The following is a 57138-nucleotide window of genomic DNA, read 5'->3' as shown; positions in this document are numbered from 1 at the left end:
CGTCGTCACCGTCGATCGGGAGACGACAGTCGAGGTCTTCGACGACCGCTACGCCGACTTTCTCACGCCCAACGGCGGCGACGTCCTCGACAGCCTCCGGGCGTGTCTCCCCGACGCCGAACTCCGGGGCTTCCCCGAGCACGACCGGCAACTGCTGGCGGGCGGGCTCGTCGGCTTTCTGGCCTACGACGCCGTCTACGACCTCTGGCTCGACGAGGTCGGGCTCGACCGCCCCGAATCGCGGTTTCCCGACGCGCAGTTCCTGCTCACGACGAAGACGCTCGTGTTTGATCACGCCGAGAATACCGTCTCGCTGGTGGCGACCCCGCTTCTCGGGCCCGGCCACGACGCCGGCGAGCGATACGACGAACTCCGGGCCGAGGCGAGCCGGATTGAGACAGTACTCGGTGGTGCGATCGATATCGACTCCGGCGGTTTCGAACAGCAGGTCGAGACGGCCGGTCCGAAAGACGAGTACGAGGACGCCGTCCGTGCGGCTAAAGAGTCGGTCCTGGACGGCGACATCTACCAGGGCGTCATCTCCCGCAAGCGCGAATTGTACGGCGACGTCGATCCGCTGGGGCTGTACGACGCGCTGCGTTCGATCAACCCCTCACCGTACATGTATCTCCTCGACCACGACGAGTTGACTGTCGTCGGTGCGAGCCCGGAGACGCTCGTGTCGGTCGGCGGCGACCGCGTCATGGTCAACCCCATTGCGGGTACGTGCCCGCGGGGAACGAGTCCCGTCGAGGATCGCCGCCTGGCCGGCGAGATGCTCGCTGACGAGAAAGAGCGGGCCGAGCACACGATGCTCGTCGATCTGGGACGTAACGACGTCCGGCGGGTATCCGAGCCCGGGTCCGTCCGCGTCGAGGAGTTCATGAACGTCCTCAAGTACAGCCACGTCCAGCACATCGAGTCGACGGTGACCGGAACGATGGCCGACGACGCGGACGTCTCTGAACCGGGCTCTGTGGCCCGAGAGACGGAGTCTTTCGACGCCTTCGACGCGGTGCGGGCGACGTTCCCGGCGGGGACGCTCTCCGGAGCGCCGAAGATCCGCGCCATGGAGATCATCGACGACCTGGAGCGCGAACCGCGCGGGCTGTACGGCGGCGGCGTGGGGTACTTCTCCTGGAACGGCGATGCTGATTTCGCGATCGTCATCCGATCGGCGACCGTCGAGGCCGACCAGCCACTGCCTACCGCTGCGGACGCATCGGGGGCAGCGGACCCCGCCACGAGTGCCTCGGGAACGGCCGACCGGATCACCGTCCAGGCCGGTGCGGGGATCGTCGCCGACTCGGTCCCCGAGAGCGAGTACGAGGAGACCGAGAACAAGATGCGAGGTGTCCTCGACGCGATCGAGGCGATCCGGGTCGAGCCGGAGGAGGCATCCCCATGAGTGCGACCGAATCTGAGCAGCTACAGGTGCTGTTCGTCGACAACTTCGATTCGTTCACCTACAACCTTGTCGAGTACACGAGCGAGCACGCCGAGACCGAGGTGCTTCGGAACACGGCGACCCTCGAGGAGGTGCGCGCGGCCGACCCCGACGCGATCATCATTTCGCCGGGACCGGGCCACCCGGAAAACGAGCGCGACGTGGGCGTGACGATAGACGTCCTTCGAGAACTCGGCCCCGAGGTACCGACGCTTGGGGTCTGTCTCGGACTGGAGGCGGCGGTCTACGCGTACGGCGGCTCGGTCGGGCGCGCACCCGAACCGATCCACGGGAAGGCGTTCCCGATCGACCACGACGGCGAGGGGGCCTTCGCCGGCCTCGAACAGGGATTCCAGGGCGGGCGCTATCACTCGCTGGTCGCGACCGAAGTCCCTGACTCCTTCGAGGTGACGGCGACGACCGAAACTGACGACGGATCGGAACTCATCATGGGGATCCGACACCGCGAGTATCCCATCGAAGCGGTTCAGTTCCACCCCGAGTCCGTGCTGACCGCCGTCGGCCACGACCTGATCCAGAACTTTCTCTCGGACATATAGGACGACGTCCCTGCCGGCTGTCGACTCCCAGACGTATGTCGTCGTGTCGAGATACCCCAGTCGATGCACCGCCCGACGTCTCCGGCCGGTGAACGCCCACTCGACGATCGCCCCTCGCCGCAGTGGGGATCAGCACGGGCGCGCTGGCCGGATGTCCCGAACTGACTGGTATCCAGCTAACGACGGCCGTGTCGACGAACCAAACTACGGACGGGACACCACCAACCACTGCCAGGTGGGTGCGTCATCGAAGTCGTCCGGCTCCATCCCGAATTCGTCCTGACTGCGGACGAGCGCGAGTTGACATGCAACGTCTGAGTATTGCCGCTTCCTGTCAGTCGTACCGAGACGTCGTTGACAAGAGGAGAGATTCCCCGGAATTGTAGGATTGATAACTAATAACGGCGTATACGTTCAGTCGAGATGGGGACCCAGCGATGAACTCGGGGCTCGGCCCGCTGTACGTCAACCAGCCTGTCGAATCGTCAGTGGGGGGTATGTGATGAGTGTCGTACTGGAGCTTTCGGTTCCGGGATCGGAACTCTCGTTTGGACCCGTCCTGAATACTATCTCTGAGATTCGAATCCGGTTCGACCGGATCGTTCCGGTCGGGACGGGATCGTTCTCGTACGTGTGGGTGAACGTCCCTGATCGAGACGCGTTCGAGGAGGCGATGCGACGACATTCCGTCGCCGAATCCTTTGCGTTCCTCCAGCAGGAAGGCGGCGAGTTCCTGTATCGTGTCGACTGGCGGTCCGAGGTCGATCCGTTCTTGCGGTGCCTCGGTGAGATTGCCGTCGCCGTATTACGGGCCAGCGGCACCGCAAACCGATGGCACTTCGTCCTTCGGTTCGACACGCACGACGACGCCAGCTGCTTCCAGCGACGCTGCTCCGAGCGAGACGTTTCGATCGATATCGAACGGGTCCTCAGCGACTCGGCCGGCGAGCACTCGGGTGAATTGCTCACTCCTTGCCAGCGCCAGACGATCGCCCTCGCGCTGGAGCGCGGATATTTCGACGTGCCGCGACAGACGACGATCGTCGAACTGGCGGAGGAACTCGGTATCTCCGATCAGGCGGCCTCCGCCAGGCTTCGACGGGCGACGAAACGACTCGGCCAACAGGCGCTCTCGAACGCGACCGAACCCGACACGCCACAGTCGCGCATCACTCGGCTGTGACGTCGCCCCGCGACGCCGTTTTGACGTCCTCCAACGGGTGAACCGTGAGCTTGTGTGCCGTCCCGCTATGACATCCTTGGTATTCCAACGGGGGGATCGAATAGACGTGCAACGCTAGACTGGCATGCTTTCCGAGACGGAAAGTACGGGAAGGGTCGTATTGCTCCCGCCCCGCCTTGCCGTATCCCCCTGCCCTTCCCACACCTTTTGATAGTGTTGTACGTCTGCTCCGTATCGACCGCACGACGGCGTCCTCGTGAATGAAATGAGCGAGGGTTCGGAAGTCGAGCCCCGTGAATCTTCCGGCGTGCGGTCGTCCCGGTAAATCGTTACAACGGTCACTATCAGGACTCGACAGTGACGTCGATCGTGTCGGTGTCGATGCCGCCGTCGCCGTCGTCGACCCGTAGCGTGACAGTGTACGTTCCGTTGGCGGTGTACGTGTGTGACGCGTTCGAGCCGCTTTCGTCGAACGCGCCGTCGCCGTCGAGGTCCCACTCGTAGGTCAGCGTATCGCCGTCCGGATCGCTGCTGGTCGAACCGTCGAACGCCACGGTCTCGTTCACTGGTACTGTCCGGTCCGAACCGGCATCTGCCACCGGCAGCGCGTTCTCGACGGTCACCGTCGTTGTGTCGGTGTCGACGCCGCCATCACCGTCGTCGACCCGCAGCGTGACGTTGTACGTCCCCTCGTCGCGGAAGATTTGCTCGGCGGTGGCCCCGCTCTTCTCGTAGGTGCTGTCTTCGTCGAGGTCCCACCCGTAGCTGAGGGTGTCGTGGGCATCCCCCGCGGTGCTGTCGGACCCGTCCAGCGTGACCGGGGTTCCGGCGGTCGTCTCCAGGTCCGGACCGGCGTCGGCGGTCGGCGGGACGTTCTCGATTGCGATGGAGACGTTCGCGGTGGTCTCGTAGCTGGCACTGTCGGTGACCGTCAGCGTGACGTTGTAGTCGCCGGGGTCGTCGTAGGTGTGGCTGACTTCCGGTCCAGCGGCCGTCGTGCCGTCACCGAAGTCCCACTGGTAGCCGACGATCCGGGCGTTGTCCCCGGATCCGGACCCGTTGAATCCGATCGTCTTGTTAGTGGCGGTGGTCTGCGTGGTGACTGCGTCGGCCACGGGCGGTTCCGTGTCCGGTTCGACGGTCACCGTCGTCGTGTCGGTGTCGGTGCCGCCGTCGCCGTCGCTGACCTGCAGCGTGACGTTGTACGTCCCGTTCTCGCTGTAGTAGTGTCCCGGTTCGGCCCCGTCAACTTCGTAAGTGCCGTCGTCGTCGACGTCCCATTCGTAGGTCAGCGTGTCGGAGCTGTCACCCTCGCTGCTCCTGGTGCCGTCGAGGGTGGGTTCGCCGGTGACGACCGTCAGGTTCTCGCCAGCGTCCGCCGTTGGTGGGACGTTCTGGACCTCGACGGACAGCGTGTCGGTGTCGAGGCCGCCGTCGCCGTCGCTGACCTGCAGCGTGACGGCGTAGGTCCCCTCACTTCTGTACTGCTGGTCGACTTCGACGCCGCCGGCGTCGTACTCGCCGTCGCCGTCGAGGTCCCACTCGTAGGTCAAGTTGTCGGCCCCTGGGTCGCTGCTGGCCGAGGCATCGAACGTGACGACCTCGTCGACGTCGACGGTCCGGTCCGAACCGGCCCTCGCGGTCGGTGGGACGTTTTCGACGGTCACCGCCGTCGTCGCGGTGTCGGTCAAGCCCGCTGTGTCTGTGACGACAAGCGTCACCCCGTACTCGCCCTCATCGAGGTACGTATGGGTCTGATTCATCCCCGTCGCGTCGATCTCACCATCGCCGTCGAAGTCCCACGCGTAGCTGGTGATCGTGCCGTCGTCGGTCGAACTGACGCCGGTGACGTTCACCGGCGACCCCTCTGCGACGGGGTTGTCGCTGCCGACGTTTCCGACAGGCGCGACTGGCATCTCGATGGCGACATTCGCGGTTTCCCCGTCGCTGAAATAGCTCGTGGTCGGCGCGTATCCGAGCGACGCACCGACCATTGCCACGACGATCGCCAGCGCCGCGAGCTTCCGTCCGGGATCAGTCATCGCTTGTTTCCTCCTTCGCTTGCGACGTCGGCTCGCCACCGTCGACTCGCGCTGCCCGGGATGGGACGGCCCTCGTCGCTCTGTCGTCTCGCTCGGTGTCGGCGACCGCCACGGCGAGGGCATCCGCACGGGCGCTCGCTACGACGAACTGTTCGCGGACTGACGACGGATCTTGTCCGGTTGGTTCCGGCGCTGTTACCTCACGCTCCGAGGAACCCCCGGATCGACCCGCGAGATAGAGAATTGACAATAGCAGGAACGCGGTGCCGACGCCCCCAGCGACAGTGAACGCCCAGATCTCCATCGTCTGGATGGCGACCCACACGCTGTACGCGACGAACGCGGCCAGGACGAGCAACCCGAGCTGGAGTTCGGGAGCGGTGAAAGAGACCGCACTCTCTCGATCGTCCGTGTCCCCGTCGAGCTGTCGGGAGCCACCCTCTTCGCCGGTCCGCTGGGGACCGGCCGCTCTGTCGGAACGGTCAGCTTCGGTGGCGGGACCTTCACTGCTTTCCGACGTCTGACCGGTCGCACTGTCGTCCACGTGTTCGTTTCCAACACGCAAGCGTTTCGACAGCGACCAGGCTTCCGAGAGGAACAACAGTCCGATCGGAGCGGCGACGAGCAACACGAACCCTGTCTGGGTCGAGGCGAAGCGGATGACGTACCCGATCAGCGGAATGACAAAGGGAATGCCTGCCACTACCGGGACACGCCCCTCGACCTGTGCGGGTGTGACCGACTGTCGGTCCGCACTCTGTGAGTTGTCCCCCGCCGTTCGGAACGCCACGCCGTCGCCGTCTTGGATCACTTCGATGACACGGTGAGTCGTCGGACTGGTCTGCTCCCCGCGCTGGAATGTGATGATGTCTCCCCGCTCTATCTCGTCCGCAGGGACATCCTTGACGACAACGACGTCGCCGGGGTTCATCGTCGGCTGCATGCTCCCTGAGAGCACGACGTAACTGCTGTCGGCTCCCACGACCTGCGGGACTGCGTAGATGACAAAGGGGAGGACGATCGCTAGGAGCAAAACCACGCCGACGATCTTTCCGAGCCGCCGGAAGAGGCGACGTTTTCGCTCTGACTCTGCAGCGGTCGATTCGTCATTTTCCGTCATTATAACCCCTCCTTCGTTGGCGCATAGAGTAGCCCCCCTGTCGCGTTTCCGTCGAATCCAGTATCGCACGCGATCTCGTCAGGGCCTCCCTTGATGTCGACTCTGCAGAGATCAGGATCGCTTCCGTCTGGATCAACGAGTTCGAATTCGACGGCGACTGTCTCATCGCCGTCGTCTTTTTCGACGGTGTCAGTCACTACGACGTTGTATCCCGCACCGTCGCCGTCGTCGTCCTCGTACAGATCGTACGTCCCCGGCTCGATGTAGCTGTCACCGATGCCGTCTTGCTCGTAGCTGGAATCCAATTCCAGTTTCCCGATCAACTCGCAACTCCCGTCGATTTCCGCGTAAATCTCGATGAAGCTGATGCCGTGGTACGTGACACATGGTTCGACCCGGGGGAACGGATTCGATAGCGTCGCGTTATGACGACACTGTTCGCCCTGGAATTGGAGCTGCAGTTCGACGTTTTTGGGGTTGTTCCCGCTGTAGTCGTCCGAAGATTCCCACTCGAACTCTACATCCAGTTCGCCATCGGACGGCAGGCACACGTCAGTCGTGTCGCAGTCCGGATCGAGAAGAATCCCGTTACATAGAGAGTTTGCGACGCTCAGCAACGTTCCTGACGCGATAATTTCGTCGTTGCAGACGTACGATACTGTCACGTACACTGAGTCAGCCGGTCCTGTTGGACACGTCGTTCGGAGCCAGATACGTGCGGGATTCGACTCCTCAACCGCGTGTGCAACGGTGACCACACTCGAATCACTTCCATCTGTCAGGTCGATCGCAAGCGTCGCGACCCCGTCCTCGCTGGTCCCGCCCGGCCAGGAGGCGAGCAGGTCAAGCTGTCCCGCGCTGACTGTCGAACCCAGTAGCCTCTCCGTGTCGGTAAACAGCGCCGTCGTTCCGGCGCCGAACGCCGCACCCGCGGTCCCGACCGTCCCGAGCGATCCGAGGAGCGCGCGCCTCGATACCCCCTCTTTGCGTGTCATTTCTCACCACACATATCGACCCACCACTGGTTCGGAAACTGGTCTAGTGTACGGAGCAAGCGTGGTAGTTATGTTTCTCTTACCGTTCTCGCGGAACAGGTAGGAGGTCTTTTCGGCCGTCCACTCTCCAGGTATCGGGCTGTTTGAATTCCGCTTGTGTCTCGTTGTTTTCGGCATCTCACTCGACCTCTGCGGCGTAGAACCTCAGATCGAACGAGACCGAATCGGTCTGGGTTACGTTGATCTCCGGAGGCCCGGCGAACACCCAGCCGAAGGAGATCGTCACCGAGTTTTCGTCTGTGAGTGGCTCCGTTTCGGATGTCGTGGGATTCGCATCGAGTAAGACACCCTCTTCGCCCCTGTCTGGAAGGGCCTCGGCCACCTCCGCGAGCGTCCCCTCGGCGTCGGGATCGATCAGCCCTTCACCGAGGTCCTGCTCGCCGTTGGTCGCTCCCCACACGTCGACCCCGAGCGTGCCAGTGTCGTAAAAGAGCGTGACATCCAGGTAGTTCTGGAGTTCACCCTCGTTCGGCGTGTCGTCACCGGCCTCCCGCTCGGGATCGGTCAGGTCGTTCTCCTCCGTGCCGGTCAGATCGAACGCGAGCCGGGGGATGGAGTCGGGTGTTCCGTCAGTGAGGCTCATCTCGACAGTGAGCGTGCCGGCGTCTCCTGGCAGCAGGTTCGAAACCGAGTACCTGAACGCGCTTCCGGTGTCCGTGACTGAACCCGGATCGTCGTTCCCGTTTCGCGTGGCGGCCCAGTCGAGAACGAGTCCGTCCCCGTCGGTCGCCGTGTGATCGAGCGCGCGTGCCGGCTCGGTGGCAATAGCAAGTCCACCCGCTGTGGACACACCGACGGCTCCCAGTCCCGCGAGGAGTTTTCGCCGCGTCAGATTGCTGTTTGTCTTCATGTGTCCCCTACCCCCGAGATGAAACCCACTGACGGTGGAATGTGGCTAACTTCCCGGCGCAGTGTAGCTGCCCTCCTCGTAGAGCAGTCCCTCGTCGGGGTCGTCGATCTGGACGTCCACTGGACGTTCGGACCCGTCCGTCGCGGGACAGGCCGTCGTGTAGGAGATCACGTACGCCGGGTCGGTGATCTCGCCGACGATGTCTTCGAGGATCACGTCGAATTCGGCGTCGTTGATATCGATCCACGTTCCGTCGTCGACGTTCTCCGCGATGTCGCGCTTGCTTACCGTGCTGGAAACGACACTCGGGGCGACTGCGTAGAACGTGAAGTTTCCATCGTTGAGGAAGCCTTCAATCTCCGACTGGGTGAATCGGGCCCGCGAATCGGTCGTCGAGTCGTACGCCCCGACGTCGGTGATGTCGATCACGATACGCTGGGCGCCGGACCGGAAGGCCGAGAGTTCGTCGTTATTCCCGTCGTCCGTCGGTGCATTACCAGTCCCCACTGCGAGTGCGTCGACGTTGTCTTCGGGATTGTCACCACCGCCAGACGCTGAGAGTCCATCTACTGCCGTGTCGAACGCCGTTGCATCGGTGAAGTCTGTGTCGAGTTCGACCTCGTCTTTGAACGAGACTAGCGCGTACCGCGCGTCGATGCCCGCAGCCTCAATGTCGTCGGTGAGGTTGGTGACTTCGCTCTTCAGGGCTGTGATCTCGCCGCCCATGCTACCAGTGTCATCGAAGACGACAACAATGTCGACCGTACCGCCCGACTCGAAGGCGACGCTATCGATGGTCTGGCCACAGCCGGCTTCGTTGATCGAGAAATTCGCGGCGGTGAGATCTCCCGCGCTCCCTGTGTCCGTGCTCACGCGAAGGCGCGCGTCGATGTCAGGATATCCCGTATCCGGATCCGGCCCGACTGACAGCAGGTTCGTGAACTCGTCGTCCGTCGAACCCAGCTCGAAGTTTGCATCGGGGCAATCACACTCTCCGGTCTCCCACACGGGGGTCGCACACTCGTTGTGCCGCGACTGGACGGCGTCGAACACGAAGTCCCACGCGACGGAGTCTGTCTGGACCTCGTTGCCGACGTCGGCGGGCAACTCCAGCAGCAGGCAGAAGCTCAGCTCGGACACGTCGGCACCGATTGCGCCTCCGTCTTCCCCGCCGAACGTCTCCCATACGTCGGCCAGGCTCACACCGCCGAGCAACTCGTTCGTCAGCGCGTCTCGCTCGTCTTCGCCGTCACCGAGATCTGCACTCTCGTCGTACCCGCCGTAGACGGTTACGTCGATGGCCTGAGCGAGTTCACCCTCGCCGTCCGGGTCGCCGATCTCGTCCGTGACTGCCGTATTCGGGTTCTCCAGCACGTCGGACAGTTCGTCTTCCGCGCTGGCTTCCGGCTCATTGACCGAGTTCTCGTCGTTGGCCGTGTTCGTTGCGGTGAGGCTGAGGCAGGCCGGATTCGTCTCGACGACGATATCGTAACAGAGGATCAACCAGTCCCCCGTCTTCATGTCGCCGATCTGAATGCCGGTCTCAACGGCCCCGTCCGCGGTCGCTTCCCATCCCTCGAAGGATACCTGGTCGGATTCGATCCACTCGTCGCTGATCCCGGCGACCGAGCCAGTCACCGACAGGTCGAGGCTGCCAGCGGTCAGTGAGTTGTTTGCGAACGTCTCCTCGTCGCTGAAGAATGCCGTCGTTCCGTATCCCGCAGCCGCACCTGCGAGTCCCACGGCCCCCACGCTGCCGAGGATTTTCCGTCGCGTTAGTTTCAAATTCTTGTCTGTCATCATCTACCACCTTTGGTGGTAACGGCCTGCCGACGGAGTCGAACCGTCGATCACGACGTCATCTGAACGTCGAGTGCACCCGCACAGGCTACGATTCAGTAGCTATGTGGTGGTTTCGTCCACGAGGTCGTTGTGGCGACACTGTTCGGCGTAGAAGCCCAGATCGAAGCTCACGGAGTCGCCCTGGACCTCGTTGCCGACCGTTCTGGGGAGCCACCAGGCGAATCCGATGAAGTTCGTCACACCGGGATCGAAACACTCGCGGCTCTCGTTGGTCGGATCGTCCTCCAGCTCGTCGAACTCGGTCGATCGGTTCCCGTCGAGTGGGATCCCGTCTCCGGTCGAGAGGGCCTCTAGATCCGCTGCCAGAGTCCCACGGCGGAACACCTCTTCGGTCATCGCGACGTTTTCGAGGATGTCGTCGAGTATCCTCGCCACATCTTCGACGTCTTCAGCACTGTAGTAATCAGCGGCGTCCCCGGCGATGTAATCGCGGAGGTACGCCCGAAGTGTCGAAACCGAGGGGCCATCCTCGCAGACGTTTGCGTCCTCGTTGTTGGTAATCGGTCTGTCGTCGGCGACACCCACGGCTAGGATTCGGTGATCGTCTCTGATGGCATCCGCCACAGCTGCGGTTTCACAGAGCTCGGCGTCCTCGACGATCGAGTTGCTCGGATCCCCATCCTCGTATGGTCCGGGAGTGTACCCGCCATCGATCGGGAACTCGTCGTATCCGGAGTTGGGGTAGTTCGGCCCACCGTCGGTGAACATCACGATGAACGTCTCCGCGCCAGAGCGTCCGTTCACCGACAGCTCCTCGGCAGCCACGTCGAGTGCTGCCGGCATCGGCGTGTTCCCGCCAGCGGAGAGTCCGGAGAACTCGACTGGCCCGTCGGCTAGGCTGGTGAAGTCGTCGACGGCACTGTCACCGAAGGAGAGCCCTCCGACTCGGGCGGTGCTCGTCGCATCGAGTTCGTCCGCGAGGTTGTTTGCATCGGTTTGCAGGGTCTCGACTTCGCCCTGTTCGAGCGATCCCGACGTGTCGACGGCGATCATAACGTCGACCTCGCCGATCGATTCGTCGATCACGTTGTTGCCGTTCGGATCGTACCACCAGGCAGTCTGGATGTTCTCGGCCAGGTTCGGCTCGTTCCCATCGTCGCCTTCGGCTACCTGCTCGGGTTCGGGGTTGGCACCGCCGTCCTCGCTGACGTTCGCCGCCTGGAGCCAGACGTACCCAGGATTGCCACAGAGGTGGAGACTCAGCGTGAGTTCCCCGAAGTCTCCGGGCTTGACGTCGTCGAGATTGACGAGCGGGGCCGGGCTTTCGTCGTCCAGGCGCGCGTCGTCGGTATCGCCACGGAGCCCACTGGCCGGATCGAGGTGTTCCGGCATGTCCGCTCCGTCTTCGCAGGGTGCGTACGAGAACCCTATCTCCTCGCCATCTCCCAGGTTCATCTCCTGGATCCCGTCGTCGTTCGGGTCCGGGAACGCGTCGATCGCCGTCGCGTCCATGAACGTCCCGAGATCGTCCTCATCGACCGCGATCATCGGGTTCTCGGGATCCGGGAGTCCGACCTGGTCGTCCCCGATATCGTCCATGCTGTCGACGTGGGACACCGCGACATCTGTGTCGAAATCGTCCCAGTAGTGTTCCTCCCAGTCGACCTTGAGATCGAGCGCGCCGGCCGTGAGCGTGTTGTTGTCGAACGATTCCTCGTCGCTGAAGTAGGCGGTCGTCCCGTACCCAGCAGCCGCACCGGCGATCCCGACGGCACCGATGCTCCCCAGCACCTTCCGCCGCGTGAGATCGAAGTTTCCGTCTGTCATTGATGATCCCCCATCTTGGGGAAGGCCCACCGGCGGAATCGAACCGCCGCCCGTGGCGGGGTCGCGTGACGTATCGCCGGCGAAACCGGCAATCTCGTCACACGGACATGCCGTGTGTTGGATCTCCGGGAAAGTCCGGAGAATCGGACACCTGTGTGGGTCGAAGACCGTTTATGCTGTACTGTGCAGCTTCACGGACTGATCGAAGCGTCTACCTTGGCAACATAGACGGGATCGCTCCCGAGTGGGGTGATCGAACTATCGTCGTCCGGCTGGTCAGTCACTACAATATAAAGCGGATTATCGTCCTCTCCCTGATTGACGAAGATTCTCAGGACATTGGTGTTGGGATTGACGTATCCTGCAGCCACTCTGAGCTGACCGTACTCCCCGATGTAACCGTACTGTCTGAAATCGCCTTCTGATCCGAGATCTAGCCCTGACCCGGACGTATTGATGTCGAAAACATCGTACGTGTAGGGGTTGCCGCTCGGGCTAATTGTCGTCGTTCGCTCGACCTCTGGGATACTGTCACTGTAGTCATCCGCGAAGATCACTGTCTCGCCGTCGTCGAGGGCCGTCTTCAACTCCGTATCACTGCTGACCACGGTTGCGAACGGAGTTTGGGGATCCTCGTTGTGCCTGGCCTGCTCAGCAGCGAATCCGATGTCGAATTCGACGCTGTCGGTCTGGATCACGTTACCGACTTCAGTGGGAACCTCCCAGTCGATGCAGATGCACTGCCCTGTTTGCGTTTCGAAGTCAGGACTGCCCGGGTAGGCGCCATCGTCCGTTGGCATCCATTCGCCATCAGACTCTTCTAGACCGTCCAGCAGGTATCCGGTCTGGAGCTCCGAGAGCAGATCCGCGAGCGTGTAGTCGTCGGGGTTTTCCAATTCGCGAACCGTCTCGAAGTCGTCCGGACCTTCCGGTGGCGCACCTTCGAGATCGTCGGACGGTTCACAGTACGCGACCGTCACCTGGATGTTGTCCGCGAGTTCGCCGAAACCTTCCCCAGTGGGGCCGTCATCTGGCACCGGGAAATCGGTGTAGTCACTTCCATCACGGTAGTCTATCTCGTCTTCTTCCACGTCACCTTCGGGCTCGGTGTAACCGTTCTCGTACTGCGTGAATCCAGTACTACCCGCCCACAACCACGCGGGGTTGTCGACGATCTTCGGGCAGAACACCAACTTCCCCGAGTCACCCGGCTTGACGTCGGCGATCTGGTACTCTCCAACCGCAGATCCTTCACCCTGGATCCGCCCAGACCCAGTCGTACTCCCCGTTTCGCCGGTCGCCGATCCCTGATCGACGGAGGTCCAGTAGTCGACGACCAGGTCCAGTTCTCCGGCTGTGAGTTCGTTGTTCGCGAACGATTCCTCGTCACTGAAATACGCGCTCGTGCCGAGCCCGGCACCGGCCCCGGCGAGGCCGATCGTCGCCAGCCCCCCGAGCGCTTTTCTCCGTGACAGTTCGTATTTTTCTGACATGGTTACTTTCCTGTTCGGACCCCCACCTCGGGTCGGCCCGAACGTGCTATCCACTCGGATAGCTACTTACTAAGATAATTACCGGATCAACCCGTGCTAATCACACATGTCCGTCTAAAACGGCCGGTTAGCGCCGTAGATGGCTGTATTTGAAAACGCTAGATATGTCCTACCATAGGAGGAAGCAAGCGGTAAACATATACTACGGTTCCGGCAACCATTCTGAACCACTCGGTACGGAACTCTAATAGACCGGTAGGATACATCTTCACACCTCAGAAATAGTATGTCTTCCGCGAACGGACCTCTACGTTTATGGGTCAGTATTCAGTCTACTCGTCTGACTGGAGCAGGCTGGCTGCGAGGGGTGGGAATGCACATGGTGATAGGGATGGCAGCGATCACGGGCGGCAGTATCGACCCGCAGGAAGTGCACGAGATCCTGCGCAACTCCCGGCGGCGGCAGGTGATCAAACAGCTGAGCAGCCGTCTGGGGCCCGTAACCCTCCGGGAGTTGTCCGAGCGGATAGCTGCCGAAGAGACCGGAGAGACCCCGCCGCCACGGAAGGTCCGGGACAGCGTCTACAACTCCCTGCATCAGACGCACCTGCCGAAACTTGACGAGATGGACGTCGTCGTCTACGACAAGGATCGAAAGACGGTCCGACTCCGCGAGCGAGCCAAGCAGGTCAACCGGTACATGCGGATGGTCACCGACTACGGCGTCTCCTGGGCGCAGTTCTACCGGACGCTCGGCGTCGTCGCGCTGGTGAGTGTCATCGCCGCACAGACCGGCGTGCCCGTGATCGGCGCGATGCCCGTGCTCCTTCTCGCGAGTGGATTTCTCGTGCTGTTCGGGGTCGCCACTGCCTATCAGATGTGGACGCTACGCTGGTTCTACATGCGCTCGATCGTCCCCGACGACTCGACAGCCGCTCGCTCGGACGACTGACACGGAAGGATGTAGATGATGCTGTCTAGTGCCGACCACTGGACTGGACGATCCCGGAACGGTGTGATCCCGTGCCGTGTGGCATTGCCTGCTGGCCGTGGGCTCGAACGAGCAGGAGGTGCCCGTCAGCTGTCGTCGCTGCTACCGTCCCGCCGCCGTCACACCGTCCGGGACAAACGGGCGGCTGTCGGGCAGTTCGGGATCGCTCGCCAGGAACAGGTGATGACGTGACTCCGGACTCGTCGTCACGGTTCTCTGGAGCGGTCGGGCGAACGCTGGCCCTGTCGAGCTCCGTTCCGATACGGTACGCGCTCGCGGGTACGCTCGCGGTCGTCGTCACGATCAGGCTCGTCCCCGTTACTTCCGTCTACCAGGACGGTGCCGTCGTCCTCACAGGCAACGATCCATACGCCTACCGCTACGCCGTTGAGCAGGTGGTCCACGGGACCGCCACGCCCTGGTCACTGCCGGACGGGGTCGCGAGTGGCGAGCCGCTGTTGGTCTCGACGCTGGCGCTCGCAGCGCTTCTTCTCGGGGGAAGCCAGTGGGCCGCCGACACTGTCGTCGCGTGGTATCTGGTCGTCTCGGCCCTGCTCACCGCGCTGCTCGTTTACGGGATCGCGGTCAGAGCCAGCGGCGACGCCCGGATCGGACTGGCAGCGGTACTCTTGCTCGCTGTGACACCGATGCACGGCTTTCGGACCAGCATCGGCTTCGCCGACCACCACGCGTTCGACTACGTCTTTCTCGCGTTGACCGTCTACGCGCTCCTCGGAATCGTGCACGGGCCCGACCGGTCGGGCCCGGGCGGGACTGGGTCCGACGTGGCGCTGCTCGCCGTCGGACTGGCCGGTCAGCTGCTGGCATGGGAAGCGGGACCGCTGCTGGTCGTCCCACTCGCGTTCGCGATCGGCCTGTGTGGCGTCGCCACCGCCGCACGTGACTCGGTTCGGCCCCTGTCTTCGCTCGTGGCTGGCGTCGCCTGGGGGACGGTGCTGACCGGACTGGCGCACGTCGGTTTCGGCTGGCAGGACACGGTCGTCGTCCTGGCCGCTGGCACCCTCTTCGCCGGAAGCCTCGGCGTGCTCTCGATCGCGTCCGTCTGCCAGCGCCTGGACCGGTCGTGGATCTTGACTGCGATCCTGGAAGTCGGGCTCGTCGTGCTCGGGCTCGCGGTCCTTTTCAGCGCGTTTCCGGACGCGGGCCACGCCCTCGAGCGGGGGATCGACCGGTTGCTCCACGACACTCGGATCGGAGAGATGTCATCGCTCACCGAAGACTACGGACTCGTCCTCGGACCGCTTGTTCTCCTCGGATTCGGTCCGTTTCTGGCGCTCCCGGGTATCGTTCTCGGGTTACGTGCAGCGTGGCGGCGGGGCTCGATCGCGTGGCCGATACTGATCGCCTACGGGGCGTATTTCGCTGTGCTGACCGCGATCCAGCGGCGATTCGGTGGTGAACTCGCCCCGTTTCTCGCGTTGTTGGGCGGGCTGGGACTGCTCGGCGTGCTCGGGTGGCTGGACCTCGCGAAGCCGCACCGGGCGCACGAACGAGTGGCGCTGTCATCGCGTCCGGATCACCACCGTGACGGACTCGCGGTGCCCGACAGGACCCGTCTGACACTCCTCGGCGGGGCCGTCGGCGTCTTCGCGGGTTCCGGAGCGCTGTACACCACGCTGATCAACGATCGACTCGCGACCGACCGGGCGGCGGTCCGCGCCGCCCGGTGGATAGACGCCTACGCCAGCGAGCGCGGCTGGGAGTATCCCGAGAACTACGTGCTGAGCGAGTGGGGTCGCAACCGGATGTTCAACTATTTCGTGAACGGACAATCGGCGAGCTACGGATACGCGCGCCGCTACTACGAGGACTTCCTGTTCACGTCCGACGCCGCGGGCTGGTACGAACACTTCGACGGCCGCGTCGGCTTCATCGTCGTCCCGGATCTCGAGTACGGCGGGTACACCCATTCGAGGCGACTGTACGCGCGACTTCGGAAACTCGGCAGCGCCACCGAGAACGCGCCGGGCCTCGGTCACTACCGCGCCGTCTATGCAAGCCCGGATCGCGACTATCTGGTGTTTACGCTCGTCCCTGGAGCGACGCTTTCCGGTACGATCAGTAGACGAACGAGGATCGAGACGGAAGTTTCGATCCCGGGTGCCGACTTCGAGTACGTCCGGTTCGCCGAACCTGACGACGGCTCGTTCTCGGTGACGGTTGCTCATCCCGGGACCTATACCGTCGACGGTCGATCGGTGGTCGTCACCGAACGGGACGTTCGGGACGGTCGGACTCTCTACGTCGGGCGCGTCTAACGCCATGGGCAGAGAAAGCAGACCGAGTGCCCCGGGGCTTGCCCGGAGCAGTTCACCGGTGTGTGAACCGGCTGTCCGTCTCTGTGCACCTCGACTGCGGCCGAGATCCGCATAGAAATCTGGGTGCTCCCCAGGCGAGTCTGTCTTCGTCGTCTCGCCAGCCCGTGGTTTTTCTCGGTCGACGAGACGGTTTCCGCCCGCAAGTAACGGGTATTTCGACGGACGATGACGACTGCTCAGTCACGCTGAAACGAGTAACGAGATATATAATTCCCTTGGATCTCCAACGGTATGCTAGATATTGTCTGCTAAGAACGTATCTACGGGGGCTCAGGATGTGGGTTCAACGACAGAATTACGCACGGGTGGCACCGAGAACGAACGCGCTGGCTAGCAGACCGGCACGGACTATCGGCTATCGACACCATCGGACGCGAGCCGGCCGAACTCGTCCACGTGGTCGACGACCGGCTAGCTATCGACACGCGAGGTGGTGAAATGAGTGAAGCAACCTCGTCACAGACTGATCTGCCGACGTCTTTTCCCGAAAAGGTAACTGAGGGTGGATCTCTCGACGCCGGGGCCGATTCCGGCTCTGACCTTCGACAGCTCTCTCTGGATGCGATCTTCGATGCGCTGAAAAACGCCCGCCGTCGTCGCACGTTACAGTATCTTGGTGCGTCCGATGGCTCCGTCAAACTGGGCGAGTTAGCGGAACGGATCGCCGCGGACGAGAACGGTAAATCGATCGCGGAGATCACGTACGCGGAACGCAAGCGCGTCTACGTCGCGCTCTATCAGTGTCACCTTCCGAAACTCGACGACATAGGTCTCGTTTCGTACGACGAATCTCGCGGGATCGTGACGCTTCGGGAGAGCGCAGCACAACTCCGGCCGTACCTCGAAGGCCCGCCGTCGACTGATCACTGGTACCGGCACTACACTGCTATCGTCGGTGTCGGCGCGCTCGCGCTCGGTGGAAGTTGGCTGTTCGCTCTCTCGGCAGGGGGCGTGCAACTCGTACTTCTAGGGGTGCTGATGGCGGTCGCAGTCTGTGCAACGGCACACGCCCGGAACGTCTCCAGTCGGTAGCGATCTCCATCCGAAACACCCGCTTGTTTCCGCTGGGAACACTTTCGCTCTCTCGGGGATCAGACGGATCAAACTTCACTTTCACTCCGGTCTGCTCACGTTTATTAGGACGCCTCTCATTCGTTGTTCGCGTACGGCAGTGCCCGTGAGGCGCCGCTACGACCGAGAAAGATACGAGTAGCGACAGGTGTCACACGGGCGATCGAAATCGCGAGGCGACGGGTTCATTAGGAACCCGCAAGTAACGAACTTCCGCTACAGATGATCCACACACGGACCCGTTTCACGACCCGTATCGACGGATGGCGAACTGATCTCGCCGGGAGGGCTGACGCGTGAGCCAGCAGGACCTCTCCGCGGACGAGATCACGCTGCCGATCAAACGCACCACCGGCGACACGCTCGAGGAGCGACTCACCTCGAACGCCTATCACAACATCTTGCCGGCGCGGTATCTTCGGAAGGACGCCGACGGTGAGCTCGTCGAGTCCCAGGAGGATCTCTTCGAGCGCGTCGCGAAGAACGTCGCGCTGGCGGAGGCCGTCTTCGAGGCTCGAAAGGAAGACGTCGAAATCACGGTCACCCCGGACCAGCTCAAGCCCGACCATCCCCGGCGTGACGAACTCGCCGAGGAGGTCTTCGGCAAGGGGACGACCGCCGACGACGACGCCGAGACGACGCTGACGCGGTACAACGTCAACAAGTTCTCCTACGAGACGATCGTCTCGGAGCTCCCCGCCGACATCCGCGAACACGTCGAGGACACCGCCGCTGAGTACCAGGAGCTGATGGAACATCTCTCGTTTATGCCGAACTGTGTCCCGCCCGAGTCGCGGGTCGCAGCTGAAGGAGGACTCAAGCCCCTTGGGGATATTGAACCTGGCGAGCGCGTCTACGACGACCAAGATGGGACCGCTCGTGTCGACTCGAAGTTCGAAAACGGTGAGAAGCTGGTCAAGGAGATCGAGACGAACTTGGGATATACAGTTCAGGCTACGCCTGAGCATTATTTCCGGGTTATTTCGGAGAGCGGCGAGTACGAATGGCGACAGGTAAAAGATCTCAAGCCGGACGACGTGATCGCACTCCAGAAGAACTTCCTCGACGATGAGGGAACGACAGCCAGCCTGCTCCCGCCGACAGCAGCTGATGGCGGGGCAGTCGCCGCGGAAACGACGACCCTCGGTAGGCCACGAGAGGCCATCGACGCACCCGACTCCATGACGCCTGCGCTCGCGGAGTGGCTGGGCCTCTATGTCGGTGACGGAACAGCACGAGAAAGTGGCGTTAGAGTTGCGTTCGACGAGCAGGACGACGACCTCGTCGAGTACTGGCGCGAACTGACCGAGTCAGTGTTCGGGTTCGAGCCGACGACACGACACCGCAACGATGCAGCGTGCGTGGTCGGCCAGGCCGGGAGGCGCGATCTGTACGATTTCCTCGACCGAAACGAGCTTTTGAAAGACACCTCGAAAAACGCGGCAGTTCCGGACGCAGTACTCGAATCGGGCCGGACCTGCGTCGCCACGTTCCTCAGTGGTTTGTTCGAGGCAGACGGTACCGTCGGTGAACGGACCATCGAACTGTACACACACAGCGAACAGCTCGCCGATCAGGTACAGAAGCTGTTGCTCGGTCTGGGTATTCGCTCGTCTGTGAACGCAAAACGGGACGGGTTCCGAGTGACGGTCCGCAAGAACGTCTCTGGGAAACGGTTCGTCGACCGCGTCGGATTCCTGAGCGAACGAAAGCTGACGGAGTCGAAACGGTTTGAGACCGTGGCCGAGAACGCCACGTCGGTGAAAATCCCGAATCAAACCGACCGTCTTCACGAGTGGTTCCAGCAGAGCGATCTTGGACACGACGCCTACCGTGATCTCTCGCAGTTCCTGATCGATCCTGATTCTGCGTACCACCAGGAGATCGGCGTCGGTGTCTTCCGCCGTTACGCGGAGAAGTACCCTGAACTTTGGGACTCCCCAGTCGCCGAGTTCGTTGAGCGCGACCAGTTCTACGAGCGAGTTTCGACGGTCCGCGATGTCGGTCGAATGGCCGTCGAAGACATGCAGGTTCCGCGTCGGAACACCTACGTTGTTGAAGGGTTCGTCAGTCACAACAGCCCCACACTGATGAACGCTGGCGACGAACTCCAGCAGCTCTCTGCCTGTTTCGTCGACTCTCCCGAGGACGACATCGACGATATCCACCAGACCGCCAAAGAGGCCGCACAGGTCTTCCAGTGTCTGACTGAGGACACGCAGGTCTACGTTGAGGACAAGGGCGTTGTCTCTATTGCCGACGTCGAGCCCGGCGATCAGATCGTCCAGCGCGACGGAGACGGACACACCGTTCAGAACGTCGAGGAAACACACGCATATGACGATTCACCCGTCAGCCGTATCGAGACGGAAGCCGGGATCGACCTGACCGGGACGCCGAACCACGAACTGCTCGTCGATGGCTCGTGGACGCGGATCGACCAGATTGAGGCCGGGGATACCCTCTCGTTGCGACTCGGCTGGATCGACAACGAGGATACGACACCCGAACTCACGACCGTCGCTGGCGGGGCCCAGTGGTCCGAAAACCGGACGATCTCGAACGACGACATCCTCGAACTCCACGCTGAGGGACTCAGCGATTACGAGATCGCGGACCGACTCGACAGCTCGCCCTCGACGATACAGCGCCGTCGCTCGCTCGAACTCGGGCTTGATCCCAACGGGAGCGGCGGCCGGTCCGGCGGTGACGTGAGCTTCGATGAGGACGAGTTCGAGACGCTCTACGACGACGGCCACTCCGACGGTGAGATCGCGCGGGAACTGGGCGTCTCGACCCGCAGTGTCGCCCGGTTCCGCGAGACGCAATCGCTCGAGGCGAACGGAGATGCCGTCAAGACCGTCACGCAGCCGACCGAGTTCACGCCCGAACTCGCGGAACTCGTCGGCATGTGGGTCGGCGACGGCTCGAAGCACGAAGACGGCCTTCGCTTCCATCTCAACCGCGAAGAGACCCTCGAGCGTGCCGACCGACTCTCCCGTGACCTCTTCGATGTCGGGCTGGACTGGCGCTGGGATGAGGGCTGTTACGAGGCTGTCCTGCACAGCCACGAAATCAAGCGCTGGTGGCTCGCCAACTTCGGCGACGCCAAACCGGACGCGGCTTCGGCGTCGGTCCCGAGCGAAGTCTGGCAGGCCGATCGAGAGACGATCGGCGCGTTCCTCCGGGGACTGTACTCGACCGATGGGAGTCTCCAGAAGGACACCTATCCGCGACTGTGGAGCGCCTCGGAGAATCTGATTGGGGATGTCCAGCAGCTCCTCCTTGGTCTCGGTCTGCCAGCGATCCGGTGGGAGTACGACACCGACGAGCGCGACTACTACAACGTCGGTCCGACTGGCGAGCGAGGTCTCGAACGCTTCCTCGAGTCAGTCGGGTTCGTCGACGACCGCTCGGAGACGATGGCCGAGACACTCTCCACGATCGATTCCAGAGGACCGAGCGTCGGAACACGCGAGGGGTCGACCTGGCATGTTCCCGTCGAAGCCGTCAAGGATGCCGGAACGGACACTGTCTACGACGTCACCGTCGCGGACGACCACGAATACGTCGCGAGTTCGGTCGTCTCGCACAACAGCGGTGGCGGCATGGGGTATGCCTTCTGGAAGCTGCGCCCGTACGGCGACGCCGTCGGTTCGACTGGCGGGATCGCCTCTGGCCCGATCACCTTCATGCGGACCTACGACCAGATGTGTGAAACTATCGCCCAGGGTGGCGCTCGACGGGGTGCCCAGATGGGCGTCATGCGTGTCTCTCACCCGGACGTCATCCAGTTCATCCACGCCAAGAACAAGGATGTCTCGCTGGCCGAGACGCTGCGGCTGAACGACCCCGACGACTTTACCCACAGCTCCTTCGAGGAAGCGCTCGAAGAGGCTCGCGGACTCATCGACGAAGACGGTCGCGTCCCCGAGCACCTGCGTAACGCCGTCGAGGGGCACCTCTCGAATTTCAACATCTCCGTCGGGATCACCGACGACTTCATGGACGCCCTGCGGAACGGCGAGGAGTTCACGTTCACGAACCCCCGGACGGGCGAACCTCACGTCACGACCGAGGAGACCAAGGAACTGTACGACATGTTCGGCCTCGGCGAGTACGTCGAGGTCGGCGAGGAACTGTCGGTACCCGCCGAAGAGATCTGGGACCACATCATCCAGGGCGCACACGAGAACGGCGAACCTGGCGTCGTCTACCTCGAACGCGCGAACAAGGAACATTCGTTCGATGTGGAGAAAAATCCAGAGCATAGAATACTTGCAACAAATCCCTGTGGTGAGCAACCCTTGGAGGAGTACGAGGCCTGCAACCTCGGACACATCAACCTCTCGACGCTGGCCGCCGAGGACGCCCCCGACTGGCGGGTCTGGTCGGATCGTCACGCCGACGACTACGAGACGACCGAAGCGGCCGTCGAGGCGTTCCTCGAGGAGGCGATCAACTGGGCGGAGTTCGACCACCGTATCGAGATGGGAACGCGCTTCCTGGAAGACGTCGTCACGATGTCGGACTTCCCGGTCGAGGAGATCGAACAGAAGGTCCGGGAACTGCGCAAGATCGGGCTGGGCATCATGGGGCTGGCCCAGCTGTACGTCCAGCTCGGGATGAAATACGGCGACGAGGTTTCCGACGAGGTCGCCCGCAAGCTGATGACCCACATCAACCACCACTCCAAGTGGACCAGTCACGAACTCGCCGAGGAGCGAGGCCCCTTCGAGGAGTGGGAGAAATCGAAGTATGCGGACCCAACCGAATACCGCGAGTGGTTCGAACACTACACCGGCGAAGACGCTGACGAGTGGGCTGAGGGCTTCCCGATCCGCAACCACAACACGACGACGATCGCGCCGACCGGGACGACTAGCATGGTCGGCAACACGACCGGTGGCTGTGAGCCCATCTACAACGTCGCCTACTACAAGAACGTCTCCGACGACGTCCAGGGCGACGAGATGCTGGTCGAGTTCGACGACTACTTCCTGCGCGTGCTGGAGGAGAACGACATCGACGTCGAGGCTGTCAAGAAAGAGGCCCAAGAGCAGATGGCTGCAAACGAGTTCGACGGCATCGACGGCCTCACGACGGTGCCCGACGCCATCGGCGAGCTGTTTGTCACGACTGGTGACCTCTCGCCCAAACAGCACGCCTCGATCCAGACCGCGCTCCAGGACGGGGTGGACTCGGCGATCAGCAAGACCGTCAACGCCCCCAACGACTCGACCGTCGAGGACGCCAAGGAGGTCTTCGAGTACATCTACGAACACGGCGGCAAGGGCGTCACCTACTACCGCGACGGCACCCGCAGCAAGCAGGTGCTGACCACCCGCGCCCAGAACACCGAGTTCGCGGACATGGATCGCGAGGAGATCGTCGCTCAGATCGAGGAGGTCTTCGACGGCATCGAGGGCTTCCTCGAGAGCGAGGAGGTCCAGGCGGCACTGGACGAATCCGTCGAACAGCTACTCGGCGTGGCCGACGGCGAGACGACAGAGTACGCCCAGAAGCGCCCGCGACCGGACGTCCTTCACGGCGTCACCCAGCGGATCGACACCGGCTACGGGAAGCTGTACGTCAACATCAACGAGGACGAACAGGGTCGGCCGTTCGAACTGTTCGCCAACATCGGCAACTCCGGCGGGTTCACCGCCTCGTTCACCGAGGCGCTCGCCAAGACCATCTCGACGGCGCTTCGCAGCGGCGTCGATCCCGGAGAGATCGCCGACGAACTGCAGGGCATCCGCTCGCCGAAGGTCGCCTGGGACAAGGGCGAACAGATCCAGTCCATTCCGGATGCAATCGGAACCGCAATGCGCCGGTATCTGGACAACGACATCGAGCGGGCCTATCCCCAGCAGCAGAACCTGACCGAACTCGAAGACGAGTTCGAGGACGGCGATGGGGCGGCCGAGCAGGCGGTCGACGACCAGCAGGAACTCATCGAGAACGGCGAGAGCCCCGAGTGTCCGGAGTGTGGCTCGATGTCGCTGTACTACTCGGAGGGCTGCAAGACCTGCGAGAACTGCGGCTGGAGCGAGTGCTGAGCCAGTCGGTCTCGTACCGAAATACACCCTCGGTTGCCGCACCCCGAACGGTCAAGCCGATCGCACCGGATCGTTCGAGTATGACCGATTCGGGCGGCCGGCCGTGTCCGCGCTGCGACCGGCCGATGTATCACCGCCACTGCAAGTACGTCTGTCCAGTCCACGGCGTCGTCTTCGACTGTGCGGATACGTTTTACTGATCGATCGCCGGACCGTCGAGCACGCCGCGCCGCCGGAGATGGCGGTAGGCGGGCCCGCTCAACAGGACGACCCCGAGCAGCGTCGCCCCGAAAAGCAGCGATAGGGTCGAGCCGGCTTCTTCGAGCGCGAACGTCCGCATCGACGCGCCGGCCAGCACGGTCGCGACGACCCACGGCGTCTCGCCGGCGAGCGTTCCGAGCGCGTAGCGTCCGGCGGGGATCTCGGCTAGCCCGGCCGCATACGAGACGCCGTCCGCGGGCAGCGGGATCAGGCGCGCGGCGATCAGTCCGCGAAGGTCACCCGTCACCGCGACCGTCGAGCGACCGAGCGTGTGTAGGCGCGCGAGCGGTCCGCGCTCCCGCGGTGCGTACCGCGCGAGCAGGTACGGCGGCAGGCACGTGTAGACGGCCCCGGCCAGTCCGATCGGGATCCCCACGACTGGCCCGTAGACGAACCCGACCAGAAGCGACAGCGCCGAGATGGGCCACAGCACCAGCGAGCGCGCGCCGTAGAGGGCGACCAGCGCGAGCGCGAACAGGCCGGGCCGCTCGGCGAGTCCGAGCAGCGATCCGAGCGCCCGCTCGGGCGTGATCACGAGCACGCCGACCGCGCCGGTCGCCGCGAGCGCGAGCCCGCCCGCGAGTTGAATCCGCACCTGCCGGTCCATCACGCGACAGTGTGCCGGCCAGCGGAATACACCTTGTGGTCGTGTCTTTCTTGCTCACGCCGTCCCTTGTGCGCGTGTGGACCGCGATCCCGTCGAACTCGGCGTGACGCTGCTCGCCCACCTCGAAGACGAGTCACTGTCGGTCGCCGAGGCGATCGACCGTCTGGAGACGATCACGACCGACCCACATCTCACCAGAGAGATCCTCGACACGGCCGAACTGCGCGGGATCATCGAGCGCGAGGCGGGGCGGATCCGCACCCGGTCGGGCTCGTTCGTCCGCTTCGAGAGCCAGGTCGTCTCCCGGGAGGGCGACTTCGAGTGTCGGCGCTGTGGCTCGTCGCTGTCGACCGGCTACTTCATCCAGTTCGAGACCGGCGAGCTCGGCCCGTTCGGCTCCTCGTGCATCCGGAAAGTGACCGGTCGGGAGTGACTTTCCTCGTGCGCGTCACAGCTGATAGACGAGTTTCTCGGCGGTGTCCAGGCCGTTTCGCAGCGCGGCGTGGATCCGGCCCTCGCCGGGGATCCAGTCGCCGACGAAGTGCAGGTCGTGGTCGACGGCCGAGTCGATCGGCCCCTGCCTGACGGCGTCGTCCGGCAGGGCGTAGCGCCACCCCTGGTGATCGGTCCAGTCCGGCTCTCTGAGGCGGTCGTCACCGAGCAGGTCCGCGGTCAGATCGATCAGTTCGGCGACGTTGGTCTCGGGGTCGCGCTCGAAGTGTCGCTCCGACCAGCCCTGGCCGGCCTGGACGACCAGCACTGACTCGCCGTCGGGGACGTGGCCCGGCTTGCACTCCTCGCGAGCGACCCAGCCGATCTCGTGTTCCTTGTCCGTGTTGATGACCGCGTAGTAGGGCCGGTCCAGTTCGAAGGGATAGTGCAGGATCGTCGTCCAAACACTGTGGTAGGGGACGGCCTCGATCGCTTCGACGAGGTCTTCGCGCAGGGGATCGTCCCAGTCGGCCGTCCGCAGGAGTTCGGCCGTCTGCGGAGCCGGCGGATTGACGACGAGGGCGTCAAACGGCCCCCACGACGCCCCGTCGGCGTCGGTGAGCCGCCACTGCTCGCCCTCGCGGTGGATCCGTTCGACGCGGGTGTTTCGGTGGACGGTCGCGTCGGTCTGCCCGAGCAGGCGCTTGGCGATCTGTGTCAGTCCTGCCTCGTAGCTCCACTTGTGGTCGTCGCTGTCTCGACCGGGACCGATCTCGCCGTCGGCCTCGTAGGCGTAGATCGGTCCCCGCGTGTCGACCAATCCCTCGGCGGCAAGCGTCTCGGTAACCAGTTCCGTCACCCGGCGGTCGTCGTCCTTGAGGTAATTCGCGCCGTAATCGTAGGTGACCGGGCCCCTGCGGCGAGTGGCCGCACGCCCGCAGAGGCCGCCCGACTTCTCGAGGATCGTCACCTCGGAGTCTTCGAGGGTCTGGTCGAGTACGTACGTCGCGGCCGCGGCCGCCACGCCGGCACCGACGACTCCGATCGTGGTCATGCCGGCCCGTTAGGATCGGATCCCCAAAACTGCCCGCCTCGCTCGCCCTTCCGTCCGGACCCGAACGAACGATAGTAAACAATAGCTCGAAACGTTCAACACTGAGACCACGAATCCGTGCATATGGCTCACAGATTCAGTATGGACCGCCGCGCGTATCTCAAGACGGTCGGGGCAGTCGGTGCCTCGGCCGCGATCGCCGGCTGTTCGAGCGGTAGCGACGACACCATCGTTCCCGGGACCAACGCCGCGTTCGCACCCTTCGAATACAAGGAAGACGGCGAGATCGTCGGCTTCGACATCGATCTGGCCGAAGCGGCCATCGATCGCGCCGGCTACGAGGTCGGCGACTGGTCGGACCTCAAGTTCGGCTCGCTCATCCCGTCGCTGAACAACAACGACATCGATCTCATCGCTGCCGGGATGACGATCGAACCGGATCGCCAGGAGCAGATCGATTTCACCGACCCCTACTGGGAATCGAACCAGTCCGTGCTCGTCCAATCGGGCGGTGACTTCCAGCCCGAGGGCGAAAGCGATCTCGAAGGGAGTCGGATGGGTGCCCAGAAGGGAACCACCGGTGAGAGTGAGGTCGAGCGACTCCGCGAAGAGGGCGTCATCGCCGAGGACGACCTCAAGCGATACAACAATTACGTGCTGGCTGTCGAAGACCTCGAAGCCGGTAACGTCGACGCCGTTGTGGTCGACCAGCCCGTCGCGAACAACTTCGCCGCCGGGCGGGACGTCTCGGTCTCGTTCGTCATCGAGACGGGCGAACAGTTCGGCATGGGGATGCGCCAGGACGACGATCGACTCGCCGATATCAACGACGCGCTCGCCGAACTGCGTGAAGACGGCACCTACGACGATCTCGTCACCGAGTGGTTCGAATAGGAACGATGATCGACACCGCGTCGCAGGCGAACGGGATCGAAGCCGTGTTCGGGCCCGGCGGTCAGATTGACAGCGTGCTCCAGGCCGGCGACTGGGCGTTCGTCGCCGCCAACTGGGAGTACCTGCTGGCGGGGACGGTCGTGACGATCCTGCTGACGATCACGAGTCTCTCGCTGGGCTTTCTGGCCGGGTTCCCTGCCGGGGCGATCGAGGTCTACGGCTCCGGGCGGCTCAGCGATGCCGTCAGCACGTTCGGCGTGTTACTGCGGGGTACACCGATCGTCGTGCTCGTCGTGCTGTTCCATTTCGGTCTGCCGTTGCCCCGGCTCGGATCGATTCCCTGGCTGGAGATTAACCTCACGGCGTTTCTCTCGGCGACGCTGGCGCTCGGACTCCGGAGCGGGGCCTACCAGAGTCAGGTGTTCCGCGGCGCGATCCAGTCGATCGACGACGGGCAGCTCGAGGCTGCTCGGTCGGTCGGGATGAGTACGCGCCAGTCGATCCGCCACGTCGTCTTTCCGCAGGCGCTGCGACGCTCGCTGCCGGGCTTTCAAAACGAGTTCACGATCGTCCTCAAAGACACCAGCATCGCCTTCGCGATCGGGCTGGCGGAGCTGCTGACGCGTGCGGAGAACCTCTACCTGCAGCCCGGCAAGGGCACGGCTGTGATGGAGGTCATTCTCACGATCACGGCGATCTACTTCGTGTTGACCTTCGCGACTAATCGGTCGCTCGATGCGCTCCACGACCGCTATTCGATTCCGGGTGGTTCCGAATGAGTCTGCTACGCTTCGAGAACGTCTCGAAATCATACGGCGACGAGGAGGTACTGCACGACGTCAGTTTCGAGCTGGACGCCGGCGACGTCGAAGTGATCGTCGGCCCGAGCGGGTCGGGCAAGTCGACGCTGTTGCGGTGTGTCAACCGACTCACCGAGATCGACGACGGCGCGATCTACCTCGACGGCGAGGACGTCCATGCCATGGACGAGAACGCGCTGCGCCGGCGCGTCGGCATGGTCTTTCAGGACTTCAACCTCTTCGCCCACCGGACGGCCCGCGGGAACGTCACGCTCGGGCTGACGGAAGTGCTGGGGTTGTCCGAGCGCGAGGCCACCGAGCGCGCCGAACAGTACCTCCAGCGGGTCGGCGTGGCCGATCAGGCGGAGGCGTATCCGGCGGAACTGTCGGGCGGGCAGAAACAGCGCGTCGGGATCGCCCGCGCGCTGGCGATGGATCCCGATCTCATCCTGTTCGACGAGCCGACCAGCGCGCTCGATCCCGAGCTCGTCGGCGAGGTGCTGGGCGTCATGCGCGATCTCGCCGACGACGGCATGACGATGCTGGCTGTGACCCACGAGATGGGCTTCGCCCGCTCGGTCGCCTCTCGGCTGACGTTCCTCGAAGACGGACGGATCGTCGAGCGCGGGCCGCCAGAGCGGCTCTTCGAGCAGCCCGACCACGACCGCACCCGCGAGTTCCTCGGCGGGCTGACTGACCTCCACAGATGAGCGTCGACGAGACTGAACCGGCCGCGGTCGGCGAGCTTCCCGGGCGACGACGCCTCACTGTGCTCGCGGTCGGGGTCGTCTTCTGGGCGTGGCTGCTGGCTCGCTGGGCGTATCACAACGCGGTGCTGGATCGGGTCTTCGGCGCGCTGGGCGCGCCAGATCTGCTCCGCTCGGAGGTGCCCGTCAGGAACCGCGAGCCCTGGCTGCCGCCAGAACCGTTCGCGTCGGCCGCCGACGCCGTCGCGTCGCTGGGGCTGCCGGAGGTGGCTACTGGCTGGCTCGTCTGGCTGCTCGATCTCGTCGCGTTCGCCATCGAGAGCGCGCCCGCACTGGCCGAGGGTGCCTACGTCACGGTGTATCTCACCGTCGCGTCGATGCTGCTCGGGCTGGTCGTCGCCGTCCCGCTGTCGGTCGCGCGCGTCTACGGCGGGACCGCACTCAGCTGGCTTTCGCTGGCGTACACGGAGTTGATCCGCGGGACGCCGCTGCTCGCACAGCTGTTCCTGCTGTACTACGGGCTACCACTCGCAGGTGCGATCGACAGCGTTGATCTCGTCGGGAGCGGGTCGGTCCCGGGGGCGGCGGTCTTCGTCGCCATCGTCGGGTTCACGATCAACTCCTCGGCCTACCAGTCGGAGTACATCCGCTCGGCCCTGCAGTCCGTCGACGAGGACCAGCTCGTCGCCGCCCGGTCGGTCGGCCTCTCGAAGTGGGCCGGGATCCGCCACGTCGTTTTGCCCCAGGGGTTGCGATACGCTATCCCCGGCTGGACCAACGAGTTCGTCTATCTCATCAAGTACTCCGCGCTGGCGGCGTTCATCACCGTCTCCGAGCTATTCGGCCGGGCCGATATCATCGCCTCTGACACGTTCAGAACGACCGATATTTACGTCATCGTCGCAGTGTTCTACCTCGCGCTGGTGTTGACGACTGCGCTCGCGATGGAGCGCGTCTCCACGGCCGTCGCGATCCCCGGTGTCGGCCAGCACGAGGGCGACCGGTGATCTGGTCCAGAGAAACGCGAGCGCCCGGCTGACGGGACGAGGTTCGCGCCCCGGTGAGTTGTGTCACTTGCTGAAGAGCATCACCCTGTTGAACAGATGGGATGAGCTCGAAACTTGCGCTAATCATCCTCGATACTTCACTTCTGTCACTCGTTACTGTCGTGTGACCTGACCAGTGTCAGGAGATCTTGTTCCAGTTCACCGCCAACAAACTGGACGTGCCTCGTTTCAGCCTCGTAGTCGATTATCCCAGCTTCCTTCAGTTTTGGGAGATGGGTATGGTGAAGTGCGATCCGGACGCGTTGTCGATGTTCGTCGGATACTCGCTCCGTGTCTTCGTCTCGAATCATGTCTGCAACGCGCTCCACCAGCGCATCGTATTCCAGTGTCCCATCGGATGCCCTGGTTAGTGAATTGAGGATAGCCCGTCGATGTTCGTTCCCTACTGCCGACAGAATCCTATCGGGGGAAATCGGTTGCTCTCGTTCCGCAGAGCTGGAGAAATCGTCGATCCCCTGTCGATCAGATATCCCTCGCTCTGCATTCTCATCCATGCTCACACAGCGGAGCCCCAACTACCTGGTTCTGTTCCATGATGCACAAAGGAACCTGCCGCTCCACTTACGCCTCGGCCTCGGGGGTAAGGAGTGCATGTCGTGTGAACGCACCGATGGCACGACGCAGCCGCTCCGTCACTGCTTGATCAGAAATTCCGAGTTCGTCCGCGAGTTCTTCGGTCGTGCAGCCTCGGGGAATATCGTAGTACCCCATCCGAACGGCAAGCATGAGCGCATCCCGCTGTGGCTCGCTCAAGCCGTACCACGGACCAGCTCCGGGGTCAGTGGGATTGTATATCCGGATGATCTCCAGTGATATGTGCGCGTCCTCACAACATGTCTGCCACTGGCTCAATGCCTCACGGTCGGAGAATCGTATCTCGAAATCCCATCCTTCAGACGTTCCGGTCGCACTCCGTATTTCTCCTTCGTGGTCAAAGATGCACTGAAAGAAATGGTCTTGGCTCGCATCCCAATCGAGCCTGAATAGGGTCCTGTCTCCGAACACGTCCACCTCCGCTACGCTGTTGACCGTCGGATAGCGTTGGACGGTGTCGAGAAACCCGTTTTCGACCGGTTCGTAGACCCAGAAGAGCGGCACAGTAACGTCACCACTCGGGACGAGTGTTTCGAGTTCGATAGCCGACGTCTCATTGAGCTTGAGTATCTGCCCGAGTTCGAAGTCATCGGGTGGAATTCGAAGCTCCACGATCACGCTCATTTTCTCTTGTGAGACTAGGTTGTTCTGGGCCCTACAAAAGGAGTAGACATGGTGCACCATGTCTACCAGCATGCAATCAGCCCTCCCTGCTCGCGGAAGACGCGATTCTATCTCCTGACCGTGCTTTGGCCTGTCCCGGAGCCATGATACACCAGCCACGTCAATTATTGGTCTGTCGGACGAAGACTCCCGCATGGCGACCGTGATGGAGTTTACGAGCCCGGCAGAGGAGTTTCCGCTGGGGAGTGTCTTCGAGAACTTGCCGGGAGTGACGGTCGAACTGGAGCGACTGATTCCACACGAGACGCTGATCATCCCGTACTTCTGGGTGCGTGGCGTGGAAACCGAGGACATAGAAGCCGCGTTCGACCCACACGAGGGCGTGACGGACATCCGACTTGTCGATAGCATCGAGGACGAGTATCTCATGCGCGCAGAGTGGAAACAAGAGTACTTTGGCGTCCTGAGTGCCCTGGCCAAGGCCAACGTCGTTGTGCTCACTGGGATCGGAACGAAAGACCAGTGGCGATTCGAGGTGCGCGGTGAAAGTCAGGAGACAGTTGCTGAGTTTCGAGAGTACTGCCAGGATAACGACATCCCGATAGAGATCACCGCTGTCCACGCAATGCTTCCGATCCAGGGGGAAGGCTACGAGTTGACCGAAACCCAGCGCGAGGCGCTGATATTGGCCTACGAGCGTGGCTACTTCGACACCCCCCGCGAGGCGTCGCTCGAAGAAATCGCGGACGAGCTTGGCATCACCCAGCAATCGCTTTCGTCACGACTCCGACGCGGGCATCGACGCCTCATTGGAGCGACGCTCGTTAGTTTGCCGTGATCGTTCTGGCTGTTTGCTTTTAAACTTCCTGTATAATAAGTACCCTAACTAAACCGATTCAGGCCGGTAGAATAGGTAGATATGGACGCTGTGGTGTCTGGAGTCGGAGTAGAGTCAGTCGAGTATCATCAGGACTCTGCGACTGTTCGTATCCAGTTCGATCAGGAGAAGACACCCGCAAGCATGGCTGTAATCGCAATGCTGGCAGAAGTGATGGACGCTGATCCGGTTGAACTGGACCCACTCCATTCTACGGTTGACCCAGACGCGTTGGATGCGCTCGTCCGCGTTCGCACCGGGACGGACGGAGATATCCACGTTACGTTCACGCACGAGGACCACGCAATAACCGTGTTCAGCTACGGTGTGGTCACTATCACAGCTGGCCACGAATCCTCAGTGAAGAATTACGGGGGGAACGCGGGAAGATGACGCCTGCGGAGACCCCGCTCACGTCGAAAGCGGAACTGAACGCTGAGCTAAAAGCCCTCCTCCTCAGAGCCTACGAGAATGGACTCGATGTGAAAGGCGCATTTGAATGTCGAAATGGAGTCGACCATCCTGACTGGGACGTGGTCGTCACTGAAGTCGAAAAGAACGAGTCTTCGGAGTAGCCGACAGCGAGGGCGACTAGGTCCGTAGCAGGTACCCCATGACTGACAAGTGCTGTAACGGTGATCAAGTGGAAAGAGTACTGTTAGCCCAACAGCGACGAGTATTACGTGCGCTACTGGAAGATAGTTCGAGGCCTGCAGATCCGATACTTCGTGAGGGAGAGATACTTGACTCCGAGGAGTACCTCACGGTCTGTTACGAACTCCATCACGTTTTGCTTCCCGCGTTAGCGGATGAGAGGCTCGTCAAGTTCGACAGGGTCGAAGACGAGGTACGACGAGGAACGAGATTCGACGAGATGCGTCGGTTTGTTGAACGGATCGATAGCGACCATGATCAGTGAGTGCACCTCTGATGTCCAAATAGTCGTGTTGGGCGTGCCGATTCTCCTCGATGGCCCGGTTGACGATCCATGCTCGGAACTCCTCGTATCGATCTCGTACTCCGTCGCGACCGCAAACGGATCTTCTCCCCCGTCGATGACTCGACGTTTGATGTCGTGGACAGCGATCCGCGTCCCCTCGATACGCGGAGATCCGGACCGAATATCCTCGTCACGCACGATCGCACTCATATCTGACCGTTGTTCCTACTCTCGTATTAACCTTCGATGGAGCGCGTCTCCACGGCCGTCGCGATCCCCGGCGTCGGCCAGCACGAGAGCGATCGGTGATCGGGACAGTCGTTCCGACCAACACGACGAGATTCTCGCTGCGACAGATCGCTCATCGCCGTAGCAACACCGCAACCGGCACGAGCAGGAGCGCCCCGGCGACGAACGGCGACCAGTCGACGACCACGTAGGCGGCGGCAGCGAGCGGTGGTCCGACCGTCCGCCCGAGGCTTCCCGCCCCCTGCGTGACACCGAAGGCAGCCCCCTGTGTGTCGTCGGTCGCACCCTTCGAAACGAGTGCCGCGAGCCCGACCGTTATCGCGCCGTTCCCGAACGAGGCCAGCGCTCCGAATGCGAGCAACACGAGGAGTCCGCCGGTCACCCATCCGGGACCACTGGCGGCGAGCGGTCCCGTCCCCGCCAGCGGCGACACGGCGAGCAGGACGAGCGCGAGAAACAGCGACGTCACACCGCCCCGGACGACGTATTGCACACTGAACCGCCGCGAGAGCCAGCCGATGAGCACGCCCTGATTGACGATGCCGAGCGCCCCGATATAGGCGAGAAATATCGCCGCTTCGGTCGCGTCGTATCCGAATGCGTCTGCCATGAACGGGACGAACATCACGGTGACGCCGGCGAACGCGAGCGAGGTCAGAAAGAACGCGATGACGAGCGGCCGGAGTGTCGCGTCGGCGAGCGCCGTCCGGAACTGGCCGACGAACGACACGCGCCGCGCCTGGGTCCGGGTGCGATTCGGCTCTTTCAACACGGCGGCCGCCACTCCGAGCGCGAGAAACGAGAAGCCCGCAGCGGCAAAACTCGGCAATGAGAACGGCGTCACCGGGACGAACCCGGGCAATACGGTGCGGGCGGTCGACACCGCGGTGTCGCTGGCCAGCAAGCCGCCGATCGCCGGGCCGAACACGAACCCCAGACCGAAGGCCGCGCCGACGAGACCGAGTGCGCCGGTCCGGTCCGCCGGTGTCGTCACGTCGGCGATGTACGCCTGTGCGGCCGCGATGTTTCCGCCCGCCGCGCCGGCCAGCAGCCGGGCACTAAACAGGACGACGAGGCCGAGCGTCACCCCCAGGGCCGCACCGATCTCCGAAGCGAACCCGAAGACGACCCAGGCGATCCCGGAGACGCCGACGGACAGCATGAGCACCGGCCGCCGGCCGCGCTCGTCGGAGATCCGACCGAGCACCGGCGCGGCGACGAACTGTGCCAGCGAGTACGACGCCGCGAGCAGACCGATGAACACGTCGCTCACGCCGAACGAACGGACGTAGAATGGCAGAATCGGGATGATGATGCCGAAGCCGAGCAGATCGATGAAAACGATTCCAACGACGACCGCGACGCGGCGACGCGTTCCTGGCGCGGCGGCTGGCGCCGCCTGCTCACTCGTCGCCGCCTGACTCGAAGCCACTACTGCTAGATATCAGACCCCAGTGACATACGGGTGTCGGATCCCGAACTCTCCAGGCTCGATCGGGATCGCTTTCGGTGTTTCGTCGAGCGGTTTCGCGCTGGTAGCTATGAGACGATTTCCGGATCGGCTGGTCACATCGCCGGCGAACCTGTGTCTTTAAGCGTGTTCCACAGTGGAATGAGGATATATGACTGACGTGCGGGCCGCGATCGAGTCGCTTCTCGAGGACAGGCCCGATCTCGAAGATCGCCTGGAAGATCTGCTGGCCGTCGACGCCCAGCACGACACTTGGACGTTCGAGGACGTCCCCTTCGACTCCGGGACGTTCGGCGAGCTAGTCTCTCGGGAGATCGTCGAGAAGACCGACGGCGAGTATCGGCTCCGCGATCCGGCGGCCGTCGAGGCGATTCTGAACCCGGACGCGGTCGAGGACGACGACACAGACGCCTCGTCGCGCTCGCTGCCGGACGGCCCGGCGCTTTCGCTGCCGGACATCGATCGCGTGACTGCGATCGGACTGAGCGGTGCGCTCGCGCTCGTCGTGCTCTTCCGGGTGTTCCCGTTTCCCTCGGTCTTCCAGAACCGCGACGTCGTCCTCTCGGGTAACGATCCGTACGCGTATCGGTATCTCGTTCACCAACTGCTGGCCGAGAGCGGTGGGGCGCTGGACCTGTCGACGCTGTCGGAACTGCCGGGCGGGATCGCCCACGGCGAACCGCTGTTCGTCGCGACGCTGTGGTGGATCGCGGCGCTGTTCGGCGGGGCTGCGGATCACGTGCTGGCGTGGTATCCGGTCGTCTCGGCGGTCGTGACCGCGCTGCTCGTGTACGTGTTAACCGTCCGGGTGACGGACGATCGGCGGGTCGGGATCGCTGCCGTGGCGCTGCTGGCGATCGTGCCGGGCCACGCGTTCCGGACCGGGATCGGCTTCGCCGACCACCACGCCTTCGACTACCCCTGGCTCGCGCTGACGGCGCTGGCGGTGGTGTCGCTCGCGGATCGAGAACTCGGTGATCGCGGGACGTGGCCGTGGGTGCTCGCGCTCGGGGTTGGCGTCAGCGGGCAGGCGCTCGCCTGGGACGCCGGGCCGCTGTTGCTCGTTCCGCTTGCGGTCTACGTGGCGCTGGTCGTCCCCTCGTGGGTACGTGCCGGCCGCTCGCCGCTTCATGAGGGTGCCGGGCTGGTCGCCGGACTCGCACTCGGAGCAACGCTCGTCGCCGGGGCCCACCACGCGTTCGGGTGGCACTCGACTGAGGTCGCGGCCGTTCCGGGGCTGTTGCTTGTCGGGACGATCGGTTTGGTGGCCCTGGGGACGGCCACAGAGCGGTTCGACGTCGGGGTGCGACCGCTTGTCGGTGCCGAGGTCGGTGGGCTGGTCGTCGGCGTGCTCGTGGTACGAACGTTGCTGCCGTCGCTGTCGGAGCAACTCTCCGGCGGGATCGACTTCCTGCTCACGACCGAGGGGATCGCCGAGACGACGTCGATCGTCGCCGGGCGGGTCGGGGCGCTCGCCGGGCCGATCTTTTTGTTCGGGTTCGCGCTCTTCCTCGCTGTGCCGTATCTCGCGTGGGCGAGCTGGCGGTGTTATCGTCGCCACGAACCGGGCCTGCTGGCAGTGTCGGTCTACGCCTGGGTCTTTCTCGTGCTCGGGATCGTGCAGGCGCGATTCGCCGGGCAACTGGCTATTTTCGTCGCCGTCTTCGGCGGACTCGGGTTCGTCCACCTGGCCGCCTGGGTCGAGCTGACGGACTATCCCGAACTGTTCGGTGAAGACGACTCCGGGCCACGGGAATCGGCGGACACGAACGAGTCCCCGCGACCGGCGGACCTCGCGTGGCCCGAGCGCCGCGAGGCGCTGTACACGGCCGGGCTCGGACTGGGCATCGCCAGTCTCGGGACTGTGATGACGCCGATCAAACACTCCCAGGTGACGATCGACGATTCGATCTACGAGGCGGCTGCGTTCATGCGCGAGTACGCCGACGAGCAGGGCTGGGAGTATCCCGACAACTACGTCTTCAGCCGCTGGGGACGCAACCGGGTGTACAACTGGTTCGTCAACGGCGAGTCCCGGAGTTACGGGTACGCACAGTCGAACTACGAGGACTTCGTCACCTCGACCGACGGGACGGAGTGGTACGAGCGATTGGGTGATCGGGTGGGGTTCATCGCGACCGGGCGTGGCTTGCCGATCGACGCCGGCGGCCGGACGATCTACGAGCGACTCTGGAGCGAGAACCTGGGGATCGAGACCGACCACTACCGGGCCGTGTGGGCAACTGCTGACGACTCCCGGCGAGTGTACACGCTGGTTCCGGGTGCGCGCGTGACCGGTCCGGCACCGGCGCAAGAGGACGTGCGCATCGAGGGCGACGTCGAGATCGGCGCGCAAACGCGATCGGTCGGCCTGGACGTCTCGACCGGTGAACACGGCGTCTATCAGGCGACGATCCCGCTGCCCGGGACCTACGACGCGCCGGACGGCACGGTGGAAGTCTCGGCTGCGGACGTTCGGGCCGGGCGGCTCCGATCCGAATTCGACGGCGATGCGTACGCACGCTGGTCGTTCGACGAGGGATCCGGCGAGTGGGCCTACGACCGCGCAGGTGGCCACCACGGCCGCGTCCACGGGGCGGAGTGGGCTGACGGTCGCGAAGGGGCGGCGCTGTCCTTCGAGGGCCAGGCCGAGGAGTATGTCGAGGCTCCGATCGACTCGCTCCAGGAGTTTACGCTCGGTCTCTGGGCGCGTCCGACGGCACTTGACGTCTCCGGGGAGAACGACTACCGGGACGTCGTTCGGGCGGAAAACGGCAGCATCCTGATCTTCGAACAGAACGGCCGGATCAGCTTCCGATTGCCCGGCGCTGGCGGCGGCCGGGTCGTCGGGAGTGGCGTCGAGACAGACGCGTGGACGCACGTTGCAGTCACGTTCGATGGAACGACGCGAACGATCTACGTCGACGGGGCACAGGTGGCACAGGACGACGTTTCCGTCGGGTCGCTCGAGTGGGGCGAGTCAGTGCGGTTCGGGAACCGGTACTCGACGCCGTCCCGCCACGGCTACGCGGGCCGGCTCGCGGACGTTCGTATCTACGAGGGCGCACGGTCGGATATCTCGGCGCCGTTTGGACTGGAGTGACCGTGGACGATTCCTCACGTAATATAGAGTTATCGTAATCTTTTACATCGCCACCGGGAACCACACTGTATGTATCTGGACGGTGGTCAGTCGTGGAGTTGATCGACGACGAGGGGAGGCTGTTCGGCGTCGTCAACGTCATCGACGCACTGGTCGTACTTCTGGTTCTCGCGGTCCTGATCGCTGGCGTCGCGTTGCTCAATCCGTTCGCGACCGAGGCAGAGACGGCCGAGCGATACGCGACGATCGATCTCGGCGAGCAGCAGCCGTTTGTCGCCGAACAGATCACCGATGGCGACGTGATGAACCCGCCTAACGCGCGCAATGTCACCGTGACCGACGTCCACGTCGGGCCCGCCGCCGGCACGAACGTCTCCGTAACCGCTCGGGTTCGTATCAACGGCTCGCTCGGCGAGGACGGCGAGCCGTTCCGCTATCGCGGTGACGGCGTCCGACAGGGCGGCCAGTTCACGCTCGAAACCGCGGCATACACCGCGAGCGGGACGATTACCCGACTCGACACCGAGGGTGCGGCGCTCGATACCGTCACCCGACAGGTTCGACTCGACGGCACGCTGTCCTCGACGGCAGCGCAGCGACTCCAGAGCGGAGATACCGTGACCTACGCCGGTCGCGAGGGCGCGACCGTCGAGACCGTCTACATCGGGCCCAACGGCGACTCGGCGAACCGGCGTGCCACCGCCACGATCTCGGTCGAGACGTTACGCCAGTCGGGCGATCTCACGTTCGGCGACCAGTCGGTCAAGCTCGGACAGTCGTTGTCGCTGGACTTCGGTGAATACGGCCTGTCCGGAACGATCAAGGCGATCGGCGACGACGCCGAGATCCAGACGGAAACGGCTGAGGTGTCGGTCGTGACGACCGTTTCGGGAGAAGTCGCGACGCAGTTGGAAGCCGGGGATACGTACGATCTCGGTCCCGCGACCGTCGCGACGATCGACTCGGTCACCCAGTATCCGGGTCCGTCCAACGGTCAGCGCCGCCTCTACGTGGACCTCTCGCTCGATACGGTGATTCAGGACGGGGATCGCTACTTCGGTCCGGATCAGCTCTCGATCGGTACGTCGATCCCGTTCCGGACGGCCGAGTACTCCTTCAGCGGGACGATCGAGACGATCGGCGAACCAGCCGAGACGAACACCACGAAGGTCGCTCTCGAGACGACCGTGTCGAACACCGTCGCGGACACGATCGAGATCGGCGACATCTTCGAGTTCGGCGGGCAGTCCATCGCCAGCGTCCAGACGATGGACGTCTACCCGACCGGTGACGACAGCACTCGTCGAGTCCTCCTGGGGATGGACCTGCAGACAGTGACGCGTGACTCCGGCGCGTACTTCGGGGCCGATCGCGTCACGCTCGGCTCGACGATTCCCTTCGAGACGGACGCCTATCGCCTCTCCGGAGAGGTCATCGGACGCGACGCCTACGTCCCGAACGGCTCGGTGACCACCGCGACGATCTCCGTGAAAGTCGCGGACGTCGAACCCGAGTTCGCTGACGGGATCGAAGTCGGCATGATCGAAGAATCGATGGGCAAGACGACGGCCGAAATCGTCGACAAGCGGACAGAGCCGGCGTCGATCATCCTCACCAGCGAGAGCGGCGAGATCTTCGAGCGAACCCACCCGCGCAACGAGGACGTCTATCTCACTGTCGACGCGACCGTCCGTGAGACGCCGGACGGCTACCAGTTCCACGCCCAGTCGCTCAAGGAGGGCGATACAATTACGCTCGACTTCCGGACGATCACTGTCCGGGGCACGGTGACGGACATCTAGATGAGCGTTGACGATCGCATCGACCGAGCGCTATCCGCTTCGCGGATCAGACAGGGCCTCGACCGCTTCCTGTCCGGGTCTACCGTCGTGTCGACGCTGTCGTCGCTCGCTCGAGACCGGGCGGATCGACTCCGTGCTCGGGGCCGGACCGTTCGGTCGTGGCTGGAGCGATCGACGCTCGGACAGGCCGGGCGTGCGGTCAGTCGGCGACTCGGGGAGCTCGTAGGCGGGTCTCGCGCGCTGTCGGGGCTGTCGGCGGTCGAGCGCTGGGTGCGGTCGTCGTGGCTCTATCGGTGGCTGACGGCCGAGCCCGAGCCGGATGTCGTCGTCATCGACCTCCGGGAGACGGTGACCGTCCGTCCGTTCCTGACCGCGATCGACGAGTCGATCGGCCTGCTCGTGACCGGTCGCCGGACGTCGATCGTCCGTCGGTCGGTCGAGCGAGGCTGGCGGCGCTTTCGCAGCTCGCCAGTCCGGTACGCGAGTCTGTTCGGGCTGTTCGCGCTGCTCGGTGCGACTGCGGCGAGCGTGGTCCGCGGGACGCTCTCGGCCGGGGGGGTCTGGCTGCGTCTCGTCCTCGCGGTCGCATTTCTTCTCGGTGCGCGCGTCGATCGACCCTGGGCGGAACTTCGGACGTCCCGGCCGGTCCAGTTATTGCTCGCGGCGCTCGAACCGCCCGAGCCGCCCGGTGAACAGGGGTCTCGCGATGCGCGTGGCATCGGGGCGTCTGACCACCCCGAAGATCGATCCGCCGAGCGTTCCCGGGGGGACGACGACTCGGGCACGTCCACGTCGTCGGACGATGCCTCGGGGACGTCTCCGTCGTCGGACGATGCCTCGGGGACGTCTCCGTCGTCGGACGATGCCTCTGATTCGTAGCAGCCTGCGGAACTTTTGACGACGACCTTGTGGATGTTTGGAACAGCCCGAAAGCCCCCGCGGTCTCGACTCGGGAGCCTCGCTGCGGTCCTCGCCCGCTGCGGTCCTTGCGTCGGCTGCCGTCGTCGAGACCGCGGCCCCTTTCATTCCCGCCCCGGTGGCTGGTCGATCACGCTACGTGGGTGGACTGCGGCGGTCTCTGTGTCGCCAGGGGGCTTTTGGGCTGCTGCGATCTCTGCATCTGTGTCGCTGAGCACCCTGAAGGACGGTCTCTCGGACTCTGCTTCGGCGGATCGTGTCTCGGCCGGCCTCCGGCAGTCGAATCGGAACACCCATTCCGGTCCGCCTATCGGCTGTAGACATGGACTGGTCGATCGTCGTGGCGCTCGTCGTCGGCACGCTCCAGGGGATCTTCGAGTGGCTCCCGATATCGAGTGAGGGCAATCTCGCGATCGCGCTGTCGGCGCTCGGGCGCTCGCCGGACGACGCCGTCGCGTTCGCGCTGTTCTTGCACCTGGGGACCGCGCTGTCGGCGACGGCCTATTACCGCCACGAGCTGCGCGACGTGCTCGAACTGGTGCCGGCCTGGCGTCCGAGCCGGGCTTTCGAGGGCGAACAGGCGCTGGTCACGTTTCTCGCGGCCGGGACGCTGGTCTCCGGGGTCGTCGGGATCGCGGCCTACGCGACGCTGGATGCGGTTGTGTCGTCGGTCACGGGCGGGACGCTCGTCGTGCTTGTCGGCGTGTTGCTCGTGGCGACCGGGCTCTTCCAGCTCCTCTCCGGTTCTGTCGAAGGCGAGGCCCGGCCCAAGCCCCGCGGGCCCGACGCGGTTCTGGTCGGCGCGCTGCAGGGACTGGCGATTCTGCCCGGCGTCTCTCGATCGGGCGTGACCGCCGGCGCGTTGCTGCTGCGCGGGTACGACGGGCCGACGTCGTTCCGATTGTCGTTTCTGCTGTCGATCCCGGCCGCGGTCGGTGGCGGCCTGCTCGCGTTCGCGGATACCGGTCTCGGCGACGTGACGCTGCTGGCCGCGGCGGTCGCGCTCGGCGCGGCCGCGACTGTCGGCTACGCGACTATCGACGCGCTCATGCGACTCGTCGAGCGCGTCTCCTTCTGGGGCGTGTGTCTCGCGCTCGGTCTGTTGGCGATCGCAGGCGGGATCCTTGTCGACCCCGACGGGTTTCTGGGTGCCGTGGATTCGCTCGTCGGTGTGTTCGCGCTGCTCGGGCGCTGATTTCGGTCTCTGCGTCGCGTCGGGGTTTCGTGACACGAACCGTCCGTAACCAGTGACACGAATATTATGGTTATTAAGTCTTACATGATTGAACACTCAGTTCAACCGATCTGGCGGGCAGATACCTGGTCGACGAACGGGTAGTTTTATTGTCGATTCGATGTAACACACGTCCAGATGGTTACCGGTCACCGGTATCGGGCCGTGAGTGGGGCTGGCGTGGCGTTGCTCACAGTAGCGGCGGTGCTCGTGGCCAATACCGAGGGCGTCCAGAACGTCGTGGTGTCGACGGTTCCAGTCGCCGAGCGACTGCGACCAGTGGTGCTGTCGGGCGAGGACCTGGTGTTCCGGCTCGTCCTCGTGACGGGCATCGTGACGGCGTTGCTCGCCCCGCTGTACAAGCCCCGGCCGCGTCGCATCCTGAACACGATCTTCCGGGCCGAGCGTCGCGTCTTCGTGGCCGGGCTAGGGCTGGCGACGGTCGGGTACTTCGATCACTCCTCGCGCGTGCCGCGGGCGACGCTGCTGGTCACCTTCGGGCTCCTCGCGATCGCGATCCCGCTGTGGCTCGTGGCGATCCGCCACCGGCCGACCGACGACCCCGAGCGCGCGCTCATCATCGGCGACGATCCCGTCGAGATCGGTCGCATTACCTCGGCGATCGACGCGCCCATCGTCGGCTATGTCGCGCCGCCGACGCCCTACTCGACCGGGAACGGTGACGACGACGGGATGGCCGTTGCGGCGACCGACGGTGCCGGGCTCGTCCGCGAGCGACCGGCCGCCGGGGTCAACGTGTCGTATCTCGGCGGGCTCTCCCGGCTCGAGTCGATATTCGTCGATTACGACGTCGACACCGCCGTCTTCGCGTTCAACGAGACCGATCGCGAGGAGTTCTTCGGCGTACTCGCGACTTGCCACGAGTTCGGCGTCGACGCGAAGATCCACCGCGAGAAGGCCGATACCGTCCTCGTCTCGGACACGCCCGGCCAGGAGATCCTCGACATCGACGTCGAGCCCTGGGACTGGCAGGATCGGGTCGTCAAGCGCGCCTTCGACGTCGCGTTCGCCGGGTTCGGACTGCTGGTGGCGTCGCCGTTGCTGGCCCTGATCGCCGTGGCGATCAAGCTCGACAGTCCCGGGCCCGTGTTCTACAGCCAGGAACGAACCGCGGAGTTCGGCGAGACCTTCACCGTGTACAAGTTCCGGAGTATGATTCCGGACGCGGAATCCAAGACCGGCGTGAAGCTGAGTGAAGAGGACGCCGGCGGGCGCGACCCGCGCGTAACTCGTGTCGGTCGGATCCTTCGCAAGACTCACTTCGACGAGATCCCGCAGCTGTGGTCGATTCTCGTCGGCGACATGAGCGTCGTCGGGCCGCGCCCCGAGCGCCCGGAACTCGACGAAGATATCGAACGCGAAGAAGGCGTCACGGACTGGCGTCGTCGCTGGTTCGTCCGGCCTGGATTGACTGGACTGGCCCAGATCAACGACGTGACGGGCCACGAACCGGAACAGAAGCTCCGCTACGACGTGGAGTACATCCGACGGCAGTCGTTCCGGGTCGACGTCGCGATCGTCATCCGACAGATCTGGAAGGTGCTGGGTGACCTGGTGGAAACTGTTCTGGGTCGAGACTAGGTGCTGTCAGCTACCAACGATATAGCTGATGTTCTCATAGCTCTCACCGCTGTCTTGTTGGTGTTGGTGAATATCTCTTTTCTACTTCTCGTCGGGTTTCTCAGCTGTAAGCTTCTGTCTACTGTCATCCGGCAAATCTGGACGGGTGTATCGAACGGCACAGCTTTCCCATACTGGATACAGCGTAAGGAATTTCCGCATCGATGCCGGACGTTCTCGTATGAGCAAAAACCGTGACGAGAAGGGGCAGTTCACCGAGCAGGTCACGCTTGCAGACGTACTCGAGGTGTTCGAAACAGTTGACGGCCCCGTCGTCACGTCCGGTGACGTCGCCACTGTCACCGGTTGTTCGCGGGACTCCGCCCGTCGGAAACTCGATCGGCTGCACGATCAGGGCCGGGTCGGACGTCGGAAAACGTCCGGGCGCATCGTCTACTGGCGGCGCGAAGACGCCGATCCGAATCCGGTCGATCCCGACGATCCGATCTTCGTCGACCGTCCAGTGATCTCCTCGGGACGTGAGAACCTCTCCGAGCAGGTCGACGATCTTCTCTACGGGGCTGACTCGTGAGCGAGCCGCGGCCGCTGTTCGTCGATACGAACGCGTTCGTGGCGCTGTTCGACGCAGACGATGTACATCACGACCGCGCGACGAGCGTGATAGACGGGATTCGGGATCGAAATCTGCCCTATGGGCCGATCTTCACGAGCAGATACGTGCTCTCAGAGACGGCGACGACATTGCTGTACGGTGTCGGTCACCGCGCAGCTGCCGAGGCACTCCGAACGATCCGGGCGTCGTCGACGTTCAACGTCCTTGAGGTCACTGCTTCGCTGTTCGAACGAACTGTCGAGCAGTTCACTGCGTATGATGATCAGCAGATTTCGTTCGTCGACCACCTCAATGCAGTCCTCAGCGACGAATTCGATATCGAGTACATCTTCGCGTTCGAAGACGACTTCCGAACGCTGGGATTGACACGCGTGCCGGTCGATACCGGCGACGCGATGTGAGCCAGAGCTTACGGATAACCGAGGAAAAAGTCTCGCACTTCAGCGCGGGAAGAAGTCAAGCGACCACGGTCGTCGATCTCGACTGATCCGTACTCCTCGGCTGTACTCCCGTCAGCACTACTCATTGGCTCTCCCTAATATTCAGCGGTTACAAGGCGGAGCCTCCGGCCTCAAGGAGTGAGCGAAGCGAACGAGTAGGCCGGAGAGGAAGCCGACACCATAGACAACCAACCCACGCTACTATACCAGTCTGACTCCCAATTATTAAGGACCCACAAGAACACATCTGAATTATGGAGGTCCGACGTACTGCACCGGTCAAACTCGTCGTCCCCGACGAGTACCATGATGACCTCCATGAAACCGCAGACCAATTCCGCTACTGTGCGAACCAAGCCAGTGACTACTGCTGGGACAACACCAGTTACAAGAACTGTGTTACGTCAAACAGCAAAGCGAGAGACGCGCTCTACGACCGACTCAAGGATGAAACAGACCTCAATGCGAATCTCGTCCAAGAAGCCATCCGGCGTGCCGTCCACGCTGTTGACAGCGGAGTAGACCGCTGGAAAAAGGGTAAACGGACGAACAAGCCGGAGTTCACCTCGTGGAGTATCGTGTTTGACAAACGAAGTGCGACGTTCTACCGGAACAAAATTTCACTCGCCACAGTCAACGGACGAGTCGAGTTCGAGTTTGAACTGCCGGCAGACAGTCCAACACCCTACGAGGAATACGTCTTGTCTGAAGACTACGAGTTTCGGACGAGTACACTCCAGTACGACCAAGCCAGCAACGAGTTCTATTTCCACGTCACAACACGGAAAGTGGACGACGATGGCGAGGCTGTTGAAATCGAGGTTTCGGACGATACCGGGCACCAAACAGTCCTCGGTATCGACCTCGGCGTGAACAGTCTCGCCGTCGCCTCAACCGGCACGTTCTGGAGCGGTGACGAGTACGACCACTGGATTCACGAGTTCGAAAAACGTCGGGCAGAGATGCAACAGCGTGGCACCCAAGCCGCCCACAACGCATTACTCCGGCTTGGAAAGCGTGAGCGTGCATGGCGGAAACAGTACATCCACACTGTCGCCAACGAAATCGTTGACGAAGCGGTTGCCCACGACTGTGATGTAATCGTGTTCGAGGATTTGACCGATATCCGAGAGCGCCTTCCACACGCTGACTGGCATCATATGTGGGCGTTTCGTCGGCTTGTCGAGTACGTTGAGTACAAAGCTCCAGAACAGGGTGTCGCGGTTGAACAGGTTGACCCAGACCATACGAGTCAACGCTGTTCACGCACTGATTGTGGCTTCACGCATGAGGATAATCGTGACGGTGAGCAGTTCAAGTGCCTGAAATGCGGCTACGAGGTCAATGCGGATTATAATGGTGCGAAGAATATCGCGTTGCGGTATATGCGCAAGCGGACACATAGCCTGCGTTCCTCGCCCATGTCGGGGAGCGCAGACGCACCAGTAGACGTGCGTATAACTGGTGGGACGCAGAACGGCAACGGCTATCAATCGGTTTGATAGGTGATTGCCGGGAGTCCACATCAAAGCCCCTCCCTCAAGAACTGAGGCGTTTACGCCGAGGGAGTAGGGAGGGGTAGTTTACAGGTTACAATTGGATCACTCTACACGGGAGAGGAAGTCAATTCATCGCTCGATGTGTCCCGGCTTGATCGCAACGACGTCGGCGTCAGCCATGGAGTCCCTCCTCGGCGATCCGGTCGATCACTTCGCGCTGCCGTCCGTCGATCCGATCGGACTCCTCTTCGTATCTGCGTTCGATACGCACCCTGTAGTCTCGAAACCGGCTGTCGTCACCACAGACGAACTCCCCGGTGACCGCTTTGTATGCGACTTTCAGAGGGAGTTCTTCGACATCGGAAATATCGACGAACGGCGCGTCGGGATCCTGTGCGTGCCCGGAGAGCTGATATCGCTTCCGGAACCGCTCGCCAGCCGACAGCCGATCGACGAATTTGATCGCCAGATCGAGATCGGAGCCTTCTGTGGGATTGCCGTCGACGTACGAACCGAACGCGAGCGCGAATTCGACCGCCGGATCAGAACAGACTCCCTCTCTGACGGTATCCAGCATCACGTCACGTTCGTTCGGCATACGCGATGGTTCGCGCGTTCACGGCAAAAATGTTCTGTGGCTGTCGGTCTGGAAGCGGCGTGGCTCCGACCATTGGTCCACTAACCAATAGACTTATTGTATTGGTATGCGTACCAATAGACGAGGATGGCCTCACTGACCGGCGATGATCTTGATAGGGTGAGCGAGGGGAGGAAGTACCCTGACGGGACTATCGTCCGTGTGTTCTGCATGCGGACAGATCGTGACGTATACCCGTCGGGGTGGGCCTGCAAGCTTCACTACGGCGCGACAGAGCCGGATCCTCCCCGCACACTTGCAGATGGGACGATTCGTCGGTACGACAACTCGCACGAGGACACCAAAGGCCACGAACTGCACGTCGCACCGGACCCCGAACCAGACATCATCACGTTCCCCGGGATGGTCGAACTCTGGGAACGGTTCTGGAGCGAGATCCCGAAATCCGAGTTCGATGTCACGTGAGACCACTACACTACGGTGATATCCATGCACGATACCACACCGCCGCTGCACCCAATGGAACGCGAACAGCTTCGGTCCGAATCAACCCTCGTCGTAACGGTGAAATCATCCAGTGAGTTCCACGATGACGTCATCGACGGGATCGAGGCGCTCGAACGGGGCGACGCGGTGGATTCTCTACCGACGCTCTCGTTCACGAGCTACGACGACCTTATGGAGACGCTGACGCCGCGTGTACTCGATCTGATCGAGGCCATTCGTCGGGAAGAGCCATCCAGCATTAACGAGACAGCACGGGTCGTTGACCGGGACGTGAAGAACGTCCACGAGGAACTCAGTCGGCTTGCCCAACTCGGTATCATCTTCTTCGAAGAAGACGGCCAGAGCAAGCGCCCAGTCGTCTGGTTCGACAAACTCGTGATCAACCTTCCGTTTGATCCAGAGGGGAACGACACGGCAGCTGCTGCGCCCTGATCCGATAGAAGTGCGAGTTTGATGGCAGTCTTTCGGACGCTCAAAACAGCGTCCGCAGTCCTTCTTCGAGGGATATCTTCGGTTCGTAGCCGAGTTGCTCCCGGGCACGCGTCACGTCGGCACAGCTGCGGTCGATGTCGCCGGGCCGGGGCTCGCCGTGGACGATCGGCGAGTCGGTGTCCGCGATCGACTGGACGGTCTCGGCGAGCGTCTGGATCGACGTCTCCGTGCCCGTGCCGATATTGTAGGCGGTTCCGACGGCGTCCGTGGTCGCGGCGAGGAGGTTCGCGCGGACGACGTCCTCGACGTGGACGAAATCCCGCGTCTGCGAGCCGTCGCCATCGACGGTGATCGGGTCGCCAGTCAGGGCTTGCTCGCGGAAGATGCTGATCACGCCGCTGTAGTCGCCGCCGGTCTGTCCGGGCCCGTAGACGTTGAAATACCGGAGTGCGACCGTGTCGAGTCCGTAGAGGTCGTGATAGGTGCGCACGTACTGGTCGGCCGCACATTTGTCGATGCCGTACGGTGAGGCGGGTGCTGTCGGTTCGGCCTCGTCGATCGGGACGCCCGTCGGCTCGCCGTAGATCGCGGCGCTGGACGCGAAGACGACGCGGGCGTCTTCCCGGCGTGCTGCTTCGAGGACGGCGAGCGTCCCGGTGAGGTTGACGTCCTGGCAGCGTTGGGGCTGGTCGATCGATTGCTGGACGCTGACGATCGCGGCCTCGTGGAAGATCACGTCTGCGTCTGCTGCCGCGTTTTTGAGGGTGTCGTCGTCCCGGACGTCGCCTTCGATGAACGTTGCGCCGTCCGGGACGTTCTCGCGTGAGCCTGACGAGAGGTCGTCGAGAACGGTGACGTCGTTGTCTGTGGTGAGGGCGTCGGCGATGTGGCTGCCGATGAACCCGGCTCCGCCAGTGATCAGTATTGTTCGGCCAGTGAGGTCCGTCTCAGCCATCGTGTGTCAATGCAGGGTGATGTGGATAGGAAAGGCCTGCGGGTCGTGGCTACAAACAGTGTGACTATGCGTCTTCGAGGTGTTCCTTCACTTCCTGAAGAAACATCACGAGCACTGGAAGTTCAGTTTGCAGGTGTTCGTACACTTCTGTGTCATCGATATCGTTCCCGTATTGGTAGACGAGGATGTTCGAAACCCGGCGGCCTGTTGCATCTTGTCACTTGTTTCCGACGAAAGAACACCCAGCTCGGAAAGGGTGGCGAACCGCTCGGCGTAGGTCTCAGGGCATCTGCATCGAGTGTGCGAATCAAGAGCCCCGCAATGTCGATACAGGCTTCGATTGCGGTTTGGAACTCCCGCTCGACGATCGCGCGTTGTCCCGATCGGTTCGATAGGTTTCCGGGTCGAGCGCTCGCTTTTCGGCAAGCACAGAGATCGCTTCCTCGACGTGCGCGGCTTTCTCCACAATCCTGATCTCGATGTCGTCCGGAACCGTCATACCTTGGCATCGAGCCGTTCGAGGATCGCATCGAATTGTTCCATCCGGTCGCTGTGCGTGTCATCGTCCGCTCGTTCGCGTGCGAACCGCTTGCGATACGTGTCCACCGTCGATCGGTCACCGACGAGTACTGTCCCGTCTGTGAGCGCTGTTGCTCCCACTTCCGGGCGGATCGTCTCCAGATCGGCAACGTCGACGGCGTCGGTTCTAAGGCTCAGTCGTCGTCCCGCTACGACCCCCATACTTCACGGTACTTCCCGAGCTCGCGGTACTCCTTCCTCCGCTCGAAGGCGTCGATGGCGTAGATCACTTCGTTGTCCTTGTCCCAATCGATCAGCACGCGAAAGTCGCCGACACGGAGCCTATAGCCAGGATGGTTCTTCAGCCGGTCCAGAAAGTGGTCCGGGAAGTCACCGATGTCCTCCAGCTTGGTGATGATCCGCTCTGCGTCGTCCGTCTCAAACTGTTCCAGCGTTTCGACCACTGTCTCCGTCAGAACGACTTCGTGAACCACCGTTCAGCCCTCAGTCTTTGTCGATGCCGAGGCGTTCGCGAGCCTCGTCCGTGGACATCGTCCGTCCCGCTACCACGTCCGCGTAGCCCTCGGAGACGCCTTCCTGCGCTCCGGGCGTCAGAATCGGCTCTGTGGTATCGCGCAGCACCTCACGGACAAACTCCGAGCGATTGGTGTAATCCAGCTCCTCCGCCAGTTCGTCAATCTCTTCGAGCAGGCGCTTTGGCACCTTCACGTTCAACTTCACCATCTCCCCGTCGCCGTTGTCGTCCGCGTCCGTGCTCATACGTCGTGGTACGTAGGTGGTACGCAAAGAATTGTCGCTCAGCCGTTCCGCGGATCGACGACAAATCGGCAGGGGTAATTCTCGAACCACGTGACCCGGGGGTTACGGGACGTTGACGGAACAGTCACTGCTCGGCAAGCGAATCGAGTTTTTGTAGAATTTTCGCGTAGACGTCCGGTGCGCAATACCATCCCTCGTCGATCATCGAATCGATCACTGTTCGAGCCTCCTCGACACGGATCGATCCCTGTTGTGTGAGTCTGAGTACGATGTATGCCGTCCCTCTGGTTGTGATCGTCTCGGCCGCTGCAACGTCACGACCGTACGCTTCATCCATCACGGCGATGCCATCGTGTGTGTCGGCGCAGGCGAGCACAGCGGCGTCCGCGTCACTGAGGTTGCTCTGTCGCTGGAGGCGTGACAGCAACGGCGTGGACTCGACCGTGACGACGTCGAAGCTATCGCCTTCGACGCCACGCTCGATACGACGGGCATCCGGGTAGCCTGCCTCGAGGCCGGTCGTCACAACTTCGTCATAGACGCGCTCGGGGACGACACACCGGTCAGCGAGGTCATCGACGAGCCCTAGTCGGTCGACCTTCGCGAGGTAGATCAGCGGCGTCGCGTCGAAGACCCACATTCAAAGCTGCTCCAAGTCGGCGTCGAGGTGCTCGTCGCTCACCCACGTGATATCGTGGTCTTTCGCGAGCTGGGCGAACTCCCAGACGGACATCCCCGCGATCTCGGATGCGCGCGTGAACGAGACGGTTCCCGCTTGCAGCTGCTCGAGTGCCTGCTCGTGACGCCACTCGGTGAGTCCCTCGGCGAGCAGTTTGCGGACGGCTGTACTCCGGTCGAGGTTCTCGTCTTCGAGATACGCCTCGAGTTCACGCTCCAGATCGTCAGGTACGCGTGCGGAAATCGTCCCCATACCGTTTACTATGTGTGCAACGTATACAAAAACGTCGGTTCTAGCGGGGATTCTCAAACTGTGTGTGACTGTCCCGACCTCCAAGACGTGCTGGTGGACTGTTCCGGCCAGTCGAGGAGTCGACACGCCTTTCGGAGTTGGACAAGCGACTCGTCGTTGGTGTCGAGTCCCGTCCCGTAGGTCTTGCGGCAACTGGTGAGGGGACGAATTGGCGGAGACAGAGAAGCTATGAGGCGTCGAGTCTTTCGTAGAAGGTTCTCGGTTCAACGATATCGACGCCGCGGAATGTGTCTAGCGAGAGCAGATGTCCATCACCGGAAACGAGATAGTCAACATCGCCAGCTACTGCTGCCTCAAGGAATTTGTCGTCGTCCGGATCATCTTCAACAGCCGTGATGTCTTCCTGTGGGGTCACGAACTCAGCAAAGTACCGAATCGTTTCGACTTCCTCTTGCACTTCGTCTTCAGTCATATGGAACCGCTCAGGATATTTGAGAAGGGTATCACGGAACTCAGCCAGGGTTTCGATAGACACGACAATTTGATATTCGTGGTTGAACCCCTTGACAAGGAGCTCGTGTGGGACACCGGTTGCAATCACACCCGAAATGAGAACGTTCGTGTCAAGTACTGCTCTCATTCATTCTCGCTCCGTGCCTCGTGGACGAGCTGTGTGACTTCTTCGAGTGAGACATCGACTGTTTCTGCGCGCTGTTCGACTCGCTGTTGAAACTCTTCGACCGACGGGAGGTCAACTTTCTTCAGTACAAGTCCGTACTCTGTCGGAACGACCATCAGTTTCGTTCCCTGTTCCAGCCCAAACTGCTCGCGCAGGCTGCTCGGAATCGTTACTTGTCCTTTCGAGGTTACTGTCGTCATCGCAGGTTCGTCAGATGCCATACTATCCTCTTGCGTAAGAATTCCTTACGAACGGGCTTGAATCTGTCGATCAATGTGTAAGGTCAGCCAGCGGAGCCGCGATGTTCTCGTCAAGAAGAAACGACACCTCCATAACTACGATTCTGGGAGGTCCTCTGGGCCGGTAATGGTTCTCGGGTCGTCTTTTCCGGCTTCGTGCAGCTCGCGACGGCGTTCTTCGACTGCCCGCATCTCTTCAGGATGGTCGTGATAGTACGCCAGTGCATAGTAGACTTCAGAGGCCGTTAGATCAAAGCGGTCCGCAACTGTTTGCGCGTCGAGGCCGCGCTCTTCGACCAGCGCGTGGATGTGACTCACGCTGATTCGCCGGCCTCGAATGTGGGGCTCGTCGTGGATCTCCGACTCGTCACCCGAGACAACGGTATTCATCTGCTCTGACATGGTATACCGTACCAGTGCAGTGGTCTTCAGTCTTTGCCGGTGCTGGTCGTCAGCTACAGGTGCTTTATCACGCAGTGTAGTAGCCGTTTCGTTGCCGTCGTCAGCTACAGGTGCTTTATCACGCAGTGTAGTAGCCGTTTCGTTGCCGGAGTGTCCGCGCAGCGTCGAGGAGTCGACACGGCTTTCGGAGTCGGACAAGCGACTCGTCGTTGGTGTCGAGTCCCGTCTCGCTGGTCTGCCCGCGTGTCTCTCGAAACGTCCGTTCGGCTCTCTCGAGCGCGTCTTCCACGTGGCTGTCATCCATCGGTGAGCACCTCCTGTTTCACGTTCCGGAGTGTCTCCGTCTCGAAAAGGGTGAGGCCCTCCGCGAAGATCTCCCGCAATCGATCTCCGTACTGGGATGTTGTCTCGACTGACTCGACGAGGACGTGAAACGTGTACCGATCGCCGTCGTACCGCCGATTCTGGAGCGACTCGACGATGTCATAGGCTGTCTGTTGCCCGAGTGCCTGCTGCTCCTCGACGAGGACGAAACAGTCGACGTCGCTCTGTCGATCGGCGTCACCGCGGGCGACACTACCGAACAGGACGATACCGCGGACGTCTTCCAGTTCGGTTCGGAGTCCGCTTTGGAGATCACGGACCGGCCGGTGGAATTCGGACTGATAGTGATTACTGTACCGATTTACCGGTACGACCGCACGAAGTAGTGCGGTCGACCCGGAACAGACGTACAGTAATCACTATGTGGGATCGACAGGACCGGATCGTCCGGCGTTTCGAGCCGATCGCTGTTGATTCGGACGAGCTTCTTCGGTCCCTCTCGTTCGGTCGTGACGAGATCGACAGCTTCCAGATCCGCGACGGCCTGGGAGACGCTTCGGTGCGTGTAGTCGATCATCCGACTCAACTCCCGGATGCCGAATCCCGTGTACGGGTTGTCCGAAAGCACTGCCAGGAGCTCCGCCGTGGCACGATGGCTGAACAGCTCCGGGTGGGTGACCGGAATCGACAGTGACACTGTCGTCCCTTTTTGGATACTATCCTTATCCATGGATACTATTAGTATCTGTACTGTCTTAGTGCTGGTGGCACCTCTGATAAGCACAGACACACCCCTCGCAACGAGTGTATTCTGCTACGGGTGGGTCACGTTCCCGATCTCGAACGCGTCGTCGGTCGTGACGAGGAGGTCGAGGCGATCGGGGCGGCGCTCGGTCCGGCCACAGTCGGGGGTCCGCCGGAGACGACGATCATCTACGGCAAGACGGGAACGGGGAAGTCACTCGTTACGAGGTGTCTGGGAAGCACACGAGACGGTGCGAACGAACGACGTGTCACTGGAGTACGCGTACGTCGACTGCTCGGACTACCAGACGGAGGCGAAAGCCAGTCGCGAGATGGCCCGGGAACTCGTCTCCGGGCTCGATACGGACCGAGACGTTCCGCGGGTCGGGATTGCCGCGGCTGATTACCGTGACATCGTCTGGGAGCTTCTTGACGAGTTCCGCGTTGACGTGTTCGTGGTTATCCTCGACGAGATCGACAAACTCGACGACGACGAACTGCTCCGGAGCCTCTCGCGTGCCCGCGAAAGTGGCAAAGTGGACGCTCACGTCGGGGCAATCTGTATCAGCAACAAGATCGAGTACCGGGAGCGACTCAACGAACGGATCGATTCGAGCCTCCAGGACAACAAACTGATCTTCGATCCGTACGACGCCGGGCAGCTCCGTGCCATCTTGGAGCATCGAACTGACGCGTTTGCGGACGGCGTCCTCGATGGCGACGTCATTCCAAAGGTTGCTGCGCTTGCTGCGAAAGCGCACGGGGACGCACACAAGGCCGTGGACACGCTCTACGAGGCCGGTCGACTTGTCGAAAAGCAGGGGCTAGATCGGGTGTCTGTCGAACACGTCGACGACGCCGTCCAGCAGGCCGAGATCAACCGCTTCCAGAAACTCGTCAGCGGGACGACGCCGCACGTCAAACACATCCTGCATGCGCTGGCGCTGCTGACCGCGAACAACCCCGAACAGGAGGCGTTTCGCACCCATCGTGTCTACGATCTGTATACCCGGATCGTGGATCGAGTGGACTCCGATCCGCTCTCGGAGGATCGCGTGTATCGGCTGCTCAAAGAACAGGCGTTTCTGGGCGTGACGGAATCCAACCATACTGGTGGCGTACAGGGTGAGGGGAGTTATCTAGAGCACCGACTGCTTCGTGACCCCGACATCGTGGTGAAAGCGCTTGAGAACCCCGAGTCGGTGTGAGTTTTCACTCGGTGTGAGGGGTGTGGGTGTCGGTGGTTGACTGGTTGTTGTGGTGCGATCGAGATCTTGGTGCGGAGCATACTTCTGTATCTGCGGTCACGCGATCGAGTCCCGATTTCGTATGGAGCTTTCCTAGGTACTGTTTGAGATCGCGGACATTTGGTGCCATTCGTGAGGTAAACTCTATCGGCTGTCGATGAATCAACGAGTATAAAGTCCGAGAGAGGAATCCACCTATCAATGAGTGACACAGCAGACATCGGTCGGCGCGAGCAACTCCAGGCACTGATCCGGGTTGCGAAATACCGGCCGCGTCTCACTGCGGCGATCATCATCGGCGGGGTCTTCGCGGCGCTACTAGAGGGGGTTGGCCTCGGATTTATCCTCCCGATCGTCGAGATCGTGCAATCGCCTGGCGATCCGGCCCAGCAGGCCGACGGCATTATGCTGGCGTTCGTCCGTGCCTACGAGTTCCTTGGGATTCCGTTTACGCTGGGATTCGTCATCGTCGGCGTGAGTGCCGTGCTGACCGTGCGGTGGACACTGACGTTCTTCGTGCGGTGGATGCGGAGCGCGCTCTCGATCGATTACACGCGATTCTTGCAGCGAGAGTCGTTCGATCATGCACTTGATGCGCGGATTGAGTACTTCGACCAAGAGGGGTCTGATGATATACTGAATGCGATCGTCACGCAGTCCGAATACGCAGGACGGACGATCCGACATGTGATTGACTTCATCGAACAGGGGTTCTTGACACTGATGTACCTCCTAGTTGCGCTAGTCATTGCACCGCTTCTTACCCTCTTCGCACTGGTGTTTCTCGGCGGTTTTGCGGTGTTGTTCCGGTTTGTTATCGAACCAGGGTACGACCTTGGAGACGAGGTTGCAGATGCCAACGAGCGGGTCCAGCAGGCTGCGCAGGCCGGGACACAGGGGATCCGTGATACCAAGCTGTTCGGACTGAAGAGCGAACTTTTTGATGATTTCACTGATGCAGTGAATCAATACGCTGGTTCGCTTGTCACGCTGCGACGTAACGAGCAGGCGATCAAGAACTTCTACAATCTGCTGACTGCGGTATCGGTGTTTGTGCTGATTTATGTCGCACTGACATTCGCGAACCTCTCGCTTGGTTCGCTCGGTGTGTTCCTGTTCGCGATGTTCCGACTTGGGCCGAAAGCGAGCAACTTGAACTCGAAACTCTACAGGATCGAGAACAATCTGCCTCACTTGGTCCGGACACAGAAATTCATTGATGAACTTGAGCGTAATACCGAGCCGACGGACAAATCGGAACCCACTCCAGACGAGATTCGGACAGTTGAGTTCGACGATGTGTGCTTCTCCTATGAGGGACAAGAAGAAGAGGCCATCTCAGGTGTGTCCTTCGAGTTCGAAAAAGGCGAGTTCGTCGGGTTCGTCGGCCAGTCCGGGGCCGGGAAGTCGACGATTGTCTCACTTTTGCTTCGAATGTACGAACCGGACTCCGGAGAGATCCGGGTGAACGGTCGGTCAATCTACGAGATGGATATTGACGAGTGGCGCTCACGAATCGCTGTCGTGCGGCAAGATCCGTTTATTTTCAACGACACCTTACGGTACAACCTGACGATTGGGAACCGAGACGTTGCTGAAGGAGAACTCGACAGAGTGGTTCGGGTCGCCAAGGTGGACGAGTTCTTCGGTGACCTGCCGGATGGATACGAGACGCAACTGGGCGACGACGGCGTTCGGCTGTCAGGTGGACAGCGTCAGCGGGTGGCGCTGGCTCGGGCGTTGTTGAAAGACGCCGATGTGCTGGTGCTAGACGAGGCGACGAGCGATCTTGACTCGAATTTGGAGAAAGAGGTCCAGCAGTCAATCGAGAATATGGACCGTGATTACGCGATGATCGGTATCGCACATCGGCTCTCGACAGTGAAGAACGCGGATCGTATTTACTCGGTGGATGCAGGCGAGATTGTCGAAACTGGAGAACACGAGGAGTTGATCGATCAAGGTGGGCAATATGCGGAGCTGTATGCGATTCAGTCGCGAAGCGGATAGAACGTTGACCATATCGAAAGAAGTGGCTCTGGTGAATAGCTGGATAGCGTCGGTTTGGACCGTTAGAACTAGGAAGATGAAGCGGGAAATCGCCGATGCTCTATGTCGAAAATTTCCCGCTTCACGAGTCAAGTCGTTTAGTTAGCTAAAAATGTTGTTGGTGGCCGAGGCGAAGTCGCCGCCCCCGAGGAGGGTGGCGGCTTCGCCGATTACGCCGTCGTATCGCTGCATTATCTGCGGGTTTACTTGGAGAATTCCTACCGAGAAACGTTGGACCTACTGAGCGAGATGTCACCATATTCTCGGGGAGATCGGCCTTGAACCGGCCGATCTCTCGCATCACTCGACGTTAGTGAAGTGGTTTGATAGAATCAAGACAGCACTCTGGCGGGTGCTGCTGCGCCGGTCGGCGCAGCTGACTCGATGGAAACGTTGCTACCCCATGAGAGCGTGACACAAAGCATGGGCGCAAGAGACTGACGGTCGTGCCGTGCCGCAGAGCACGTGCAGCTGACTGGCCCGTGTGTGAAGGAAGCCGAGCCATGGGCGTTACAGCCCGACTGCGCCGAAAGCGGCAGTCGGGAAAGCCTGAATAGGTGCATCTCTGCTTCACGCACTGGTGTCTCGGGTGAACAGATTATGTACCTTGGAATTGATGTCCACAAACGGTACGCACAGGTGGCAGTCATGGATGAGGTTGGTGAGATCGTCGAAGAGGTTCGCGTCGGAAGCGCGAACCTTGACGATCTCGCTCAGCGGTACGCTGGCGCTAAAGCCGCACTCGAAGTGACCAGCAATACTACCACATCCACGGTACGCTGTCGGAACATTTGGATGTGACTGTTGCCCATCCGAAGGAACTGAACCAGATCGCTCAGTCGGACAAGAAGACTGATCGCATCGACGCCAAAGAGATAGCGCGGATGGTCCGGTTGAACTCAGTGCCGGAAAGCTACGTCCCAACCGATGAGGTCAGGGAAGCCCGCGCACTCGTGTGCGGGCGACAGACATTAGTCGAACGCTCATCCGTAGGAGATTGTGGATACTGCTGAGCGGTCGCTGCGGAGTCGAAGAGGACAAGGGCACCGCGGCAGCGGTGCCCGACACGAATGATTCCGCTAGATGTGTTTGGGTCGGAAT

The 57138-nt window shown here is 62.2% G+C and carries 54 protein-coding genes and 3 pseudogenes (1 of these 57 only partly in view); 31 read left to right on the top strand and 26 right to left on the bottom strand.

Annotated elements, in window-relative coordinates:
* From trpE to OB916_RS08975, 3 genes are all read left to right on the top strand, one after another.
* Positions 1–1408: the 3' portion of an anthranilate synthase component I gene (gene trpE, locus OB916_RS08985; RefSeq protein WP_315908958.1), read on the top strand. Its footprint begins 287 nt before the window's first position; the window shows 1408 of its 1695 coding nt (coding positions 288–1695); the start codon falls outside the window, past its left edge; its stop codon occupies positions 1406–1408.
* Positions 1405–2007 (top strand): anthranilate synthase component II, encoded by a 603-nt coding sequence (gene trpG / locus OB916_RS08980; RefSeq protein ID WP_315908957.1) that lies wholly within the window; start codon positions 1405–1407, stop codon positions 2005–2007. Before trpE ends, trpG begins: the two co-directional genes overlap by 4 nt.
* 502 nt (positions 2008–2509) lie before the next feature.
* On the top strand, positions 2510–3190 hold the full coding sequence (locus tag OB916_RS08975) for a helix-turn-helix domain-containing protein (RefSeq protein WP_315908956.1): 681 nt from the start codon (positions 2510–2512) through the stop codon (positions 3188–3190).
* A 344-nt stretch (positions 3191–3534) separates the two neighbouring features.
* Here the strand turns inward: OB916_RS08975 and OB916_RS08970 are convergent, their stop codons facing one another.
* The 7 genes from OB916_RS08970 to OB916_RS08940 form a co-directional block, all read right to left on the bottom strand.
* Positions 3535–5232: a PKD domain-containing protein gene (locus tag OB916_RS08970; RefSeq protein WP_315908955.1), complete on the bottom strand. Its 1698-nt coding sequence runs from the start codon at positions 5230–5232 to the stop codon at positions 3535–3537.
* Positions 5225–6352, bottom strand: coding sequence for a signal peptidase I (locus OB916_RS08965; RefSeq protein WP_315908954.1), 1128 nt, complete (start codon positions 6350–6352; stop codon positions 5225–5227). The genes OB916_RS08970 and OB916_RS08965 overlap by 8 nt, the downstream gene beginning before the upstream one ends.
* Positions 6352–7347, bottom strand: coding sequence for a hypothetical protein (locus OB916_RS08960; RefSeq protein ID WP_315908953.1), 996 nt, complete (start codon positions 7345–7347; stop codon positions 6352–6354). Before OB916_RS08960 ends, OB916_RS08965 begins: the two co-directional genes overlap by 1 nt.
* A gap of 178 nt (positions 7348–7525) precedes the next feature.
* Positions 7526–8257: a hypothetical protein gene (locus OB916_RS08955; protein ID WP_315908952.1), complete on the bottom strand. Its 732-nt coding sequence runs from the start codon at positions 8255–8257 to the stop codon at positions 7526–7528.
* A gap of 45 nt (positions 8258–8302) precedes the next feature.
* Positions 8303–10057 carry a VWA domain-containing protein gene (locus OB916_RS08950; RefSeq protein ID WP_315908951.1) on the bottom strand — a complete coding sequence of 585 codons (1755 nt, stop codon included), beginning with the start codon at positions 10055–10057 and terminating at the stop codon, positions 8303–8305.
* Positions 10058–10159: 102 nt separating this feature from the next.
* Complete coding sequence (locus OB916_RS08945; RefSeq protein WP_315908950.1) at positions 10160–11887, bottom strand: vWA domain-containing protein; 1728 nt, start codon at positions 11885–11887, stop codon at positions 10160–10162.
* A gap of 191 nt (positions 11888–12078) precedes the next feature.
* Positions 12079–13380, bottom strand: coding sequence for a SipW-dependent-type signal peptide-containing protein (locus tag OB916_RS08940; RefSeq protein ID WP_315908949.1), 1302 nt, complete (start codon positions 13378–13380; stop codon positions 12079–12081).
* Between the two features lie 373 nt (positions 13381–13753).
* On the opposite strand from OB916_RS08940, the gene OB916_RS08935 reads away from it, so the two are divergent.
* The 6 genes from OB916_RS08935 to OB916_RS08910 all read left to right on the top strand — a co-directional run bounded on the left by OB916_RS08935 (position 13754) and on the right by OB916_RS08910 (position 24043).
* The gene (locus OB916_RS08935; RefSeq protein WP_315908948.1) at positions 13754–14332 is read left to right on the top strand and encodes a DUF7344 domain-containing protein; all 579 of its coding nucleotides are present in this window, start codon (positions 13754–13756) and stop codon (positions 14330–14332) included.
* A 78-nt stretch (positions 14333–14410) separates the two neighbouring features.
* Positions 14411–14563, top strand: a complete 153-nt coding sequence (locus OB916_RS08930; protein WP_315908947.1) for a hypothetical protein — start codon at positions 14411–14413, stop codon at positions 14561–14563.
* Entirely contained in the window at positions 14560–16650 is a 2091-nt protein-coding gene (locus tag OB916_RS08925; RefSeq protein WP_315908946.1) for a hypothetical protein, read from the top strand. The genes OB916_RS08930 and OB916_RS08925 overlap by 4 nt, the downstream gene beginning before the upstream one ends.
* A 498-nt stretch (positions 16651–17148) precedes the next feature.
* Entirely contained in the window at positions 17149–17742 is a 594-nt protein-coding gene (locus OB916_RS08920) for a DUF7344 domain-containing protein (RefSeq protein WP_315908945.1), read from the top strand.
* A 335-nt stretch (positions 17743–18077) separates the two neighbouring features.
* Positions 18078–23843, top strand: coding sequence for an adenosylcobalamin-dependent ribonucleoside-diphosphate reductase (locus OB916_RS08915; RefSeq protein WP_315908944.1), 5766 nt, complete (start codon positions 18078–18080; stop codon positions 23841–23843).
* 80 nt (positions 23844–23923) lie between these two features.
* The gene (locus OB916_RS08910) at positions 23924–24043 is read left to right on the top strand and encodes an HVO_2523 family zinc finger protein (protein WP_315908943.1); all 120 of its coding nucleotides are present in this window, start codon (positions 23924–23926) and stop codon (positions 24041–24043) included.
* Here OB916_RS08910 and OB916_RS08905 read toward each other — a convergent pair.
* Positions 24037–24711 (bottom strand): TVP38/TMEM64 family protein, encoded by a 675-nt coding sequence (locus OB916_RS08905; protein ID WP_315908942.1) that lies wholly within the window; start codon positions 24709–24711, stop codon positions 24037–24039. The two genes, OB916_RS08910 and OB916_RS08905, sit on opposite strands and share 7 nt — an antisense overlap.
* A gap of 76 nt (positions 24712–24787) precedes the next feature.
* On the opposite strand from OB916_RS08905, the gene OB916_RS08900 reads away from it, so the two are divergent.
* On the top strand, positions 24788–25144 hold the full coding sequence (locus OB916_RS08900; protein ID WP_315908941.1) for a DUF5830 family protein: 357 nt from the start codon (positions 24788–24790) through the stop codon (positions 25142–25144).
* A gap of 15 nt (positions 25145–25159) precedes the next feature.
* Here the strand turns inward: OB916_RS08900 and OB916_RS08895 are convergent, their stop codons facing one another.
* Positions 25160–26197 carry an NAD(P)/FAD-dependent oxidoreductase gene (locus tag OB916_RS08895; protein WP_315908940.1) on the bottom strand — a complete coding sequence of 346 codons (1038 nt, stop codon included), beginning with the start codon at positions 26195–26197 and terminating at the stop codon, positions 25160–25162.
* A gap of 123 nt (positions 26198–26320) precedes the next feature.
* Here OB916_RS08895 and OB916_RS08890 point away from each other — a divergent pair, with 123 nt between their 5' ends.
* Genes OB916_RS08890 through OB916_RS08875 form a run of 4 tightly spaced genes read left to right on the top strand, consistent with a single transcriptional unit; the run spans position 26321 to position 29605 of the window.
* Complete coding sequence (locus OB916_RS08890; RefSeq protein ID WP_315908939.1) at positions 26321–27091, top strand: transporter substrate-binding domain-containing protein; 771 nt, start codon at positions 26321–26323, stop codon at positions 27089–27091.
* A 5-nt stretch (positions 27092–27096) separates the two neighbouring features.
* The gene (locus OB916_RS08885; RefSeq protein WP_315908938.1) at positions 27097–27870 is read left to right on the top strand and encodes an amino acid ABC transporter permease; all 774 of its coding nucleotides are present in this window, start codon (positions 27097–27099) and stop codon (positions 27868–27870) included.
* Positions 27867–28601, top strand: coding sequence for an amino acid ABC transporter ATP-binding protein (locus OB916_RS08880; RefSeq protein WP_315908937.1), 735 nt, complete (start codon positions 27867–27869; stop codon positions 28599–28601). The genes OB916_RS08885 and OB916_RS08880 overlap by 4 nt, the downstream gene beginning before the upstream one ends.
* On the top strand, positions 28598–29605 hold the full coding sequence (locus OB916_RS08875; protein ID WP_315908936.1) for an amino acid ABC transporter permease: 1008 nt from the start codon (positions 28598–28600) through the stop codon (positions 29603–29605). Before OB916_RS08880 ends, OB916_RS08875 begins: the two co-directional genes overlap by 4 nt.
* Before the next feature lie 146 nt (positions 29606–29751).
* On the opposite strand, the gene OB916_RS08870 is transcribed toward OB916_RS08875, so the two are convergent.
* Together OB916_RS08870 and OB916_RS08865 are read right to left on the bottom strand one after the other, a co-directional pair.
* The gene (locus OB916_RS08870; protein ID WP_315908935.1) at positions 29752–30159 is read right to left on the bottom strand and encodes a DUF7344 domain-containing protein; all 408 of its coding nucleotides are present in this window, start codon (positions 30157–30159) and stop codon (positions 29752–29754) included.
* 67 nt (positions 30160–30226) lie between these two features.
* Positions 30227–30883 carry a helix-turn-helix domain-containing protein gene (locus OB916_RS08865; RefSeq protein ID WP_390884070.1) on the bottom strand — a complete coding sequence of 219 codons (657 nt, stop codon included), beginning with the start codon at positions 30881–30883 and terminating at the stop codon, positions 30227–30229.
* A 193-nt stretch (positions 30884–31076) separates the two neighbouring features.
* Here OB916_RS08865 and OB916_RS08860 point away from each other — a divergent pair, with 193 nt between their 5' ends.
* The 3 genes from OB916_RS08860 (at position 31077) to OB916_RS08850 (ending at position 32335) form a co-directional block, all read left to right on the top strand.
* The gene (locus tag OB916_RS08860) at positions 31077–31721 is read left to right on the top strand and encodes a helix-turn-helix domain-containing protein (RefSeq protein ID WP_315908933.1); all 645 of its coding nucleotides are present in this window, start codon (positions 31077–31079) and stop codon (positions 31719–31721) included.
* Positions 31722–31802: 81 nt separating this feature from the next.
* Complete coding sequence (locus OB916_RS08855) at positions 31803–32153, top strand: HalOD1 output domain-containing protein (RefSeq protein ID WP_315908932.1); 351 nt, start codon at positions 31803–31805, stop codon at positions 32151–32153.
* Positions 32150–32335: a hypothetical protein gene (locus OB916_RS08850; RefSeq protein ID WP_315908931.1), complete on the top strand. Its 186-nt coding sequence runs from the start codon at positions 32150–32152 to the stop codon at positions 32333–32335. Before OB916_RS08855 ends, OB916_RS08850 begins: the two co-directional genes overlap by 4 nt.
* Positions 32336–32562: 227 nt before the next feature.
* On the opposite strand, the gene OB916_RS08845 is transcribed toward OB916_RS08850, so the two are convergent.
* Positions 32563–32910, bottom strand: a complete 348-nt coding sequence (locus OB916_RS08845) for a DUF433 domain-containing protein (RefSeq protein WP_315908930.1) — start codon at positions 32908–32910, stop codon at positions 32563–32565.
* A 151-nt stretch (positions 32911–33061) separates the two neighbouring features.
* The gene (locus OB916_RS08840) at positions 33062–34381 is read right to left on the bottom strand and encodes an MFS transporter (RefSeq protein WP_315908929.1); all 1320 of its coding nucleotides are present in this window, start codon (positions 34379–34381) and stop codon (positions 33062–33064) included.
* A gap of 190 nt (positions 34382–34571) precedes the next feature.
* Here OB916_RS08840 and OB916_RS08835 point away from each other — a divergent pair, with 190 nt between their 5' ends.
* The 8 genes from OB916_RS08835 (at position 34572) to OB916_RS08800 (ending at position 45634) form a co-directional block, all read left to right on the top strand.
* Entirely contained in the window at positions 34572–37523 is a 2952-nt protein-coding gene (locus tag OB916_RS08835) for a LamG-like jellyroll fold domain-containing protein (protein ID WP_315908928.1), read from the top strand.
* 92 nt (positions 37524–37615) lie between these two features.
* On the top strand, positions 37616–39325 hold the full coding sequence (locus tag OB916_RS08830; RefSeq protein ID WP_315908927.1) for a DUF4330 family protein: 1710 nt from the start codon (positions 37616–37618) through the stop codon (positions 39323–39325).
* Complete coding sequence (locus OB916_RS08825) at positions 39326–40204, top strand: hypothetical protein (protein ID WP_315908926.1); 879 nt, start codon at positions 39326–39328, stop codon at positions 40202–40204.
* Positions 40205–40565: 361 nt separating this feature from the next.
* Positions 40566–41438, top strand: a complete 873-nt coding sequence (locus OB916_RS08820) for an undecaprenyl-diphosphate phosphatase (protein WP_315908925.1) — start codon at positions 40566–40568, stop codon at positions 41436–41438.
* Between the two features lie 177 nt (positions 41439–41615).
* Positions 41616–43079, top strand: a complete 1464-nt coding sequence (locus OB916_RS08815; protein ID WP_315908924.1) for a sugar transferase — start codon at positions 41616–41618, stop codon at positions 43077–43079.
* 220 nt (positions 43080–43299) lie between these two features.
* Positions 43300–43650: a hypothetical protein gene (locus tag OB916_RS08810; RefSeq protein ID WP_315908923.1), complete on the top strand. Its 351-nt coding sequence runs from the start codon at positions 43300–43302 to the stop codon at positions 43648–43650.
* Entirely contained in the window at positions 43647–44093 is a 447-nt protein-coding gene (locus OB916_RS08805) for a type II toxin-antitoxin system VapC family toxin (RefSeq protein WP_315908922.1), read from the top strand. Before OB916_RS08810 ends, OB916_RS08805 begins: the two co-directional genes overlap by 4 nt.
* Before the next feature lie 293 nt (positions 44094–44386).
* Entirely contained in the window at positions 44387–45634 is a 1248-nt protein-coding gene (locus tag OB916_RS08800) for an RNA-guided endonuclease InsQ/TnpB family protein (RefSeq protein ID WP_315908921.1), read from the top strand.
* Positions 45635–45803: 169 nt separating this feature from the next.
* Here the strand turns inward: OB916_RS08800 and OB916_RS08795 are convergent, their stop codons facing one another.
* Entirely contained in the window at positions 45804–46229 is a 426-nt protein-coding gene (locus tag OB916_RS08795) for a nucleotidyltransferase domain-containing protein (RefSeq protein ID WP_315908920.1), read from the bottom strand.
* Positions 46230–46355: 126 nt separating this feature from the next.
* Between OB916_RS08795 and OB916_RS08790 the strand changes: the two genes are divergently transcribed.
* Entirely contained in the window at positions 46356–46694 is a 339-nt protein-coding gene (locus OB916_RS08790) for a toxin-antitoxin system TumE family protein (protein ID WP_315908919.1), read from the top strand.
* A 24-nt stretch (positions 46695–46718) separates the two neighbouring features.
* Positions 46719–47168, top strand: coding sequence for an HVO_A0114 family putative DNA-binding protein (locus tag OB916_RS08785; protein WP_315908918.1), 450 nt, complete (start codon positions 46719–46721; stop codon positions 47166–47168).
* A gap of 40 nt (positions 47169–47208) precedes the next feature.
* On the opposite strand, the gene OB916_RS08780 is transcribed toward OB916_RS08785, so the two are convergent.
* The 12 genes from OB916_RS08780 to OB916_RS08725 form a co-directional block, all read right to left on the bottom strand.
* A complete protein-coding gene (locus OB916_RS08780) occupies positions 47209–48123 on the bottom strand; it encodes an NAD-dependent epimerase/dehydratase family protein (protein ID WP_315908917.1) in 915 nt (304 codons plus the stop codon).
* A gap of 495 nt (positions 48124–48618) precedes the next feature.
* Positions 48619–48864, bottom strand: coding sequence for a hypothetical protein (locus OB916_RS08775; RefSeq protein ID WP_315908916.1), 246 nt, complete (start codon positions 48862–48864; stop codon positions 48619–48621).
* Positions 48852–49136, bottom strand: a complete 285-nt coding sequence (locus OB916_RS08770) for a type II toxin-antitoxin system RelE family toxin (RefSeq protein ID WP_315908915.1) — start codon at positions 49134–49136, stop codon at positions 48852–48854. Before OB916_RS08770 ends, OB916_RS08775 begins: the two co-directional genes overlap by 13 nt.
* Positions 49137–49146: 10 nt before the next feature.
* Positions 49147–49422: a ribbon-helix-helix domain-containing protein gene (locus OB916_RS08765; RefSeq protein WP_315908914.1), complete on the bottom strand. Its 276-nt coding sequence runs from the start codon at positions 49420–49422 to the stop codon at positions 49147–49149.
* A 124-nt stretch (positions 49423–49546) separates the two neighbouring features.
* The gene (locus OB916_RS08760; RefSeq protein ID WP_315908913.1) at positions 49547–50062 is read right to left on the bottom strand and encodes a DUF3368 domain-containing protein; all 516 of its coding nucleotides are present in this window, start codon (positions 50060–50062) and stop codon (positions 49547–49549) included.
* Positions 50063–50353: a UPF0175 family protein gene (locus tag OB916_RS08755; RefSeq protein ID WP_315908912.1), complete on the bottom strand. Its 291-nt coding sequence runs from the start codon at positions 50351–50353 to the stop codon at positions 50063–50065.
* Between the two features lie 226 nt (positions 50354–50579).
* Positions 50580–50993: a putative toxin-antitoxin system toxin component, PIN family gene (locus tag OB916_RS08750; RefSeq protein ID WP_315908911.1), complete on the bottom strand. Its 414-nt coding sequence runs from the start codon at positions 50991–50993 to the stop codon at positions 50580–50582.
* Positions 50990–51253: an AbrB/MazE/SpoVT family DNA-binding domain-containing protein gene (locus OB916_RS08745; protein ID WP_315908910.1), complete on the bottom strand. Its 264-nt coding sequence runs from the start codon at positions 51251–51253 to the stop codon at positions 50990–50992. Before OB916_RS08745 ends, OB916_RS08750 begins: the two co-directional genes overlap by 4 nt.
* Before the next feature lie 114 nt (positions 51254–51367).
* A complete protein-coding gene (locus tag OB916_RS08740) occupies positions 51368–51673 on the bottom strand; it encodes a DUF433 domain-containing protein (protein ID WP_315908909.1) in 306 nt (101 codons plus the stop codon).
* A gap of 118 nt (positions 51674–51791) precedes the next feature.
* Complete coding sequence (locus OB916_RS08735) at positions 51792–51977, bottom strand: hypothetical protein (protein WP_315908908.1); 186 nt, start codon at positions 51975–51977, stop codon at positions 51792–51794.
* Entirely contained in the window at positions 51970–52260 is a 291-nt protein-coding gene (locus tag OB916_RS17015; protein WP_390884069.1) for a nucleotidyltransferase domain-containing protein, read from the bottom strand. The genes OB916_RS08735 and OB916_RS17015 overlap by 8 nt, the downstream gene beginning before the upstream one ends.
* 98 nt (positions 52261–52358) lie before the next feature.
* Positions 52359–52727 carry a winged helix-turn-helix domain-containing protein gene (locus OB916_RS08725; RefSeq protein WP_315908906.1) on the bottom strand — a complete coding sequence of 123 codons (369 nt, stop codon included), beginning with the start codon at positions 52725–52727 and terminating at the stop codon, positions 52359–52361.
* A gap of 78 nt (positions 52728–52805) precedes the next feature.
* Here OB916_RS08725 and OB916_RS08720 point away from each other — a divergent pair.
* The 4 genes and pseudogenes from OB916_RS08720 to OB916_RS08705 all read left to right on the top strand — a co-directional run.
* Positions 52806–53949, top strand: a pseudogene (locus OB916_RS08720) (Cdc6/Cdc18 family protein).
* Positions 53950–54189: 240 nt separating this feature from the next.
* Positions 54190–55998 (top strand): ABC transporter ATP-binding protein, encoded by a 1809-nt coding sequence (locus OB916_RS08715; protein WP_315908904.1) that lies wholly within the window; start codon positions 54190–54192, stop codon positions 55996–55998.
* Positions 55999–56100: 102 nt separating this feature from the next.
* A pseudogene (locus OB916_RS08710) lies at positions 56101–56416 on the top strand (IS5/IS1182 family transposase); the annotation flags it as partial.
* A gap of 221 nt (positions 56417–56637) precedes the next feature.
* Positions 56638–57017, top strand: a pseudogene (locus OB916_RS08705) (IS110 family transposase); the annotation flags it as partial.
* Between the last annotated feature and the right edge of the window lie 121 nt (positions 57018–57138).

Origin of the sequence: Halapricum hydrolyticum (assembly GCF_025517535.1) — an archaeon.
In the GTDB taxonomy this organism is placed as follows: domain Archaea; phylum Halobacteriota; class Halobacteria; order Halobacteriales; family Haloarculaceae; genus Halapricum; species Halapricum hydrolyticum.
Note: the sequence above shows the minus strand (reverse complement) of the source record. Positions and strands in the feature narration are given on the sequence as shown.

Coding starts and splice junctions, on each gene's coding strand:
- trpG (WP_315908957.1), top strand. CDS start 1,405: ATGAGTGCGACCGAATCTGAGCAGCTACAGGTGCTGTTCGTCGACAAC.
- OB916_RS08975 (WP_315908956.1), top strand. CDS start 2,510: ATGAGTGTCGTACTGGAGCTTTCGGTTCCGGGATCGGAACTCTCGTTT.
- OB916_RS08970 (WP_315908955.1), bottom strand. CDS start 5,232: ATGACTGATCCCGGACGGAAGCTCGCGGCGCTGGCGATCGTCGTGGCA.
- OB916_RS08965 (WP_315908954.1), bottom strand. CDS start 6,352: ATGACGGAAAATGACGAATCGACCGCTGCAGAGTCAGAGCGAAAACGT.
- OB916_RS08960 (WP_315908953.1), bottom strand. CDS start 7,347: ATGACACGCAAAGAGGGGGTATCGAGGCGCGCGCTCCTCGGATCGCTC.
- OB916_RS08955 (WP_315908952.1), bottom strand. CDS start 8,257: ATGAAGACAAACAGCAATCTGACGCGGCGAAAACTCCTCGCGGGACTG.
- OB916_RS08950 (WP_315908951.1), bottom strand. CDS start 10,057: ATGACAGACAAGAATTTGAAACTAACGCGACGGAAAATCCTCGGCAGC.
- OB916_RS08945 (WP_315908950.1), bottom strand. CDS start 11,887: ATGACAGACGGAAACTTCGATCTCACGCGGCGGAAGGTGCTGGGGAGC.
- OB916_RS08940 (WP_315908949.1), bottom strand. CDS start 13,380: ATGTCAGAAAAATACGAACTGTCACGGAGAAAAGCGCTCGGGGGGCTG.
- OB916_RS08935 (WP_315908948.1), top strand. CDS start 13,754: ATGCACATGGTGATAGGGATGGCAGCGATCACGGGCGGCAGTATCGAC.
- OB916_RS08920 (WP_315908945.1), top strand. CDS start 17,149: ATGAGTGAAGCAACCTCGTCACAGACTGATCTGCCGACGTCTTTTCCC.
- OB916_RS08910 (WP_315908943.1), top strand. CDS start 23,924: ATGACCGATTCGGGCGGCCGGCCGTGTCCGCGCTGCGACCGGCCGATG.
- OB916_RS08905 (WP_315908942.1), bottom strand. CDS start 24,711: ATGGACCGGCAGGTGCGGATTCAACTCGCGGGCGGGCTCGCGCTCGCG.
- OB916_RS08895 (WP_315908940.1), bottom strand. CDS start 26,197: ATGACCACGATCGGAGTCGTCGGTGCCGGCGTGGCGGCCGCGGCCGCG.
- OB916_RS08890 (WP_315908939.1), top strand. CDS start 26,321: ATGGCTCACAGATTCAGTATGGACCGCCGCGCGTATCTCAAGACGGTC.
- OB916_RS08885 (WP_315908938.1), top strand. CDS start 27,097: ATGATCGACACCGCGTCGCAGGCGAACGGGATCGAAGCCGTGTTCGGG.
- OB916_RS08880 (WP_315908937.1), top strand. CDS start 27,867: ATGAGTCTGCTACGCTTCGAGAACGTCTCGAAATCATACGGCGACGAG.
- OB916_RS08875 (WP_315908936.1), top strand. CDS start 28,598: ATGAGCGTCGACGAGACTGAACCGGCCGCGGTCGGCGAGCTTCCCGGG.
- OB916_RS08870 (WP_315908935.1), bottom strand. CDS start 30,159: ATGGATGAGAATGCAGAGCGAGGGATATCTGATCGACAGGGGATCGAC.
- OB916_RS08865 (WP_390884070.1), bottom strand. CDS start 30,883: ATGAGCGTGATCGTGGAGCTTCGAATTCCACCCGATGACTTCGAACTC.
- OB916_RS08860 (WP_315908933.1), top strand. CDS start 31,077: ATGGCGACCGTGATGGAGTTTACGAGCCCGGCAGAGGAGTTTCCGCTG.
- OB916_RS08855 (WP_315908932.1), top strand. CDS start 31,803: ATGGACGCTGTGGTGTCTGGAGTCGGAGTAGAGTCAGTCGAGTATCAT.
- OB916_RS08850 (WP_315908931.1), top strand. CDS start 32,150: ATGACGCCTGCGGAGACCCCGCTCACGTCGAAAGCGGAACTGAACGCT.
- OB916_RS08845 (WP_315908930.1), bottom strand. CDS start 32,910: ATGAGTGCGATCGTGCGTGACGAGGATATTCGGTCCGGATCTCCGCGT.
- OB916_RS08835 (WP_315908928.1), top strand. CDS start 34,572: ATGACTGACGTGCGGGCCGCGATCGAGTCGCTTCTCGAGGACAGGCCC.
- OB916_RS08825 (WP_315908926.1), top strand. CDS start 39,326: ATGAGCGTTGACGATCGCATCGACCGAGCGCTATCCGCTTCGCGGATC.
- OB916_RS08820 (WP_315908925.1), top strand. CDS start 40,566: ATGGACTGGTCGATCGTCGTGGCGCTCGTCGTCGGCACGCTCCAGGGG.
- OB916_RS08815 (WP_315908924.1), top strand. CDS start 41,616: ATGGTTACCGGTCACCGGTATCGGGCCGTGAGTGGGGCTGGCGTGGCG.
- OB916_RS08810 (WP_315908923.1), top strand. CDS start 43,300: ATGAGCAAAAACCGTGACGAGAAGGGGCAGTTCACCGAGCAGGTCACG.
- OB916_RS08800 (WP_315908921.1), top strand. CDS start 44,387: ATGGAGGTCCGACGTACTGCACCGGTCAAACTCGTCGTCCCCGACGAG.
- OB916_RS08795 (WP_315908920.1), bottom strand. CDS start 46,229: ATGCCGAACGAACGTGACGTGATGCTGGATACCGTCAGAGAGGGAGTC.
- OB916_RS08790 (WP_315908919.1), top strand. CDS start 46,356: ATGGCCTCACTGACCGGCGATGATCTTGATAGGGTGAGCGAGGGGAGG.
- OB916_RS08785 (WP_315908918.1), top strand. CDS start 46,719: ATGCACGATACCACACCGCCGCTGCACCCAATGGAACGCGAACAGCTT.
- OB916_RS08780 (WP_315908917.1), bottom strand. CDS start 48,123: ATGGCTGAGACGGACCTCACTGGCCGAACAATACTGATCACTGGCGGA.
- OB916_RS08775 (WP_315908916.1), bottom strand. CDS start 48,864: ATGGGGGTCGTAGCGGGACGACGACTGAGCCTTAGAACCGACGCCGTC.
- OB916_RS08765 (WP_315908914.1), bottom strand. CDS start 49,422: ATGAGCACGGACGCGGACGACAACGGCGACGGGGAGATGGTGAAGTTG.
- OB916_RS08760 (WP_315908913.1), bottom strand. CDS start 50,062: ATGTGGGTCTTCGACGCGACGCCGCTGATCTACCTCGCGAAGGTCGAC.
- OB916_RS08755 (WP_315908912.1), bottom strand. CDS start 50,353: ATGGGGACGATTTCCGCACGCGTACCTGACGATCTGGAGCGTGAACTC.
- OB916_RS08750 (WP_315908911.1), bottom strand. CDS start 50,993: ATGAGAGCAGTACTTGACACGAACGTTCTCATTTCGGGTGTGATTGCA.
- OB916_RS08745 (WP_315908910.1), bottom strand. CDS start 51,253: ATGGCATCTGACGAACCTGCGATGACGACAGTAACCTCGAAAGGACAA.
- OB916_RS08740 (WP_315908909.1), bottom strand. CDS start 51,673: ATGTCAGAGCAGATGAATACCGTTGTCTCGGGTGACGAGTCGGAGATC.
- OB916_RS08735 (WP_315908908.1), bottom strand. CDS start 51,977: ATGGATGACAGCCACGTGGAAGACGCGCTCGAGAGAGCCGAACGGACG.
- OB916_RS08725 (WP_315908906.1), bottom strand. CDS start 52,727: ATGGATAAGGATAGTATCCAAAAAGGGACGACAGTGTCACTGTCGATT.
- OB916_RS08715 (WP_315908904.1), top strand. CDS start 54,190: ATGAGTGACACAGCAGACATCGGTCGGCGCGAGCAACTCCAGGCACTG.